Source organism: Fictibacillus macauensis ZFHKF-1 (assembly GCF_000269865.1).
Classification (GTDB): domain Bacteria; phylum Bacillota; class Bacilli; order Bacillales; family Fictibacillaceae; genus Fictibacillus_C; species Fictibacillus_C macauensis.
This window is the reverse complement of sequence record NZ_AKKV01000032.1, coordinates 1-57,671: the sequence shown is the minus strand read 5'-3', so window position 1 is coordinate 57,671 and position 57,671 is coordinate 1. Positions and strand designations below refer to the sequence as shown.

Annotated in this window: 65 protein-coding genes, 1 tRNA gene, 4 pseudogenes and 1 riboswitch (1 of these 71 running past the window's edge); of the genes and pseudogenes, 19 read left to right on the top strand and 51 right to left on the bottom strand. The window is 39.7% G+C overall.

Going from position 1 to position 57,671, the window contains the following annotated elements; genetic code table 11:
- From mntR to A374_RS15305, 3 genes are all read right to left on the bottom strand, one after another.
- Positions 1-149, bottom strand: partial view of a transcriptional regulator MntR gene (mntR, locus tag A374_RS15315; RefSeq protein WP_007203142.1) — the 5' portion only. 289 nt of this gene lie to the left of the window's left edge; 149 of the gene's 438 nt are visible here — the first part of the coding sequence; its start codon is at positions 147-149; its stop codon lies beyond the left edge, outside the window.
- Between the two features lie 132 nt (positions 150-281).
- On the bottom strand, positions 282-2,846 hold the full coding sequence (locus A374_RS15310) for a vitamin B12-dependent ribonucleotide reductase (protein WP_007203141.1): 2,565 nt from the start codon (positions 2,844-2,846) through the stop codon (positions 282-284).
- Positions 2,847-3,183: 337 nt separating this feature from the next.
- Positions 3,184-4,020, bottom strand: a complete 837-nt coding sequence (locus tag A374_RS15305) for a lipoate--protein ligase family protein (RefSeq protein ID WP_007203140.1) — start codon at positions 4,018-4,020, stop codon at positions 3,184-3,186.
- A 152-nt stretch (positions 4,021-4,172) separates the two neighbouring features.
- On the opposite strand from A374_RS15305, the gene A374_RS15300 reads away from it, so the two are divergent.
- Positions 4,173-4,550, top strand: coding sequence for a rhodanese-like domain-containing protein (locus tag A374_RS15300; RefSeq protein WP_007203139.1), 378 nt, complete (start codon positions 4,173-4,175; stop codon positions 4,548-4,550).
- A 754-nt stretch (positions 4,551-5,304) separates the two neighbouring features.
- On the opposite strand, the gene gcvPB is transcribed toward A374_RS15300, so the two are convergent.
- The 4 genes from gcvPB to A374_RS20705 form a co-directional block, all read right to left on the bottom strand.
- Positions 5,305-6,765: an aminomethyl-transferring glycine dehydrogenase subunit GcvPB gene (gcvPB, locus tag A374_RS15295; protein ID WP_007203138.1), complete on the bottom strand. Its 1,461-nt coding sequence runs from the start codon at positions 6,763-6,765 to the stop codon at positions 5,305-5,307.
- A complete protein-coding gene (gcvPA, locus tag A374_RS15290) occupies positions 6,766-8,106 on the bottom strand; it encodes an aminomethyl-transferring glycine dehydrogenase subunit GcvPA (protein ID WP_007203137.1) in 1,341 nt (446 codons plus the stop codon). It abuts the gene before it with no gap.
- 29 nt (positions 8,107-8,135) lie between these two features.
- Positions 8,136-9,236, bottom strand: a complete 1,101-nt coding sequence (gcvT, locus tag A374_RS15285; RefSeq protein WP_007203136.1) for a glycine cleavage system aminomethyltransferase GcvT — start codon at positions 9,234-9,236, stop codon at positions 8,136-8,138.
- A 66-nt stretch (positions 9,237-9,302) separates the two neighbouring features.
- Positions 9,303-9,473: a hypothetical protein gene (locus A374_RS20705; RefSeq protein ID WP_156793242.1), complete on the bottom strand. Its 171-nt coding sequence runs from the start codon at positions 9,471-9,473 to the stop codon at positions 9,303-9,305.
- Positions 9,439-9,526, bottom strand: a riboswitch (glycine riboswitch). Its footprint overlaps the gene before it by 35 nt.
- Before the next feature lie 149 nt (positions 9,527-9,675).
- On the opposite strand from A374_RS20705, the gene A374_RS15275 reads away from it, so the two are divergent.
- Together A374_RS15275 and A374_RS15270 are read left to right on the top strand one after the other, a co-directional pair.
- The gene (locus tag A374_RS15275) at positions 9,676-11,358 is read left to right on the top strand and encodes a DEAD/DEAH box helicase (RefSeq protein ID WP_007203134.1); all 1,683 of its coding nucleotides are present in this window, start codon (positions 9,676-9,678) and stop codon (positions 11,356-11,358) included.
- Positions 11,336-12,130, top strand: coding sequence for a YqhG family protein (locus tag A374_RS15270; RefSeq protein ID WP_007203133.1), 795 nt, complete (start codon positions 11,336-11,338; stop codon positions 12,128-12,130). Before A374_RS15275 ends, A374_RS15270 begins: the two co-directional genes overlap by 23 nt.
- Before the next feature lie 43 nt (positions 12,131-12,173).
- Here A374_RS15270 and moaA read toward each other — a convergent pair whose 3' ends face one another.
- Positions 12,174-13,187 (bottom strand): GTP 3',8-cyclase MoaA, encoded by a 1,014-nt coding sequence (gene moaA / locus A374_RS15265; RefSeq protein ID WP_007203132.1) that lies wholly within the window; start codon positions 13,185-13,187, stop codon positions 12,174-12,176.
- A 158-nt stretch (positions 13,188-13,345) separates the two neighbouring features.
- Between moaA and A374_RS15260 the strand changes: the two genes are divergently transcribed.
- Positions 13,346-13,690: a tRNA-binding protein gene (locus tag A374_RS15260; RefSeq protein WP_007203131.1), complete on the top strand. Its 345-nt coding sequence runs from the start codon at positions 13,346-13,348 to the stop codon at positions 13,688-13,690.
- Between the two features lie 24 nt (positions 13,691-13,714).
- Entirely contained in the window at positions 13,715-14,500 is a 786-nt protein-coding gene (locus tag A374_RS15255; RefSeq protein ID WP_007203130.1) for a PhzF family phenazine biosynthesis protein, read from the top strand.
- Between the two features lie 53 nt (positions 14,501-14,553).
- Here the strand turns inward: A374_RS15255 and A374_RS15250 are convergent, their stop codons facing one another.
- From A374_RS15250 to A374_RS15235, 4 genes are all read right to left on the bottom strand, one after another.
- The gene (locus A374_RS15250; protein WP_007203129.1) at positions 14,554-15,120 is read right to left on the bottom strand and encodes a GNAT family N-acetyltransferase; all 567 of its coding nucleotides are present in this window, start codon (positions 15,118-15,120) and stop codon (positions 14,554-14,556) included.
- A 177-nt stretch (positions 15,121-15,297) separates the two neighbouring features.
- Entirely contained in the window at positions 15,298-15,750 is a 453-nt protein-coding gene (locus tag A374_RS15245) for an NUDIX hydrolase (RefSeq protein WP_007203128.1), read from the bottom strand.
- A 244-nt stretch (positions 15,751-15,994) separates the two neighbouring features.
- On the bottom strand, positions 15,995-16,660 hold the full coding sequence (locus A374_RS15240) for a hypothetical protein (RefSeq protein ID WP_007203127.1): 666 nt from the start codon (positions 16,658-16,660) through the stop codon (positions 15,995-15,997).
- 325 nt (positions 16,661-16,985) lie between these two features.
- Positions 16,986-17,165: a YqzE family protein gene (locus tag A374_RS15235; protein ID WP_007203126.1), complete on the bottom strand. Its 180-nt coding sequence runs from the start codon at positions 17,163-17,165 to the stop codon at positions 16,986-16,988.
- Positions 17,166-17,582: 417 nt separating this feature from the next.
- On the opposite strand from A374_RS15235, the gene A374_RS15230 reads away from it, so the two are divergent.
- Positions 17,583-18,824, top strand: coding sequence for an MFS transporter (locus A374_RS15230; protein ID WP_007203125.1), 1,242 nt, complete (start codon positions 17,583-17,585; stop codon positions 18,822-18,824).
- A gap of 49 nt (positions 18,825-18,873) precedes the next feature.
- Here the strand turns inward: A374_RS15230 and A374_RS15225 are convergent, their stop codons facing one another.
- Genes A374_RS15225 through comGA form a run of 8 tightly spaced genes read right to left on the bottom strand, consistent with a single transcriptional unit; the run spans position 18,874 to position 23,343 of the window.
- A complete protein-coding gene (locus A374_RS15225) occupies positions 18,874-19,377 on the bottom strand; it encodes a shikimate kinase (protein ID WP_007203124.1) in 504 nt (167 codons plus the stop codon).
- Positions 19,374-19,751, bottom strand: a complete 378-nt coding sequence (gene comGG, locus A374_RS15220) for a competence type IV pilus minor pilin ComGG (protein WP_007203123.1) — start codon at positions 19,749-19,751, stop codon at positions 19,374-19,376. Before comGG ends, A374_RS15225 begins: the two co-directional genes overlap by 4 nt.
- Entirely contained in the window at positions 19,748-20,164 is a 417-nt protein-coding gene (locus A374_RS15215) for a competence type IV pilus minor pilin ComGF (protein WP_007203122.1), read from the bottom strand. The genes comGG and A374_RS15215 overlap by 4 nt, the downstream gene beginning before the upstream one ends.
- On the bottom strand, positions 20,161-20,442 hold the full coding sequence (locus A374_RS15210) for a prepilin-type N-terminal cleavage/methylation domain-containing protein (RefSeq protein WP_007203121.1): 282 nt from the start codon (positions 20,440-20,442) through the stop codon (positions 20,161-20,163). Before A374_RS15210 ends, A374_RS15215 begins: the two co-directional genes overlap by 4 nt.
- On the bottom strand, positions 20,429-20,872 hold the full coding sequence (gene comGD, locus A374_RS15205; protein ID WP_007203120.1) for a competence type IV pilus minor pilin ComGD: 444 nt from the start codon (positions 20,870-20,872) through the stop codon (positions 20,429-20,431). The genes A374_RS15210 and comGD overlap by 14 nt, the downstream gene beginning before the upstream one ends.
- Positions 20,862-21,158: a competence type IV pilus major pilin ComGC gene (comGC, locus tag A374_RS15200; protein WP_007203119.1), complete on the bottom strand. Its 297-nt coding sequence runs from the start codon at positions 21,156-21,158 to the stop codon at positions 20,862-20,864. The genes comGD and comGC overlap by 11 nt, the downstream gene beginning before the upstream one ends.
- 11 nt (positions 21,159-21,169) lie before the next feature.
- The gene (gene comGB, locus A374_RS15195) at positions 21,170-22,207 is read right to left on the bottom strand and encodes a competence type IV pilus assembly protein ComGB (protein ID WP_007203118.1); all 1,038 of its coding nucleotides are present in this window, start codon (positions 22,205-22,207) and stop codon (positions 21,170-21,172) included.
- On the bottom strand, positions 22,204-23,343 hold the full coding sequence (comGA, locus tag A374_RS15190) for a competence type IV pilus ATPase ComGA (RefSeq protein ID WP_007203117.1): 1,140 nt from the start codon (positions 23,341-23,343) through the stop codon (positions 22,204-22,206). The genes comGB and comGA overlap by 4 nt, the downstream gene beginning before the upstream one ends.
- Before the next feature lie 49 nt (positions 23,344-23,392).
- Between comGA and A374_RS15185 the strand changes: the two genes are divergently transcribed.
- The 3 genes from A374_RS15185 to A374_RS15175 all read left to right on the top strand — a co-directional run bounded on the left by A374_RS15185 (position 23,393) and on the right by A374_RS15175 (position 24,434).
- A tRNA-Gln gene (locus A374_RS15185) sits at positions 23,393-23,467 on the top strand.
- 476 nt (positions 23,468-23,943) lie between these two features.
- The gene (locus A374_RS15180; RefSeq protein ID WP_156793244.1) at positions 23,944-24,177 is read left to right on the top strand and encodes a DUF2626 domain-containing protein; all 234 of its coding nucleotides are present in this window, start codon (positions 23,944-23,946) and stop codon (positions 24,175-24,177) included.
- A gap of 71 nt (positions 24,178-24,248) precedes the next feature.
- Positions 24,249-24,434, top strand: a complete 186-nt coding sequence (locus A374_RS15175) for a hypothetical protein (RefSeq protein ID WP_007203115.1) — start codon at positions 24,249-24,251, stop codon at positions 24,432-24,434.
- 26 nt (positions 24,435-24,460) lie between these two features.
- On the opposite strand, the gene A374_RS15170 is transcribed toward A374_RS15175, so the two are convergent.
- Together A374_RS15170 and A374_RS15165 are read right to left on the bottom strand one after the other, a co-directional pair.
- Complete coding sequence (locus A374_RS15170; RefSeq protein WP_007203114.1) at positions 24,461-25,501, bottom strand: SAM-dependent methyltransferase; 1,041 nt, start codon at positions 25,499-25,501, stop codon at positions 24,461-24,463.
- A 22-nt stretch (positions 25,502-25,523) separates the two neighbouring features.
- Entirely contained in the window at positions 25,524-26,150 is a 627-nt protein-coding gene (locus tag A374_RS15165) for an MBL fold metallo-hydrolase (protein WP_007203113.1), read from the bottom strand.
- 198 nt (positions 26,151-26,348) lie between these two features.
- Here A374_RS15165 and A374_RS15160 point away from each other — a divergent pair, with 198 nt between their 5' ends.
- A complete protein-coding gene (locus tag A374_RS15160; protein WP_007203112.1) occupies positions 26,349-26,531 on the top strand; it encodes a DUF2759 domain-containing protein in 183 nt (60 codons plus the stop codon).
- Between the two features lie 49 nt (positions 26,532-26,580).
- On the opposite strand, the gene A374_RS15155 is transcribed toward A374_RS15160, so the two are convergent.
- Both A374_RS15155 and A374_RS15150 read right to left on the bottom strand, forming a co-directional pair.
- Entirely contained in the window at positions 26,581-26,889 is a 309-nt protein-coding gene (locus tag A374_RS15155) for an MTH1187 family thiamine-binding protein (protein ID WP_007203111.1), read from the bottom strand.
- A 449-nt stretch (positions 26,890-27,338) separates the two neighbouring features.
- Positions 27,339-28,529 (bottom strand): M14 family metallopeptidase, encoded by a 1,191-nt coding sequence (locus A374_RS15150; RefSeq protein ID WP_007203110.1) that lies wholly within the window; start codon positions 28,527-28,529, stop codon positions 27,339-27,341.
- A 165-nt stretch (positions 28,530-28,694) separates the two neighbouring features.
- Here A374_RS15150 and A374_RS15145 point away from each other — a divergent pair, with 165 nt between their 5' ends.
- The gene (locus A374_RS15145; RefSeq protein ID WP_007203109.1) at positions 28,695-29,621 is read left to right on the top strand and encodes a hypothetical protein; all 927 of its coding nucleotides are present in this window, start codon (positions 28,695-28,697) and stop codon (positions 29,619-29,621) included.
- A gap of 82 nt (positions 29,622-29,703) precedes the next feature.
- Here A374_RS15145 and A374_RS15140 read toward each other — a convergent pair whose 3' ends face one another.
- The 3 genes from A374_RS15140 to A374_RS15130 are packed head-to-tail and all read right to left on the bottom strand — an operon-like array spanning position 29,704 to position 33,262.
- Positions 29,704-30,345 carry a hypothetical protein gene (locus A374_RS15140; RefSeq protein ID WP_007203108.1) on the bottom strand — a complete coding sequence of 214 codons (642 nt, stop codon included), beginning with the start codon at positions 30,343-30,345 and terminating at the stop codon, positions 29,704-29,706.
- Positions 30,342-31,205 carry an ABC transporter ATP-binding protein gene (locus A374_RS15135; protein ID WP_007203107.1) on the bottom strand — a complete coding sequence of 288 codons (864 nt, stop codon included), beginning with the start codon at positions 31,203-31,205 and terminating at the stop codon, positions 30,342-30,344. The genes A374_RS15140 and A374_RS15135 overlap by 4 nt, the downstream gene beginning before the upstream one ends.
- Entirely contained in the window at positions 31,202-33,262 is a 2,061-nt protein-coding gene (locus A374_RS15130; RefSeq protein WP_156793240.1) for a hypothetical protein, read from the bottom strand. The genes A374_RS15135 and A374_RS15130 overlap by 4 nt, the downstream gene beginning before the upstream one ends.
- 203 nt (positions 33,263-33,465) lie before the next feature.
- On the opposite strand from A374_RS15130, the gene A374_RS15120 reads away from it, so the two are divergent.
- The 3 genes from A374_RS15120 (at position 33,466) to A374_RS15110 (ending at position 34,974) form a co-directional block, all read left to right on the top strand.
- On the top strand, positions 33,466-34,029 hold the full coding sequence (locus A374_RS15120) for a hypothetical protein (RefSeq protein WP_007203105.1): 564 nt from the start codon (positions 33,466-33,468) through the stop codon (positions 34,027-34,029).
- Positions 34,030-34,165: 136 nt separating this feature from the next.
- On the top strand, positions 34,166-34,324 hold the full coding sequence (locus A374_RS20940) for a hypothetical protein (RefSeq protein WP_007203104.1): 159 nt from the start codon (positions 34,166-34,168) through the stop codon (positions 34,322-34,324).
- The gene (locus tag A374_RS15110; protein WP_007203103.1) at positions 34,321-34,974 is read left to right on the top strand and encodes a GAP family protein; all 654 of its coding nucleotides are present in this window, start codon (positions 34,321-34,323) and stop codon (positions 34,972-34,974) included. The genes A374_RS20940 and A374_RS15110 overlap by 4 nt, the downstream gene beginning before the upstream one ends.
- Positions 34,975-35,149: 175 nt before the next feature.
- Here the strand turns inward: A374_RS15110 and A374_RS15105 are convergent, their stop codons facing one another.
- A complete protein-coding gene (locus A374_RS15105) occupies positions 35,150-36,418 on the bottom strand; it encodes an MFS transporter (protein ID WP_007203102.1) in 1,269 nt (422 codons plus the stop codon).
- A 208-nt stretch (positions 36,419-36,626) separates the two neighbouring features.
- On the opposite strand from A374_RS15105, the gene A374_RS15100 reads away from it, so the two are divergent.
- Entirely contained in the window at positions 36,627-36,905 is a 279-nt protein-coding gene (locus A374_RS15100) for a DUF3784 domain-containing protein (protein WP_007203101.1), read from the top strand.
- A gap of 113 nt (positions 36,906-37,018) precedes the next feature.
- Positions 37,019-37,294 carry a hypothetical protein gene (locus A374_RS15095; RefSeq protein WP_007203100.1) on the top strand — a complete coding sequence of 92 codons (276 nt, stop codon included), beginning with the start codon at positions 37,019-37,021 and terminating at the stop codon, positions 37,292-37,294.
- A 143-nt stretch (positions 37,295-37,437) separates the two neighbouring features.
- Here the strand turns inward: A374_RS15095 and A374_RS15090 are convergent, their stop codons facing one another.
- From A374_RS15090 to A374_RS15070, 6 genes and pseudogenes are all read right to left on the bottom strand, one after another.
- Positions 37,438-37,974: a GNAT family N-acetyltransferase gene (locus tag A374_RS15090; RefSeq protein WP_007203099.1), complete on the bottom strand. Its 537-nt coding sequence runs from the start codon at positions 37,972-37,974 to the stop codon at positions 37,438-37,440.
- A 39-nt stretch (positions 37,975-38,013) separates the two neighbouring features.
- Positions 38,014-38,457: an SMI1/KNR4 family protein gene (locus A374_RS15085; RefSeq protein WP_007203098.1), complete on the bottom strand. Its 444-nt coding sequence runs from the start codon at positions 38,455-38,457 to the stop codon at positions 38,014-38,016.
- A 428-nt stretch (positions 38,458-38,885) separates the two neighbouring features.
- Positions 38,886-38,990, bottom strand: a pseudogene (locus A374_RS21485) (hypothetical protein); the annotation flags it as partial.
- 34 nt (positions 38,991-39,024) lie between these two features.
- Positions 39,025-40,293, bottom strand: coding sequence for an MFS transporter (locus tag A374_RS15080; RefSeq protein WP_007203097.1), 1,269 nt, complete (start codon positions 40,291-40,293; stop codon positions 39,025-39,027).
- A 535-nt stretch (positions 40,294-40,828) separates the two neighbouring features.
- Positions 40,829-41,455, bottom strand: a complete 627-nt coding sequence (locus tag A374_RS15075) for an NUDIX hydrolase (RefSeq protein WP_007203095.1) — start codon at positions 41,453-41,455, stop codon at positions 40,829-40,831.
- A gap of 564 nt (positions 41,456-42,019) precedes the next feature.
- Positions 42,020-42,241: a hypothetical protein gene (locus A374_RS15070; protein ID WP_040340644.1), complete on the bottom strand. Its 222-nt coding sequence runs from the start codon at positions 42,239-42,241 to the stop codon at positions 42,020-42,022.
- A 29-nt stretch (positions 42,242-42,270) separates the two neighbouring features.
- On the opposite strand from A374_RS15070, the gene A374_RS20140 reads away from it, so the two are divergent.
- Entirely contained in the window at positions 42,271-42,534 is a 264-nt protein-coding gene (locus tag A374_RS20140; protein WP_007203093.1) for an IS3 family transposase, read from the top strand.
- 384 nt (positions 42,535-42,918) lie between these two features.
- On the opposite strand, the gene A374_RS15060 is transcribed toward A374_RS20140, so the two are convergent.
- From A374_RS15060 to A374_RS20700, 7 genes and pseudogenes are all read right to left on the bottom strand, one after another.
- Positions 42,919-43,458, bottom strand: a complete 540-nt coding sequence (locus A374_RS15060; protein WP_007203091.1) for an ankyrin repeat domain-containing protein — start codon at positions 43,456-43,458, stop codon at positions 42,919-42,921.
- 16 nt (positions 43,459-43,474) lie between these two features.
- A pseudogene (locus A374_RS21475) lies at positions 43,475-43,534 on the bottom strand (GH-E family nuclease); the annotation flags it as partial.
- A 103-nt stretch (positions 43,535-43,637) separates the two neighbouring features.
- On the bottom strand, positions 43,638-44,132 hold the full coding sequence (locus A374_RS15055) for a hypothetical protein (protein WP_007203090.1): 495 nt from the start codon (positions 44,130-44,132) through the stop codon (positions 43,638-43,640).
- Positions 44,129-44,363 (bottom strand): annotated as a pseudogene (locus A374_RS21365) (AHH domain-containing protein); the annotation flags it as partial. The pseudogene A374_RS21365 and the gene A374_RS15055, both read right to left, overlap by 4 nt.
- 100 nt (positions 44,364-44,463) lie before the next feature.
- Complete coding sequence (locus A374_RS21145) at positions 44,464-44,775, bottom strand: hypothetical protein (RefSeq protein WP_007203088.1); 312 nt, start codon at positions 44,773-44,775, stop codon at positions 44,464-44,466.
- A gap of 245 nt (positions 44,776-45,020) precedes the next feature.
- Positions 45,021-45,200, bottom strand: a pseudogene (locus A374_RS15040) (transposase); the annotation flags it as partial.
- 94 nt (positions 45,201-45,294) lie between these two features.
- Positions 45,295-45,465, bottom strand: a complete 171-nt coding sequence (locus A374_RS20700) for a hypothetical protein (protein WP_156793239.1) — start codon at positions 45,463-45,465, stop codon at positions 45,295-45,297.
- Between the two features lie 390 nt (positions 45,466-45,855).
- Between A374_RS20700 and A374_RS20135 the strand changes: the two genes are divergently transcribed.
- Complete coding sequence (locus A374_RS20135; RefSeq protein ID WP_338009615.1) at positions 45,856-46,200, top strand: IS66 family transposase; 345 nt, start codon at positions 45,856-45,858, stop codon at positions 46,198-46,200.
- A gap of 156 nt (positions 46,201-46,356) precedes the next feature.
- Here A374_RS20135 and A374_RS15030 read toward each other — a convergent pair whose 3' ends face one another.
- Both A374_RS15030 and A374_RS20130 read right to left on the bottom strand, forming a co-directional pair.
- Entirely contained in the window at positions 46,357-46,926 is a 570-nt protein-coding gene (locus tag A374_RS15030) for an imm11 family protein (RefSeq protein ID WP_007203085.1), read from the bottom strand.
- Positions 46,923-47,852 (bottom strand): AHH domain-containing protein, encoded by a 930-nt coding sequence (locus tag A374_RS20130; RefSeq protein WP_007203084.1) that lies wholly within the window; start codon positions 47,850-47,852, stop codon positions 46,923-46,925. Before A374_RS20130 ends, A374_RS15030 begins: the two co-directional genes overlap by 4 nt.
- A 388-nt stretch (positions 47,853-48,240) precedes the next feature.
- Here A374_RS20130 and istB point away from each other — a divergent pair, with 388 nt between their 5' ends.
- Positions 48,241-49,008 carry an IS21-like element helper ATPase IstB gene (gene istB, locus A374_RS15020; protein WP_007203083.1) on the top strand — a complete coding sequence of 256 codons (768 nt, stop codon included), beginning with the start codon at positions 48,241-48,243 and terminating at the stop codon, positions 49,006-49,008.
- Positions 49,009-49,155: 147 nt separating this feature from the next.
- Here istB and A374_RS15015 read toward each other — a convergent pair whose 3' ends face one another.
- The 8 genes from A374_RS15015 to A374_RS20845 form a co-directional block, all read right to left on the bottom strand.
- Positions 49,156-49,635, bottom strand: a complete 480-nt coding sequence (locus A374_RS15015) for a hypothetical protein (protein ID WP_007203082.1) — start codon at positions 49,633-49,635, stop codon at positions 49,156-49,158.
- Positions 49,636-49,970: 335 nt separating this feature from the next.
- Positions 49,971-50,603, bottom strand: coding sequence for a pentapeptide repeat-containing protein (locus A374_RS15010; protein ID WP_007203081.1), 633 nt, complete (start codon positions 50,601-50,603; stop codon positions 49,971-49,973).
- The gene (locus A374_RS15005) at positions 50,591-51,358 is read right to left on the bottom strand and encodes a hypothetical protein (RefSeq protein WP_007203080.1); all 768 of its coding nucleotides are present in this window, start codon (positions 51,356-51,358) and stop codon (positions 50,591-50,593) included. Before A374_RS15005 ends, A374_RS15010 begins: the two co-directional genes overlap by 13 nt.
- A gap of 14 nt (positions 51,359-51,372) precedes the next feature.
- The gene (locus tag A374_RS15000) at positions 51,373-52,122 is read right to left on the bottom strand and encodes a phosphotransferase family protein (protein WP_007203079.1); all 750 of its coding nucleotides are present in this window, start codon (positions 52,120-52,122) and stop codon (positions 51,373-51,375) included.
- An 808-nt stretch (positions 52,123-52,930) separates the two neighbouring features.
- The gene (locus tag A374_RS14995) at positions 52,931-53,539 is read right to left on the bottom strand and encodes an immunity protein Imm33 domain-containing protein (RefSeq protein WP_007203078.1); all 609 of its coding nucleotides are present in this window, start codon (positions 53,537-53,539) and stop codon (positions 52,931-52,933) included.
- A gap of 375 nt (positions 53,540-53,914) precedes the next feature.
- Positions 53,915-55,153, bottom strand: a complete 1,239-nt coding sequence (locus A374_RS14990) for a PoNi-like cognate immunity protein (RefSeq protein WP_007203077.1) — start codon at positions 55,151-55,153, stop codon at positions 53,915-53,917.
- Positions 55,154-55,769: 616 nt separating this feature from the next.
- Positions 55,770-57,005: a PoNe immunity protein domain-containing protein gene (locus tag A374_RS14985; protein WP_007203076.1), complete on the bottom strand. Its 1,236-nt coding sequence runs from the start codon at positions 57,003-57,005 to the stop codon at positions 55,770-55,772.
- Positions 57,006-57,020: 15 nt separating this feature from the next.
- On the bottom strand, positions 57,021-57,671 hold a 651-nt coding region (locus tag A374_RS20845; protein ID WP_007203075.1), incomplete at its 5' end, for a hypothetical protein.

Below are 57,671 nucleotides of genomic sequence, written 5' to 3'. Positions count from 1 at the left end.
CCCTTATCAAGCTTTTGGATCATTTTTGTTACAGAAGATGGATGGACATCTAAGTTCTCAGCGAGATCGGATACACGCGCATATCCTTTTTCTTCAATCAGCGCATAGATTCGCTCAATATAATCTTCCATGCTAGGCGTTGGGGGCATGCTTTTTCCTCCCGGGTTCATTCATTGCAACATTTGTGCTCTAACTAAAATTTTACTATACATTAGGGTGATGTGACAAGGGCGGAGAAAGGAAAAGCCCGGGCGATTCCGTCCGGGTCTTGTTTCCTTTGCTTATAAACCACACTTCAGTTGTGCATTACAATTCGTACACGTATTGCAACCACCGATTTCTTTTACTTTACCTTTTCGACAAACCGGGCATGTGTTGCCAACTTCATTCCCGATCGTCACGTCTGTCGACCGAACGTCCGTAATCGTATCAACGAGCACGACTTTGCTTTCTTTCTCAACGTCTTCGCCCAAATTCATTTCAATTTGCTCATACGACTCTTCCGCTTTAAGCGTTAATACTTGCGCATCCCGGCTACCATCGACATAGACGGTTCCACCTTTAGCGCCACCTTTATATAAGCGTTCGTACACTTTTTTCACTTGATCCACCGTATAGCCTTTTGGTGCATTAACGGTTTTACTAATGGAGCTATCTACCCATTTTTGAATGACACATTGAGTATCAGCATGAGCCTGTGGCGATAATTCCATCGCTGAAACGAAAAAGTCTGGTAAATTCGCTTCATCTGCTTCTGGATGACGTTCAATATATTCTTTAACGATATCCGCTTTTACTTCAATAAACTTTCCAAGACGGCCGCTTCTAAAATATGAGAAAGAAAAGTATGGCTCTAGTCCTGTTGAAACGCCGACCATCGTACCCGTACTTCCTGTTGGTGCGACAGTTAAAAGATGTGAATTACGAATGCCATAACGAAGAATATCGTCTTTAAGATCTTGTGGCATTTGCTTCATATAGCCAGTTTCAATGAACTTTTGACGAAGCGCCTTCGTTTCTTCTTCTGTAGCGCCGATTAAGAATGGAAAGCTACCCTTTTCTTTTGCGAGTGCAATCGACGTACGATACGCCGTCGTCGCAATAATTTCAAAGATCCGGTCCACAAGCTCGTTTCCTTCTTTAGAGCCATACACCGTTTCGCAATAAATTAACAGATCGTGTAAGCCCATTACGCCGAGCCCGACACGGCGTTCACCGAGCGCTTGCACGCGATTCGGTTCTAAGAAATACGGCGTTGCATCAATGACATTATCTTGCATGCGCACACCGACTTCAACCGTCTGTTTAAGCTTGTCGACATCCAATGTTTTCGTTTCTTTATTCGCCATATTCCCTAGGTTAACAGCTGCTAAGTTACACACCGAGTACGGCGCTAACGGCTGCTCTCCACACGGGTTCGTTGCAACGACTTTTTGTCCGTAAGCGACGGCATTTGTCATGTCATTGGCATTATCAATAAAGAAGATCCCCGGTTCTGCCGAATACGTTGCGCAAATATTAATTAAATTCCAAAGCTCTTTTGCCTTCATGCGCTTGTACACACGAATGCTAAAGCCTTTCTCTTCCCATGCTCGCACATCGCCAACTTCATGCCATTGTTCATTATACGCCTTCATTTCTTCTGGCGTATAATTTTCCACATTCGGAAAACGAAGCGCATATTCTTCGTCCTTCTCTACTGCTTCCATAAACTCTTTCGTAATCGTCACAGAAATATTAGCGCCTGTTAAAAATTCCGAATTATGAACAGAATACGTTCCGCCATCGCGTAACATGGCTTCTGCTTCACGAAGAATATCTGCATCGAATCCGCCGTTTCCTGGGATGTCTTTATACCGAAGAATGCCTTCATACATCGCACGTTCTGTTGGTGTGAGCGGGGTGAATTTTAATTTATCTTGAGCAACTTGCTTAATTTTTTCATCATTCGTATTTTCAATTAAATAGCGAAGAATGCGAGGATTTTGCATTTTTGAAATGATAAAATCAACGATGTCAGGATGCCAGTCCGCTAGCATGATCATTTGCGCACCACGACGAGAGCCGCCTTGCTCTACGAGGTGCGTTAACTTTGCAATGTCATCTAACCAAGAAACAGAACCTGATGACTTTCCATTGACACCACGCGCAAGCGCATTTTTCGGACGAAGGGTAGATCCGTTCGTTCCAACCCCACCACCACGGCTCATAATTTCCATCACTTGTTTGCGGTGATCTGAAATGCCTTCACGAGAGTCTTTTACATACGGCATTACGTAGCAATTAAAGTACGTAACGTCTGTTTGTGCACCTGCACCATAGAGAACACGACCTGCTGGAATAAAGTTCATCTGAGACAATTCGTTGTAAAATTTTTCAAATGACTGTTGCCGCTGTTCTTCGGTCGTTTCAACACTTGCTAACCCTGTTGCATTGCGCATGGCAATCTGCTCATAAAAAACTTCAAGTGGCTTGTCCATCACATCTAGCGAACGACAAATCACACCACTTTCCACTTCTTCTGGGGTATCAAGCACCGCGCGAAACTCTTCTTCCACACGTACGTTTGCAGTCTTCGCTTCCCAATCAATGCTTACGATAAACCCTAGACCACGTGCTGGAAATTTCGGGTCCTCCTTTACTGTTAAAACGACGAAATCGCCTGGTTTTAACGTTTTTCGCTCTGTATCTTTAAAGCTGTATCGATCAAGCATGACGAGCCGCGATACACCTTTGTGTGTTGTTTTCATATCCTTTGTAATTGGATGCACTTGAGGAAATTGCTCAATATCCTTGTTCAGCATCTCCATATTAATTCCTGAAGGGTCATGTACTACTACTCCCATCATTCTCCTCCTCAGTCTGATTTTACTTGGCTTTCCATCTATATGTTGTATGTATTTCAACTACGTCTATACTATATATAGGCGAACTTCTTGTCAAAGCTTTTATCTTGTCAAACTTAAAAAAGGTCGCAAGTAGGAGAAAAAACTAGGAAACTATCTTTTTTAGATTGTAAATGAACCTATTTGTCCTATTTTTAGGATTGAAAAAAGTTCATCTACAATAAAGCCTGATAGCATAGGATTTTTGATTTTTTTGAAGGAAATGGCAAAAAAATTTTCAAGCTTGACAGTGAAAAAATGGAAAAACCGGAACGGATAGTTGTCCCGGTTTTACATCTTATCTCCTAAATGTCCATTCTTTACTACGATATCTTGACGCTGCAATCTCTTCAACTTCACGTTGTTGCTCTTCACTCAGCGTGTAAGGCTGTAGTGTGAGCCCTAGTCCTTCTTCAAACCCTTTATGAAAGGCTACTTTCGCTTCGTCCATCGTAACAGGCGTCTCGCGAAGATCATTCATCGCTACTGCCTTGCTACTAAAGGCGCGTTGCATCCGTTCACGCACACGCTCGCTTGAGTAAATAAACAAATCGAACAGCTTATCTTCATCAAGATCTAGAAGTATTGAACCGTGCTGCAAAATTACACCTTTTTGGCGCGTTTGCGCACTTCCTGCTACTTTTCGGCCTTCTACGACGAGCTCATACCAAGACGGAGCATCAAAACAAACCGCTGAGCGTGGATTTTTCAAGCCCGCTTTCTCTTCTTCCGTACGCGGAATGGCAAAATACGCTTCGAGACCTAAATTGCGAAAACCTTGTAAAATCCCCTCTGAAATAACACGATATGCTTCGGTTACAGAAGAAGGCATGTTGTGATGCTCTTCTGTTACAATGACACTATACGTTAACTCTTGGTCATGCAGTACGCCACGGCCACCTGTAGGTCGACGTACGAAGCCAAGTCCGTATTTTTCAACGGCTTCTAAATTAATTTCTTTTTCTGCTTTTTGAAAATAACCAATCGATAATGTTGCTGGATTCCAACCGTAAAAACGAATGACTGGCGGGATTTTCCCTTCGCTGTGCCAGTTTAATAGCGCTTCATCTAGCGCCATATTGTAAGCGGGGTCACAGTTACCAGAATCAATAAATAGCCACTTTTCTCTTTCCATTGCAAACGCTCCTTTTCTACTCTATTAGTTTATCAAATCTTAGGACGGACTCCAAATTTCAAGTCTTACCATTTTTTCATAACATTTTTTTGATTATCCTCAGCAAGGAAGCTATAATTAGGTGAGATAGAAAAAAGGGAGTGCAAAAAGACATGGAATGGATAATCGTTCTTGTACTTGTGGCAGCGATCCTGGGCTACTTAATTGTAACGGCGCTGTACCAAAAGAAATTTTTAAAAACACTAACGGAAGAAGAGTTTCGTGCAGGCTATCGCAAAGCGCAGCTCATTGACGTTCGCGAACCAGAGGAATTTAAAAAAGGACACATCCTCGGCGCACGTAATATTCCACTAACACAAATGAGACAACGCAAAGGCGAAATTCGCCCCGATAAGCCGGTTTACTTATATTGCGAAAGTGGCATGCGCAGCACACGCGCTGCTCAACTATTGCGCAAAAACAAGTACGCTGACCTTTCACAACTAAAAGGCGGCTTCAAAAAATGGACAGGCAAAGTAAAATCCAGCTAACCATCAAAAGAGAGACATCCCACTTACAGGGTTGCCTCTCTTTTTTAAATGCCAAAATACTCTGCAACTACTATTCTAAAAGTAGATTTGACCTAGTTGTTGCTCTTTTTTATGAAATCTCACTCTTTTTACATGCATGTCTGCCGTTCGTTTGATTCTTGCGAAACGCCTCTTTAAAGTAAAGTGTGCGAATCTGATTTTTTACGTGTAATTCCGCTGTTCGTCCTTGCTTTGTTGCTCTTTTCATGCAATCTAACACTATTTTCACGCACTTTTGCTATTTTTTACGCTTGATTTCTCTTCTTGCGCGTGAACGCACCCCTCTTGCGCGCGAACGCACCCTCTCTGCGCGCGAACGCACCCCTCTTGCGCGCGAATCACACCTCTCTGCGCGTGAACGCACACCCCTCTGCGCGCGAACTGCTTTCTTAACCTTAATGGAGATCTCTTTTCATGCATACACCTACACATTTTTTTAAAGAACTTAAAACCACGCTTTCACATAAGCAACTAATCCCATAAATGCACCTATTCCGCCTCCAATAAAAATAGGTACTACCACATTTGATTTTCTAACTTTATGTAGAATCCTACTCCCTCCTCGATCAATGATGATTAAAAGAATGAGCAACCTGCCTCTCCTTTTCACTTTAACATAAATTGTAAAATAAATGCATATGCTTTCGAGCACTAGGCAGCCAAGCACAAAAAAAACTGTACACCTCTTTAAAAAAGAGATGCACAGGTTACTTCTTTAACCGCGCTCGTAACGCAATACAGGCTTACGCGCTGCCATTGCTTCATCAAGTCGTTTGACGACGGTAGAGTGCGGTGCTTCTTGAACGACTTCTGGTGTTTCTTCTGCTTCTTTTGCAATATGAATCATCGCATCGATAAATTCATCGAGTGTTTCTTTTGATTCGGTTTCGGTAGGCTCGATCATGATCGCCTCTTCCACGCTTAATGGGAAGTAGATAGTTGGCGGATGATAGCCGAAGTCAAGCAGACGTTTTGCCATATCAAGCGTACGCACACCTAGCTTTTTCTGCTTACGACCCGACAACACGAATTCATGCTTACAATGTTGTGTGAACGGCAAGTCAAAGTGTGGCTCTAAACGTCTCATTAAGTAGTTCGCATTTAAAACCGCATATTCAGAGACTTGTTTCAAACCAATTGGTCCCATCGTACGAATGTACGTGTAGGCACGAACGTTAATACCAAAGTTTCCATAATACGGCTTCACGCGACCGATGGATTGTGGACGATCGTATTCAAACGTGTAACGGTCATCTTTTTTCATTAAAACAGGCTTCGGTAAAAACGGAATCAAATCACGTTTGACGCCAACTGGACCTGAGCCTGGGCCACCGCCACCGTGTGGACCTGTAAAGGTTTTATGAAGATTTAAATGGACAACGTCAAAGCCCATATCGCCTGGACGCGTGTAGCCCATGATTGCATTCATGTTCGCGCCATCATAGTAGAGCTTACCACCCGCTTCATGAACAATGGCTGCCATTTCAAGAATATGTTCTTCAAATAAACCGAGCGTATTCGGATTCGTTAGCATTAAGGCCGCTGTATCTGGTCCGACTACACGACGCAAGTCTTCTAAGTCCACTAAGCCACGCTCATCGGATTGAACAGTGATCGAATCAAAGCCAGCTACTGTTGCTGATGCTGGGTTCGTTCCATGCGCGGAATCCGGTACGATGACTTTCGTACGATGTACGTCACCATTCGCTTCGTGGAAGGCACGAATCATCATTAAGCCTGTCCATTCTCCGTGTGCTCCTGCTGCTGGTTGCATCGTTACTTCATCCATACCTGTAATTTCAGCAAGTGATGTTTGCAAGTTATAGAGCATTTCCATCGCACCTTGCACCGTTTCTTCTTCTTGAAGCGGGTGAATGTGCGCAAAGCCTGGATAACGTGCGACATCTTCATTAATTTTCGGATTGTATTTCATCGTACAAGAACCGAGCGGATAAAAACCAGAATCCACACCGTGGTTTCGTTTCGATAACGCTGTATAGTGACGCATAATTTGCAGCTCACTTACTTCTGGTAATTGCGCTGGCTCGCTGCGTAAATAGTCTGCAGGAATCAACTCGTCAACGTTCATTTCTGGCACATCTAGCGCAGGAATGCTGTAGCCTACTCTGCCTTCTTTGGACAATTCAAATACTAATGCTTGATCTTGGTTTGTCATTTACAGCCCCTCCAATACCGTTGCCAATTGATCGATCTGTTCTTTCGTACGCATTTCCGTTACTGCTACGAGCATATGGTTCGCAAGCGCTGGGTAATCACGACCAAGATCATAGCCACCAATAATGCCATGACTGCGCAAGCGTTCGTTTGCTTCTTTTACAGAAACATTCAATTTTACAACAAATTCATTAAAGAATGGCGCTGTAAATGGCACAGTAAGTCCTTTGGCTTGAAATGCCTGTTTTGCATAATGCGATTTTTGAATATTTTGATGCGCAACTTCAGCAATTCCTTGTTTTCCGAGTGCCGTCATAGCAACCGATGCAGCAAGCGCATTTAACGCTTGGTTCGAACAGATGTTAGATGTTGCTTTATCACGACGAATATGTTGCTCACGTGCTTGCAGCGTTAAAACGAAACCACGTTTGCCATTTTCGTCAACTGTTTGACCAACAAGACGTCCTGGTACTTTGCGCATTAATTTTTTCGTAACGGCAAAGTAACCACAGTGTGGTCCACCGAAGCCTTGTGCAATGCCAAATACTTGTGCATCACCGACAACAATATCAGCTCCGAATTTCCCTGGAGGTGTTAGTGCTCCTAAAGAAAGCGGATTGCTCGACACAACAAACATGGCTTTATGCGCATGAACGATCGCTTCAATTTCTTTTAACGGCTCAACTTGCCCGAAGAAGTTCGGATATTGGACCAATACACAGGCTGTCTCATCATCCATTGCGCTTTGTAGCGCTTCAAGATCGGTGATGCCTTCTTTCGTTTCAATTTCCACAACGTCTAGTCGTTGTCCGTTTGCATACGTTTCAAGCACAGCACGTGACTCTGGATGTACGCTTTTAGACACGAGAATCTTTTTACGCTTTGTTTGTCCACATGATAAAAGCGCCGCTTCTGCTAAAGCCGTTCCGCCATCATACATAGAAGAGTTCGCTACGTCCATGCCTGTTAGCTCACAAATCATCGTTTGAAATTCAAAAATGGCTTGCAGCTCTCCTTGCGAAATTTCCGGCTGGTACGGTGTATACGCTGTGTAAAATTCTGAGCGTAACAATACATGATTTACAATCGATGATGTGTAATGATCGTAGACACCCGCTCCTAGGAAACTCGCATACTCTTTTGTATTATGATTTTTAGATGCAAGACCTGACATATACGCAATGAGCTCTGGCTCTGAGAGCGCTTCTTCAATCTTCAAGTCTCCTTGAAAGCGAACGTTTTTTGGAATATCTTGAAACAGTTCTTCTGTTGATGTAATTCCGACTGCTTCCATCATTTCTTTCTTATCTTGATCCGTCATCGGCAAGTAACGAAAAGTCATCTTTCTAGATCCTCCTCTAAAGGGCTGTTTTAGGCGTTGCGTTTATAAAAAGGGGCTTTGACTACGACTGCTTTTAACACTTTTTGACGAATGTGCACGTCCACTTCCGTACCAAGCGTGGCATGTTCCTTGTTAAGCAAAGCCAATCCTAAATTTTTCTTTAATGTTGGTGATTGTGTGCCTGTTGTCACTTCACCAATTAACGCTTCGCCTTGATACACTTGGTAGTGCGAGCGCGGAATGCCTTTATCAATCATTTCAATTCCGACGAGTTTTCGCGGCGCGCCTTCTTCTTTTTGTTGTTTCAAGACGTCTTTACCGATAAAGTCTGCTTCTTTATCCGTTTTAACAGCAAAACCGATTCCTGCTTCAATCGGTGTAATGTCTTTCGTTAATTCTTGACCATAAAGAGCAAGCTTGGCTTCAAAGCGCAACGTATCACGCGCACCAAGACCGCATGGCAATAAGCCTTCTTCTTTTCCTTCTTCTATTAACATGTTCCATAATTGCACGACATCATCACGGTGACAATACAGTTCAAATCCATCTTCTCCCGTATAACCTGTGCGCGATACAAGCGCTTTCACACCACGCAAGTCAACGTTCTCTTTAAATGTAAAAAAGGAAAGTGTAGACAAATCGAGATCCGTAAGTTTTTGTAAAATGACTTCTGCTTTTGGTCCTTGTAGTGCGAGCTGAGCCGTTTCATCTGAAATGTTACGTAACGTTACACCTTCTGTAAGATGAGATTGTAACCAGTCAAAGTCTTTATCAATATTAGAAGCATTTACAACGAGCAAGAAATGATTGTCGCCTTGTTTGTATACAAGTAAGTCATCAACCGTTCCGCCATTTTCATAACACATAACGGTATATTGAGCCCCGCCCACTTTCAGCTTTGTCACATCATTGGTAAGCATGTACTGTAAAAAGGCTTCCGCCTGCTCACCAGTTACTTCAAATTCACCCATATGTGAAACGTCAAACAAGCCTGCTTTACTGCGCACTGCCTCGTGTTCTTCTCCAATGCGGGAAAACTGAACCGGCAATGCCCATCCACCAAAATCGATGACTTTTCCGCCATGCTCGCTATAAACGTTAAATAACGGTGTTTGCTTTAAATCTCCCATGCCATTTCCTCCTCGATTGTACTCTTTGAACAATTCTAAAAACTTTAAAAAAGCAACACAAGCACACTAAAAAAGGACAGAGAAATACCCTTCACTAGGTATCCCTCTGTCCTGCAACCAGTAAGCTTCTGTAGAGACGGAGACCGTCTCGTTCGTTTCTTCGTTGGTGGCTATTACATATGTATAGCGCTCTCCAGAGACGCGTCCAGCAAGAGTCTTTTTGCCTGAGAGTTTCACAGTTGCTTGCTCCTTCGGCGCCACGTAATCGCAGTCTCTCCTCTTACTATCATTCGCAAGTATGTAATTAGTAGGTCGTGTCTATACTAAACATAAGTTTTTAGCGTATGACACATTATTATCCTATCATTATTGCCGTTATAAAAGCAACGCCATTTTCAAAATATGATGCTCTTATTTTTTGAAAAGAAAGGACAAAATCATGGATCTCTCCATTACATTTCATAAAGATTGGTCACAGGATTTTCTAAAAAGGCTCGATGAAGACGGTCCTTGGACGAAATGGGAATTGTATACATTAGCGCTCGAGGCGCAAAAACATTTAGCGGTTCCAGATTTTCTAGGCCTTCAAGCGCCCAATCACTTGCCACAGCTTACTTTTTTACCGCATCAGCTTCAGGTGGCAAAAACCGTCATCGAAAAGATGAACGGGAAAGCCATACTCGCCGATGAAGTGGGACTTGGAAAAACGATCGAAGCGGGACTCATTATGAAAGAATACATGATTCGTGGACTTGCCAAAAAAGTACTCATTCTTGTACCTGCGTCGCTCGTTTTACAATGGACCGGCGAATTAAATCAAAAATTCTTTATACCAGCCGTTGCGCAAAAAAAGTCTTACGTGTGGGAGCAGTGTGAAGTCGTTGTTTCCTCAATCGATACAGCGAAACGACAACCGCATCGTGACATCGTACTAAATCAAGAGTATGACTTAGTCGTTATTGATGAAGCGCATAAGCTAAAAAATAAAAATACGAAAAACTATGAATTCGTGCAGCATTTAAAAAAGAAGTTTTGTCTCTTGTTAACAGCAACGCCTGTGCAAAATCGCGTGGAAGAAATTTTTAATCTCGTATCGCTCTTGAAGCCTGGACATCTTGGCAGCCGCGAAAACTTCGATAAAGATTTTCGCGAAGATCAGCATTCGTTAAAAAATGAAGAAAAATTGAAACAGCTTGTTAATAAAGTCATGGTGCGCAATCGTCGAGAAGAAACCGGCTTAAAGTGGCCAAAGCGCATCGTAAAAACGATTCCTATTACGCTTTCAGAAAGCGAACGTGCGCTTTATGAGCGCATTACCGAGCTAAAAGAGTTGCCCTATTTTGCGCGCAGTAAATTTTCTGTGCTGACGTTGCAACGAGAGGCGTGCAGTTCGCGAGAAGCGTGCTTTCTTACGTTAAAAAACATGCTTGAAAAAAATGAAGGCGCAGGTGCAGATATCATTGTGCCTGTGATGCAACAAATTGAGCATGTAACGCAAAACTCAAAAGCGCTAGAAACGCTTGCCTTAATTAAAGAAATTGGCGATAAAGTGATTGTTTTTACCGAATATCGCGCTACCCAGCTTTATTTGCAATGGTTTTTGCAACAGCACGGCATAAGCTCTGTTCCGTTTCGTGGCGGCTTCAAGCGCAGTAAAAAAGATTATATGACCTATTTATTTAAAAACAATGCCCAAGTACTCATTGCTACGGAAGCTGGCGGCGAAGGCATTAACTTGCAATTTTGTCAGCACATTATTAACTACGATTTACCTTGGAATCCAATGCGGATCGAACAACGCATCGGACGAATTCATCGCATTGGGCAAAAAGGCGATGTGCATATTTACAATTTTGCCACGGAAAATACAATTGAGGAACGAATCGTGAACTTGCTGTATAACAAAATTAACCTGTTTGAAAGTGTGATTGGCGAATTAGACGAGATTCTTGCAAAGTTTGAACTAAAAAACATTGAATCTTACATTTCCGATATTATGTTGCATTCTGAAACAGAAGGCGAAATGAAAGTGAAAATGGATAACCTTGCATCGCTCATCAATTTAGAAGGTGGCATTCAAAAGAAAGGATGGGAAGAACATGCAGCAGCACGAGATTCATGATTTTCTTGAGCGGTATTTTGAAGCCAATGATTGCGAGGTGCTCGAACGTCGCCCTGCGTCGATGAAAATCAAACTATCGATTGAAATTGATAAACTGTTAATGAATCGCCCCTTCTATTGGCACTATTTAGAGAAAACGGGCGGTACACCCCAGCCGATGACACTCTCACTAGCTACAGGACAACAAGCGGGCGATGGAACCGAAGAGTTTATTCATTTTGGCTCACCACGACTGCATCAAATTTTTGCTTCCACGCAAAAACTCGGCTCCTTTATTCGCATGTATGAAAAGGTTGAGCACCATAACGGCAGTAACATTGCGCTTCATCCGTGGCTTTGTGTGAATATGAAAACATCTTATATGTGTGATCAGAAAAAAGACAGAATTACCTCTCATGGCATTCACTTAATCAACGGCACCATTTTGGATCAGTTTCATGAGCGCTTACAGCAGCGACCGCTCTCGCGTAGCATCCCTGATTATTGCTATACTTTATCGCCTTTTATAAAGCCGATGAGTGGACTAAAGCGCATTGAATCGCTTATCGAAGAACAGATTAGCTGTGACGATCATACGTGGGCCGATGATGCCCGCCGTCGCTGGCAAGAAGATCAGGAACTACTCGATCGCTTTTATGAAGATCAAGCGCAAAAGCCTGAATGCTATGAAGTGGAAAAAGAAGCATTGCGTACACAATACGAACCTCGCATTGAAGTCACCTGTATCAATGGCGGCCTTTTTTACTTATCGGATTCGTTCCCCTCTACTTAATAGAAACAGAGCCGCTCGAAGCTAAAAGACTTCGAGCGGCTTTTTAACCACCTATATAGGACATTTCAATTTTTTTCTTAGTACCGGTCCTCTCTTGGCGTTCATCTGAATAGCGATCGGTTCGTTTCTCCCATATGCTCTGTAAAAAGGATCGCAACGCTTCTCCTTGCAATCCTTTGCGAAGCGGCGTTACAAGATCCGTTCCTCGCGAAGCAAATAAGCACGTGTACAGCTTGCCATCAGCCGATAGCCGCGCCCGTGAACAATCTTTACAAAATGTATCACTAATGGAAGATATAATACCGAGTTCATTTTCACCATCCACAAAGGCAAAACGCGAAGCTACTTCCCCAGGATCGTGCGGAGCAATAGGCATAAGCGGAAACTCCTGCTCAATGATAGCGAGCATTTCTGCTTTTGTAACCACGTTCTCTCGTTGCCAACCGTTCGTCATACCAACATCCATAAATTCAATGAGACGCAAAATATAAGGAGACGTTTTAAAATAACGCACCATAGGCAAAATTTCATGGTCATTAATGCCTTTTTGCACCATCATGTTTACTTTTACCGCTAAGCCTGCCTCGTGAGCCGCTTGCATTCCTTGAAGCACAGGCTCTACCCCTATGCCCCGTCCATTGATTTTTCCAAATAATGTCCCATCTAACGCATCTAAACTAACGGTCACCCGATTCATGCCCGCTTCCTTTAATGCTTCTGCATACCGCGGCAATAACACACCATTGGTCGTGAGGGCTAAATCCTCAATGCCCGGCAACTGATACAAACGCTTTATTAGTGACGGCAAGTCTTTTCGCATTAACGGTTCGCCACCTGTTAAGCGAATTTTTCGCACACCGAGCGCGGCAAATTGCTCTGCTACAGCAACGATTTCATCCCATGATAAGAGCTCTTTGTTTTGTAAAAAGGGATACGCTTCGTTAAACACGTCACTCGGCATGCAATATTGACAGCGAAAATTACACTGATCGGTCACTGATATGCGTAAATCCGTTAACGGACGTTTCAACTGATCTTGCACTTTTTTTTGGTTCATTCCTACCACACTTCTCTTCTGTGTAAGTTGTATCTCCACAGTATCAAATATTTCCGAAATGAACAAACACCTTTCCTTTTTTCAACAAATAACAAGGATTTTACAAATTCATACAGAATAAACGAGAAAGCGCCATTTTTTTTAGGAGGGATCGTTTTATGGAACAGACGCTTTCAATGGATACATTTATGCAAGTAGACATTCGAGTTGGACGCATTATGCGCGTCGAGCCTTTTACAAAAGCGCGTAAACCCGCTTATAAGCTTTGGATTGATTTTGGTGAAGAGCTCGGCATAAAAAAATCAAGCGCACAAATTACGGCCCACTATACACCAGAAACGCTCCAAGATCGGCTAATTATGGCGGTCGTAAATTTTCCACCACGCCAAATTGCCGATTTTATGTCGGAAGTGTTAGTGCTTGGCATTCCTCAAGAAAACGAAAGCGAAGTGGTCTTAATTCAGCCTGATCTTCCTGTGAATGTAGGACTTCGCTTACTATAAGTAGGAATAGGAGGAAAAGAAAGCATGCGAATTTTTCATGTGAATACGTTTACGGATGAGGCCTTTTCAGGTAATCCTGCTTCGGTTTGTTTACTAGAGGAGGCGAAGGATGCCGATTGGATGCAACAGCTTGCTAAAGAACTCGCAACACCAGTTACAAGCTTCATTGAACCCGCAAACGGTCACTATCGATTGCGCTGGTTTACGCCAACAATGGAAATATCCTTATGCGGTCATGGTACGTTAGCGAGCGCTCACGTACTTTGGAATAACGCCTTCGCCCATAAAAGCGATCATCTTATTTTTCAAACGAACATCGGCACAATTGAGGCTCGCTTTCATGACGACTGGATTACGTTGCACTTACCAGCAATGGCCATTACAGAAGTGAGTCCGCCGCCTCAACTGCGTCAGGTTGTTGAGGAACCCTATGAATTTGTCGGCAAAAGTGCGCTAGACTATGTCATCGAGCTTTCTTCCGAAGAAGCCGTTCGCCACGCCTCACCAAATATGGAAGCATTGCAGCAGCTCGATGCCCGCGGTGTTATTATAACGAGCGCTAGTCATTCTCCCGATTATGACTTTATTTCGCGGTTCTTTTCTCCGTCTCAAGGCATTGCTGAAGATGCCGTTAACGGCTCCTCTCATGCGTGTCTTGGCCCTTATTGGCGTCACAAGCTCGGCAAAGAGACCCTACTTGCCTACCAAGCTTCTAGCCGCGGCGGTTGGCTTTCGCTCCACGTAACGAAAGAGAAAGTCGCCCTTTCTGGCAAGGCGCTGACTGTATTTGACGGCTTGCTGCGGATTTAATGAAAAAGGGAACTGCCGTTTTTAGGCGTTCCCTTGTTTACTGCTGCACTAGATTAATGGAAGTTCTTGTAATACACAAAATGGTCGGTCCACTCATCGTATTCGTATAGAAAACCTTTACGAAGACATTCAAACTCCATCCCTACACTTTCAGCTAATTTTATAGAAGGCGTATTGTCAAGGTTAATATGGGCTTCTATACGGTGAAATTTCAAATGATTACATGCCATCGTGAGCGCTCCCTTTACCGCTTCTTTACCGTACCCTGATCGCCAATACTGATTATGGATGTTATATCCCATCCTGCCCCATTGAAACTCGTTTCTTGCTAACGTTGAAAAATCAATCATTCCAATATGTATACCATCTTCTTTTCTAAACACACCAAATACGTGAGCAGTGTCTGTTCGCGCTAACGCTTGATGTTGATCTACTAGATTATGAAACCATTCTAGCGTACATTCACTCATATCTATTTTTCCTTGATCGTGACGATGTTGAGAGGGATTACGGTTTTCAAATTCATGTAACCAATTTTCATAATCGTCCTTCTTCAATGGTCTTATTACTAATCGTTCTGTCTCTGAAAAACACTCAAATTTTTCCTCTTTCACTTGCAATGTGACATCTCCTCTGCATTGACTTTTTTTCTGTAGACGAAACCTGCTTTGTTACGATGAATTTGATTATTTGCCATAAGACATCACACCTTTCATAATAGATTTTTGTGCTAATTTGGAACGAGTCCCATATTGTCAAGGAATGCAAACGTAGTCCTTCGTTAAGGTACTCTTTATTTAATACGCGCTACCAATATATTCTTTCAATATTGGTAAATCTGGGGGGCTTATGTTCGGAGGAAGTTCATTGAATTTAAAAAATCTTAATTCTTGCACTTCACTTGTTTCTCTTGTAATGTCACCTTCATACTCACTGCATATATAGGCTGTTATGACATTATATACCTCATCACCGTGAGGATATTTATAATAAAACGTTTCTCCTGAGTAAACATTGAATAACTTTAATGTATTTGCAATTAATCCGGTTTCCTCAAATAACTCTCTCTTCGCTGCTTGTTCTAACGTTTCACCAATTTCCAATGAACCTCCAGCTAGTCCCCAGCAGTTATTGTCTCTTCGAAGTTGTAATAATATCTCTTGTACATCATTAATTAAAATAACACATGCTCCAGCCATTAATAGTGGACGGCTCCCCACTATTCTTCTTAGTTCCGTTATATATCCCATCATCCTCATCCTCCTATTATATGTATTTTCACTCTAGTAAATCCTCTGCAAGCATAGGAAGAATAGCTTCCTTAATTCTTATTACAATTTAAGTGTATCAGCAGTTTATTGAGGAAGAGAAACCGATAAAAAACGGCCTGTTTTCAGTAGAATCAACGATCAACAGCGAAACGTTATTTTTTACGCTTATTTTTCACTGCCAATCAAAAGCAAGTGACATATGAAAAATACAGATGCCCCATCTTTACGTAAGATCTAGATAATAGGACTCGATATGTCGTGTTATAGAACAAGCATTATTCAGAAATACTTTTTGCATTTTTAAGTTGGTTTCGTGGGTACTGCCTTTATAAAAAGTGGCGCCCATTTGCTTTAACAACCATAAGGATTGAGTATGAATGAGACCACTGCGGCCCCTCCCTCGCTCTTCAGGTACTAGTCCAAAATAAAATAATCTACCTTCATCCTGTGTCCCTGGTTCAATATGAGGAATGGTGATCCCGATAGCTTTACTACCTTCGTAGAACGCTACACAAGCATCTCTCCACTTTTCACCTAAAAGCTGTTGGACAGACGCTACGTGTTCCTCTATAGAGAGTGAAGAGGTCCTATTTTCAGAACCTATCCTACATTGACTCCAGAGCTTCTTGAATTCAGCTTCAGTGAGGGTGTTAGTACTGATGCTCCGCCATTCATACGCTTTTTTCGGTTCAGTAAGACCCTGCAATAATTTAGTAACTTCTACTTTTGAGGCATAAGCGGTAAACCCATGGTTAACGAGCAGCTTTGAAAATTGCAAATAATGCGCAGCGGACTTATTAATGACAACACCAATTCTCGTAACGTTCTTATTCCTACTCTCACTTACTAAACTTTCTAGCTCTCCTTTCCCGAGGTTCGTGTCATTCATTCGCTCGTTCTCTTCAATATGTATGTATGCCGGTGCAGCGTTTTCAACTTTAAAGCATGTACTCTATATCATACCCTGATTCATGACTAAGTCAACTTCTTTTCATTTACATCCGTCTGAACACGTCGTTCTACGCATCAGCGTTACACTTGTTTCTTAATCGCATGTTCCTACGCACGAAACGCCGCTTCCCCATTTTTTGTTTGCTCTTCGCAATCGCTGCCTTACACCGTTAATGCTTAATCTCCACCCATTTTACAATCTTATTTTCCTCTTTAGCATACAATACTAGAACCCGAAAACAGCCCATAGAAAAAAGGAAACGCTATTTTTTACGTTTCCTTTTCACTGCCATTTTAAAAGCAAGTGGCATCATACCAAACCACGTGACCGATAATGGCTTACGCTTTTCTTTTTTTTGTTGCTTGCGAACCGCCTTCTCTTCAGATGGCACGTTCATTCGTTGCACAAGAGATTCTACAAGAAACTTAACGTAAGGATTCATAATGCCCACCCTTTTCCGCGTCTTTTTAGTAGCATCTCCTTACGCTTTTTCTTTTAAACGAGCTTTCATCCTAAAATAACGTTCCCCTTAAAATTCACAACTGAACTTCAATGTGCGTTTTTTTAACAAGCGCTTCGCCAACTATTCAGTTTTTCTTGAACACCCATATTTATACTTGTTTTCAAAGGAAAGTAAGCTGCATATGGTATACTTTAAACAACATCCGGACATTACAATACCGTCAAACAAGACGATAACAATACAAAACGACAATCTATGAAACGTGATAAAAAGAGCACCCCCTGCTCTTTTTATCTCGCTCATTCAGTAAAGGAGCATCGTATGTTCATGCCTACTCCCATTTAACTCTCCCGTTTTTTTTATAGCCCAAAACTATGTTAAAAATGGGGGATCATTTTGAAAAAACAGTATAATTTTCTTGTGCTTATGGTAGGTCAGTCTTTAGCCGATTTAGGAGATGTGCTCTATATCGTCGGCCTCATTAGCGCTTTATATGCTTTAACTGCGTCAGCTACGCTATCTGCCTTTGTGCCATTTACGATTACGCTCGCTATGTTTATTTCTAGCCTACTAACGCCGTTACTCATTGGAAACGTTCATTTGAAAGCACTATTAGTATGGTCACAGATCGGAAAGACGGTTCTTTTAGTCGCCTTAGGCATTTTTATTGAATCAAGTCTTACAACTTCTAACGTATACGTTATTTTTATACTCATTGGTGGCATCGCTCTACTAGATGGTTGCGCCAAGCCCATTCGGCAAACACTCATACCTTACTATGTAAAAGAAGATCAGTTAGTAAAAGCCAACGGACTAGCTGAAACCATTGCACAGACGATTCAAATCGGCGCTTGGTTTTTTGGAAGTTTACTCTTACTCGTACTGAATGAACATCAATTAATTTGGCTTGTCGCTCTATTATTTGCACTAGCGAGTGTCCTATTAATGCGGTTACAACATGTCGCACACCATCGTGAACACAAAGAGAAGAAGTGGTCTTTACTCACACAGGGTTGGAAAACGGTCCATCGTACACCTGTTTTAAAAACGATTATGCACATGGAATTTTTTGAAACGATGGCCAGTGCCGTTTGGATTGCAGCTATTCTCTACATTTTTGTAGAAGAAGCTTTGCAAGTAGAAAAACAATGGTGGGGATTTTTAAACGGATCTTTTTTTGTCGGGTTAGTGATAGGCAGTATTGTCTGCATCCAAGTCGCTCATTACATTGATCAAAAGCGCACGTTTTTTATTTGTATGGGAGCGAGTCTGTCTTGCCTTGCAACGCTGTTGTTTAGCATGACGAGTTTTCCTATATTCGCCTTGATTTTGTCCTTTCTCATTGGATTCTTTGGCCAACTAAAAAACATTCCGCAACAAACGGTGATTCAAACGAGCGTGCCAAAAGAACAGCTAGCGACTGTTTACACCTCTATTGGCACCATTTCAACCGGTGTATTTGGAGTATCTTCTTTACTCATTGGGCTGCTTGCCGATATTCTTGGTGTGAGAAGTGTATTTGCTCTTTCTGGCGTGTTACTTGCCGTCGCAAGTGTCATTGCTATGACACACAAAACACGTTTTACTAAAACAACCAGCCACCAGCCGCAAAAAAACAGCTTTACTGACAGCCTATAATACAAAAAAGGAGCTTGCTAGCGATAGCGGAGCTCCTTTTTTTAGCATGTTACTTTTTCTCTTGTAAAGAACGAACGATGTGAGCAACGGTTGCTTGCGCAGCGTGCCCGCCTGTATTCACTTCAAGATCACAGTTCTGATAGTGTGGCAAACGCGCTTGAAATAAAGAGATCATCTCTTCTTTTTTTTGTGCATCAAATAGTGGTCGTGTTTCATCACCCTCTAAGCGTTCAAAAATGACCTCAAGCGGACAATGCAAAAAGACAACCGTGCCGTGCTCCGCCATATACGCTCGATTCTCTGCTGCCATCGGTAAACCGCCGCCGGTCGTTACGACCGCATCAAATGATGGCATCGTACGTAAAACGTCCTTTTCATACGCACGAAACGCCGCTTCTCCTTCTTCAGCAAAAATTTCTGTAATGCGCTTGCCTTGTTGCTCTTCAATCACATGATCGGTATCGATGACTGGCACACCTAATGCTTCACCAAGTAACGCACCAACCGTTGTTTTTCCTGAGCCCATAAAACCTGTTAAGTAAACTGTCTTCACTTTACGTCCTCCGACCATTTTACAATCTTGTTCTCTTTTTTATTATAGTATACTAAGACGGTCTTTGTCTGACCAGAAGGAAGCGAAGCAGTTAACTTTATTGAAACAGAACCTTTCTTCTCCTCATCTACCATGCACGCCACTTCCCCCACATCATACACAATGCGCGTAGGTGTTTTTACGGTCAGCTGCAAGGCGCGCATAACGTCTCGACTACTTTCATCGAGCATTGCTTCTAATTTCTGATTTGCTTGTTCGGAAGCAAGCAGCTGACGCTCCGAAACATACAAAAATATTTGATGACTAACAAGCAACGAAAGCAGAAAGGAAAACAAAAGAACAATTGGTAAAATATAACCATCCTCTTTCTTCATTTGCTCACCATCCTGCGAAATAAGCGCGTATATGTGCGACCTTGTTGATCTGTTATGCTTAGTTTCACGGTATTGTTGGAAAACGCAGGAGAAAAACGGCGCACGCCCATTAACCAAATTTCATGACCTAATCCTTTTTGTTGCTTTCTAATTTTATTTTCATAGAAGGAAAATTCAAATTCCTGCTGCTCTTCAGTATGAAGAACGAGCTGGTCTTTCTTCACTTCCACAAATGAAGATTCTCGAATGAGCCTGCCGATTCCTTGAAAAAAACTTTCAATTTCCTCCATCTTCATTTCACTTGTTGAAGGTGGATTAATGACGTTCATAATCAAGGGTGATAGTGCAGCAAGCGTTGCTAATATGGCAAGTCCAATGATGGCTTCAACGAGTGTAAAACCATTCTTTTTCAAGGTTTCTTCACATCGCATTCGCGATACGTTACTTTATTTTTCCCAACAAAAACAATACACCGATCCTTCCATTCATAGCTCGCTAGTGTTCCAGTTAGCGTGATCGTAGGATCCATTTTCTTATTATTTAACCATTCCAATGCTTCTCGCTTTTGTTTCAGTGTATACCGCTCTACATGAAGCTTATATAATAGGGGGCAAAGTGCGCCAAAGGCAATCGTTAAAACAGCGAGTGCGATTAAAGCTTCTAATAGAAAATAGCCTTTACAATTTCTCAAGATAAAACCTGCCTTTCCCTAGTAAAAAGACGAGTTTATACCGTTGGTGTTCACTAGAAATCAAGAGCGTCCCTGCTGCAGAAATATTGCCACGACTATTATAAACAACTTGCGTGCTCGGCAGCGTACTCGCCACTACTTTTACATGAGAGGGCATCTTAACTTCTTTATACACGGTCCATTGCGAACTACCGATTACATAACGATGCTCTGTATCACGCCACTGCAAATAAACGGGTGATTCAGACTGCAGCGCTAATCGCTGTGTATAATATAAATCACGTTCTAGCTTTTCAAGAAACAAACGCATTTCTTTTGTTTGATAACTTTTTTGAAAATAAATAGTAGCTACTGCTAGAAGAGTACTTCCAATCGCTAAGACAATCATTAGTTCAATTAACGTAAAGCCGTTAGGAGCTTTACGGCGCAACAACGGTTCCTCCTTCTAACTTTAAGGCACTACCATCAGGACATTTAACCGTATCTACATATTTTTCATCCTCTAACGTTTGTAAATTCGTTAAAGGTTTCCCTTTTTCTGATTCATATGCTCCCACTTGACCTTGAACAAGATCTACCGTTGCTTTGCACCCAATATCTTTAGCAATGCCGAGGTTTTTTGCCATCGCAGGTAAGGCAACGAGCAATAAGATCGAAATGATTAAAAGAACAATCATCATTTCTATTAACGTAAAAGCTTTGTTATTTAATCTCATTCGTGTGCTCCTTATCGAATAGATTCCATCATTTTAAACATAGGCAACAGCATGGAAATAAACATAATGAGAATCACTACACCGATACATAAAAAAAGAATCGGTTGAACAAAGACAATATACTTCGCTAAGCGCTCTTCCACATATTTCATTAGCAATTCACTATAGGAAAGCAATTCTTTCCCTAACATGCCATATGACTGACCGTGAATAATCACCATGGCTAATTCTGGTGCGAAATACCGCCTTTGCGCCACAATTTCTTCAAATTTTCTGCCATTAATTAATTCTTGCTTCATCCGCTCTGCCTCAAGACGAAAAAATTTCATATATTGATTGTGTTCGAGAATGTGAAGCGCATCATTAATAGCTAATCCACCTTTTAAGAGTGAACCTAGTTGCATGGAAAATTGTTGTGTTAAAAAGAGGGGAACAATACGCTTAATAAGAGGCATGCGCATTAATACAGCAATGCGGCCAAAGGGGGTTAGACGCTTAAAAACAAAGCTATAAACAATCAGAGTAACAATGATACTTCCTATGAACAGACCAAAAAGAAATGGCGCATGTTTTAAAAGAGTTAGCACACCTAGCGTAAACGCAGGAAAATCAATATTTAAGGAGGTATATAGAGAAGCAAAGTGAGGAATGAGAAGTTTAAACATAATAAAGCTTACACTTAAAACAACGAAAAATAAGAAGATGGGATACCGGACGCTTTTTAGTAAGCGCTCTTTCATTTCTTCTTTTTTATGAAGCATTTTTCCGCTTTCCATAATGCTATAACTGAGATCGCCATGCTTTTCTGCTAGCTGCAAAAAACCTAACACTTCTGATGAAAATTTTTCCTCATGCAAGGCTTCATGCAAGGAAAATCCTTGCTTTAAATGAAGAAAAATACGTTCTAGTGCTTGTTGCATCCACCGTTCTTGATGAAGCTGTAAGACGGTAATGGCCTTTGGCAATGAATAGCCTTGTTGCAATAAGTGACCGAGCTTTAGCAGGAAGTTCCCTTGCCGTTTCTTTGTCATGCCAGATGGTCTTTTCACGTTCGCATCACCCCCCACCGCTCCATCACGTCTTCTGATAAATAGCCACAAGCAATTCCTTGACGAATGTAGTGATTCAATGACCGAAAATTCATAGGACGTTGTTGGCGTCCTCCTATCCAATCAATCCCTTTTTCCAGCTCAGGTCCGGTTAACAATTCATAAATGCCTGCTCGTTTTTCTTTTCTTCTAAAATAACAAAGCTGATCACAACACGCGCCACAATATGGGCAAACGATGGAAAGTAACCGCTGTGACACGACACCGAGTAAGGTTTGTTTTAATTCTTGCGTCGTAATGCCGAATTCGTGCAAACGGGCAAGACAGCCGAGTGAATCTTCCGCATGTAGCGTTGAGAACACAAGATGTCCAGTTAAACCCGCACGAATAACGAGTTTGGCCGTCGCCTCATCACGAATTTCGCCAATCATAATCACATCTGGATCATGACGAAGAATTGATTTAAAACCTGATCCATACGTTAAGCCGGCGCGTTCATTAATTTCCATTTGTAAAAACAGATCCACCTTTTTTTCTACTGGATCTTCTAATGTTACAATTTGTCGACTGAAAGATTGTTGCAATTGCGAGAGAAGGGAATACATAATGGTGGTTTTGCCCGAACCGGTAGGCCCACTAAATAAAATAAGGCCACTCGAGCGTAATAGAAGTGGTGAAAGACGTTGTAACGAAGAAGGAAATAACGACAGTGATTCAAAATTCACAACATCACTTTGAGGTAACAGACGAATAACTAAACTCTCAAAAAAAGCAGCAGGTAACGTCGATAGCCGTAAATGCAGCAACTGCCCTGAAACCATTACATCCATAGCCCCATCTTGTGGCTTGCGGCGTTCGCCAATATCCATGCCTGCCATAAACTTAAAATGAGCAATAAGTCGCTCAAATAGCTCGTAGGGCACCACCTCTACCGTGTGTAGATGACCATCTACTCGGTATTTAATGATACCTTGTTCTCGTTGCGGAACAAAATGAATGTCTGATGCATGCACGTGCGCTGCATCACAAAGCAATTCTTCACTTTTCTTTTCAATGGGCAACCGATCACCAACTTTCCACGTAAACTTACTAATTACATTACGACAAACTCCGACAAATCCCTTCTTACCTTTCAATTTTTTTTTTGCATATTTTTCTCACTCACTACCCATACTAGTACTACAATGGGCTATAGCCAAGCGGTAAGGCAACGGACTTTGACTCCGTCATGCGTTGGTTCGAATCCAGCTAGCCCAGCCATTTTTTTAAAACTCTCTAGTCTAAAAGTAATCCTGATACGCTCTAGTTGAGATTTGTTAATCCCTTAGGATGTAAACAAATCTCGACTTTTTTTATTTACGCATCTTTTCCCCAATATGACTAGCATTTTCTTAGGATTTAAATCATGTAGAAAAACTATAGAATCTTGTGTCTTATGCTCTTTATGGCAGCTGTGGGATGAGATAATACATTAAAAAATAGCGTAAATAATTCAGTAATATATTCCTTGATTCCTGCGATTAAGAACCGAAAAGGATAAAATTCCGAATAACTTTTTAAAGATTGAAAGTACGCGATTCCGTTCATCACGAAGAAAATTTTCACACGATCCTCTCTCAGGATGGTGTTTTTTTATTTCCATTTACCGTTAGAAATGGCATTTACAATGAAGTGCGCTTTCATATATAATAAAGTGAACGAGTACGTTGAAAAAGGGAGGGATATTCGTGGCAAGAATGTATCGAGTTTTGGGGTTTTGGACGGGCATTATTGCCGTCATGGCTTATTTGGGTGATTTAAGCAACATGGCACTTATGTTTTTAGGCCAAACTGTATTGTTCGTATCGCTTGGTTATTTGAACTTGACTGAACGTATGTATATTTACATTTTTGGAGCGTATTTAACCGTATTTTTCGTAGGTTTTACATACTACACCACATTTATGATGACTCCCGGCGGCGGCCATTAAGCGTAGTAACACTAGGGGCAAACGAGGTACGCAGCGGCGTACCTTTTTTCATGTAGAGAGGAGGGGTATTCTTGAAAAAAACCATCTATAATATCGTTTTTTATTGTGTTGCACTGTGCTTCTTTACCTATCGAAACATAGAAGAGCAACTCGTGTCACCATTCTATTGGGTGATGAGCGTCCTATTGGTTGGTATGCTCATTTTTAATGTGCGACAAATTGTCACGTTACGGAACGAGGAAAAAGCAACATCTTAAGCGTAAGAAAAACAGCGGCTCCTTTTTTAGGGCCGCTGTTTTTGTTGAATCAATACTTGAAAATAAGCGCTTAATCCTTGATCCATAAGCAAGGAACGTACGTGGCGATTGTGAACCGCTGCTTTTGCAAACGGATCGGAGCTCGTCACTTCTTGCAGTTGATCTAACAAACCATGCGCGACTAAAAAGTCACGCTGCGAGCAGAGCTGCTCCGTCTTAACGCCATGCTCCGCTCCAATCGTCATCACCGCATCCCAATGGACGTGTGCGGTAAGATCACAATACCCCGGAAGCTGCTGCAACGGATGAATGAGCTGATGGCGATCATAGCCACGCAAGCTTCCGTCTTTTACGAAAGGCTCCTGCCACTCTTCTTTTCTATATCCATAATCAACAAAAGCGAAGACCCCTTCATCAAGCGCTGCATAAAGCGTTGCTAATTCCTGCGTCATAGCCACCGGTACTTCAAGTGTATGTCCTTCTTTTACATCAACCTCGTGCGTCATCAACCAATCATGCACCGTCGTATTTTGCAGAAGCTGCTTTTTTTCTTGAAAACGACCATGTTCGTCCACTGTCACCATCACTTCATACAACGAACCGTTATGCTTGTTAACAACATGCACAGGGAGGGCATCAAGCAGCTCGTTGCAAAACAGAATGCCGCGGCGCTTACCCTTCCATTCAGCGAGCGATTCATACATCGCGACGGACGATGGCAGCTTTTCTTTCATGCGCTGGCGATGATCGGGACTTTTTTCAATGATGACATAGGTCAGCGGCTGATCGTAGTGCGCATGCCAATGTGACAGGACATCTGCGGCAAAGGCACCGGTTCCCGCTCCACATTCAATGATTTGAAAAGGTAAGCCGCGCTTCCTACACGTATCGTAAAACCAATCACACCAAATAGCAGCATAAACAGAACCGAGCGAGCTACTCGTATAGAAATCGCCCGCTCGCCCAATTTTTTCTGTGTTGTTCATATAATACCCGTGCTCACCATAGAGTGCTAGTTCCATATAGTGTGCATAAGAAATCATTTGCTCTGACGCTTGTTGAATCACATCCAAGAGCACCTGTTTCATCTTAAAAACCGTTTAAGAACGGATTTTCATCCATTTCTGTGCCTACGGTCGTTTCAAAGCCATGTCCTGACAAAACAGCCGTTTCCTCTGGTAAAGTTAGGAGTTGATCATGAATGCTTTTCATAAGTAACGCCTGATTGCCTCCATATAAATCGGTGCGTCCTATGCCACCAGCAAACAACGCATCACCAGAAAAAACAGCATTTGCTTCTTTTAGATAGTACGAAACACTGCCTGGCGAATGTCCTGGTGTTTCTAATACGTCAAATGTAAAGTCGCCAATCACGAGCGGTCCTTTTGCAACCATATGTTCCGCTGGCTTCGCTGTAATGTTTTGTGAAAAATGTGCCGAGCCATTTTTATTCGTATCTTCTAGCCAATCGCTTTCAAATTCATGAACATATACAGGGATGTTCCATTTTGCACGCACTGCATCTACTGCGCCAATGTGATCAAAGTGCGCATGCGTTAACAAAATCGCTAACGGCTTTACACCAAGCTCTTCAATCCGTGCATTAATTTTCTTTCCTTCCGCACCTGGATCAAAAATAACAGCCTCTTTTTTGTCGTTCCATAAAATATATGTATTTTCTTGTATCGGCCCTACAGCCAAACGTTTCCATTCCATTTCTTTTGTGCCTCCATCTTTTTTCTTTTCATTTTACACTAAATCTAGAAAAGATGGGAGCACGGTGATTTTATGAATACGGTTACAAAAATCATCAAAGCTACTATACAAACGTTCCTAAAACAAGTAAAATAAGACAGAAAGAACCTGCTTTATTTGCTATACATAGTAAAATATGTAAGGGGGCATCTGTACGATATGGGATTAGGTATTATTTTTGCTGTTATAACGATTTTTGCCGCTCTCGGTTTAATTCGTTCTTTAAAAGCCAAAAACTTACTTAGTACTGGCTTCTCTTTTTTAACGTTTGCCGTCTTCGGATGGTTTAGCGTACTCACGTTGATTGACGCTTTTACCGGCGGCGGTTCGACTGGACACTAAACAAAAAAAGAAAAAGAGGCGTTCTCTTTTGAGAGCTGCCTCTTTTTCGTTACTCTTTTTCCAACTGACGCTGCACGCTAGCGAGCTTGGAAGCCATCGTCGACTCTTTATCGCGACGATCATCAATACGAATGTTCGTTGCTACACGCTGAATGCCTTTTGAAAACGGTGCTTCATGCATCGCTTTAATAACTTGAAGTAGCGTATCCAGCTCTCCTTCTACAATCGTATTCATCGGTGTAAGCTCGTACTTAATGCCTTCAAAGCGTGCAAGCACGTGCTGTAGATCTGCTACATACGCGCTAACACTTGGTGTCTCAGTCCCAATAGGAATGACAGTAATATCAATAATGGCCATCTCTTCACTTCCTTTATACTATTCCTTCCTAGTGTACCATAAGGAGAGACATCATTCTTGCTCTGAGATGAATTGACTTGGTTATGTGGAATGTGCTCTTGGTTGCCTGTGCTATGCGTCTAATCAATCGTGATTTCACATTTGTTGTGCGTGATTCATCTTTTTTTCGCGCGATTTCACCTCTTTTACTCGTATTTTACTCCTGTTCGCTCACTTTTTAGTGTCTTTTCGGCGCGATTCTCCTTTTTTCGTGCAATTGCGTGCCTCTTGTACGTGATTTACTCCCTCTTGCGCGCGAATCACACCTCCTTGCGCGCGAATCACACCTCCTTGCGCGCGAACTACACCTCCTTGCGCGCGAATCACACCTCCTTGCGCGCGAACTCCGTTTTACACTACTCTTGTACCGCTCAAAAAAAACCGAAGCGCGACGTTCAGCGATTCGGTCTCTACATATATAAACTTGCTAAAAAAATGCCAAGTGTATCATCATAAATGTCTTGAAATTGCGAGAGCGGTAACGGATTGACGCCTTCGCCGAGCTCAATCGTAAAGCCCGGTCGGCGAAACGTCTGAATGAACCAATCCTTGTAGCCTGCATACGAATCGACGTAGCGCACTGCTTTATAACCGCTGACCCGCGCAAATTCTTGGGCAATCGCTTCGGCTTCCTCAGGCTCTTCTTGTTCAAAGCCCCAATAAAATTCTTTTCCTTGCGTATGCAGCGCAATGACCCGATCAAAATCCTCTTCTTCAGCGAGTCGCGCCATTGCTCTTGCCTCGGGCTCAGAAAGGGGATAATCGCCTGGATAATCACGTGGTGCGGCTGCTTGTGGCTTGCGTGCCTTTTCAATTTCCCAGCGCGCTGGCAATTGATTGTTTAAGTCTACGCCACGAATATTGGCTTTCCAATCTTTAAAGGTTGGATTCCCTTTGTTTAATTTTGTCACAAGCGTTCGGTACGGTTCTTCGCTCGGTGGACCGTCTACTACTAAATTCACACCATCAGGATCGACCATCGGCACGGCTGATAATAAGCAAGATTCATATAATGCAAGCATATTAACGCCACGAATGGCTCGATGATTTGTTAAAGCGAGCAAATAATCATTTAAAAAAACCATCAGAATCGCGGTTGTAATCCATTCATTCGCATGAAACGAGCCATTTATATGAACTTTTTTCTCGCCTCTCCCACTCTTCACATGAAAGAGCTCATTTTTCAATACCGATGTGCCTGCCGATTCTAACGTTAAAAAAGGATATGTTTTCCACAACTTGCGTAAGTCATGACAAAGTATGTCATACGAATATGGCACGCCAACAGTGACCACACGTTGTTGTACTCGTTGTGGCACAACGAGCGTCCCTCCACCTCCCCTTAGCGGCAAGGACTCTTCCTGATTCACTAAAAACAACGCGTCGACTGGCAATTTAAGTTCTTCCGCCACCACATTTAACGAGGTTTCCCGATTCATCGTTCTCGTGCCCACTTTAAAGCCTGGGATTTTCACAAGCTGTCCCGGCAATAATGGACCATCACCAATACCCCGATTGGCATCTTGCACTAAAATAAGCGGTAGGTCAAATAGCTGACTATAATAATGAAGGGTATCTCCACTACGGGCAATCACGTCCATTCTTTTTTCCCTCCTAGAGAAAAAAACTTCATTGATGAGTGTATGTTGCTCGTTGCTACTTCATGACGCAAAATTTTTTTCACACACCATGCTACTTTTTTTCTACGTTTCTCTATTTACAAAGTGAAAAGGTTTACTCACTTTATGATGGAGAGGACGATTTTTATGAACCCTGGACACATTTCTGCATTTCAAACGTACAGTGAATTTCAAAGCGTAAGAGAGTTTAATGCTTCGAACAAACGTTTTTTAAATGATTATGGCCATCGTTTTACGAAAGGCGAGCGTCTGGCGTTTCACCAATTAACACGCTTTAGCGTGAAAGTCATCGGTGTTTGTAACGCGCGCATTTGCAAACTTGTGGCAGCTTGCCATCAAATGGGTGGAATCTCTCGTTCAACGGTCGAACGCATGTTGCGTAAAGCGCGCAAGCTTGGGATTCTTTCTTCGTTACATACGATCCGTAAGCGTGGTGGCTATGCGCATAATGTATTTATTTTTCACTACTATGACGGAACGACTCCACCGTATATGACAGAACGTGAGGAGTGTGACATCCCTACAGAACAAAGGGAAGAAGCGCCCGCTACGCCACCTGAAACGTTAAGACCTGAAACAAAAGAATTATATACCAAAACCATACGTAAGGAGACCGTCGTCCCGTCACCTGTTCTTGACTATTCGTATCTTCCCACTTACATTCCACGTGAATTTATTAATGCCGTACGCTCTTTTTTTACGAGCGCAACGGAAATTTGCCACCTTTGGCAAACGGCACGTATGGCGTATAAAAAGCTAGACTTTCTCTCCACACCGATTGAACACCTCGTGCCAAGCATTATTCAAAGTTTCAAAGTGAGTGTCTATCAATACAAGCGAGGCAAAATCCGCCAAAGCTTTGCGCAATATTTTTACGGTGCACTCTATGGCGTCTTGATCGTGGACAAGCGCCAGGAAGTCGCTTATGAGAACAAGGGCTACAATTGGCTCGATGCGACACCCACTCCTCGCCATGACTATGAGTGGCAAGCGTTTCTAGGTTTGCAAAAGAAAGACTACAACTGGCTTGAAGATGACGGCGCTTCGTGCTAAAGCGTACACACTAAAAAAACCGCTTAGTCCTGTTTTTAGGAGCATTCGCCGTTTTTTGTAGTGTAGTATGTTTTCCATCATTCTAATTAAATTTCTCTAGGCGCTGAAAAGCATACTGTCCGCCAGCCCATAAACAAAGGCCGAGTACAACCGTCTTCCATTGTGCAGCCATCAGATCTTGCAGTGAGAACAGCGCTTGATTAAATAAAAACACATTTAGAACCGGAATGAATGCTCCCCTTGTTAACAGTTGACTGCTAAGATAAATGATAACAATGACGAGCGACCAGCCCGTATTTCGCGTCAAAGTAATGGCTAAAAAGCCTACTCCCGAAAAAAAGAAAGCTTCCATTCCTAATTGCACGAAAAGCGAAGGAAAAAGTGCGCCAGTAGCGATCCAATCGATCATGCATACAGTGACAATAAGCAGCACGAGAAACAGCAAATAGAAGAGAAAAGCTCTGACAACCCCTAACTTCCAGCGTGACAATGGGTAGCTAAATAACGTTTCACTCCCGGTTTCTTCAAGCACATCTTGAAAAATAAAAATCACCCACCAAGCGGCACATACCGGATAACAAAATTCAAGAACAGGCAGCAGTTTCGCTACCGAGTCAGGCGTTAGCGCACTATACCCAATGAGTAGAACAGAAACAAATACAGGAATGTATGCATTGGCACCCATCACTTTCCAGTCAAAGACGAGATTGATTCTCCCTTTCATCGTTGCGCTTGCCCCATCAAATACATATAGGCTTCCTCTAAATTCGGCGTAACGTGTTTAGCGCCTGGCAGCGGATTAGTTGAAACGACGCGATAGCGATAGCGATGATTTTCGTATTTGCTAGAAATAATATCAAGCTCGTCAATCGCATCAAAAAACGCTTCTTTACTAGCCTCCATTTCCCATACATCATTCGCCGCCATCTCTGTGAGCGTTTGCAGGGAACCATTAAAAATCACGTGTCCTTTTTTGAGCACCGCTAACGTATCACAAATCGATTCAATGTCTTCTACGATATGTGTGGAAACAATGACCGTCGCTTCTTTTCCTAGCTGTCGTAAGAGTTTTCGGAAACGAATACGTTCTTGCGGATCTAAGCCCGCAGTTGGTTCATCCACTACAATGATTTTGGGAGAATGTAAGATAGCCTGCGCAATGCCAACACGGCGCACCATGCCACCTGATAACTCTTTAATTTTTTTATGACGATGATCTTGTAAATTCACCTTTTCAAGGACGTCTGCCACTGCTTGCTCTTTCCGCCGGGTCATGCCCTTCATCGTGGCAATATGGGTTAACACTTCCGTCACTGTAATATGTTTGTAGAGTGAAAATTTTTGCGGAAGGTAACCGATCAACTGGCGAACCGCTTCTGGCTGTTTCCACGTAACGTCACCAAAGGTAATGGTGCCTGCTGTTGGCTCAACAATGGTTGTTAATATGCGCATTAGCGTCGTCTTACCTGCCCCATTCGGCCCTAATAAGCCAAACATACCCGGAGAAATCTGTAACGTAATCTGATCTAGCGCCTTGTATTTCTTATAGCTTTTCGTAATCGTATCGATTAGCAACTCACTCAATTTGCGCCATCCTCCCTGTTCATTAACGCTTGTACGTCCTGATCATTCATTGCCTTTTCACTACGTAAAGACTGTGCCCATGCTCTGAAAAAGGACTGAAGTTCACGATTGTCATGATGTTTCATAAAGGCAAGCAGCGTTTTATAGCGTTTCATCAGAACCGCTTGTTCTGGATCGTCTTGATAGAGATCTAGGTTTCGCAAAAGTAACGGTTTCTCTTCTTGTTTGATGGCCGGATGGGCTTGTTCATACCAATAATCGTACGAAAGAATAAATAAATCCGTCATCTCCGGCGGCTGCTTGATGACTTGCTCATTGCGGATCACGGCTAATGTTACGGCGGGAATCATCGCTTGATCAACGTAAAGAGATAGTTCGTTAACACCGACAAACATCGTCCCGCGAGTAAACCTAATATTTGAAGCATAATGCGGCGATTCATCCGCTATGGATAGAAAATACACGTCAGTAATTGCCGCCTTCGTAGGTAGCTTTAACACTTTTCTTATTTCGCTACTCATTCGCTTTACTTTTTTCACATAATCTTCAGCGTGTGTAAGCGTTTTAGATAAAGTGGATGGATATACGATGCGGGCGCTTTGCGTCACGCGCTCTTTCATCATGCCTGCTACTAACGTGAGACCGTCTGTCGTTGTTCCTTCCCACACAGTCTCTTGCTGTTTTTTTAATGAGGTGTATAGCGGTAAAGGTCCGCTATAGCGTACTTTATAGTGAATCGGTTGCTGCGCGTGAATTGGATACGGGCGCACGGAATTTTCAACCCATTTCATAGCAACGCCCTCCCCAATGGACGGAAGCCATGCAAAATAACTTGGCAGCATGACCGCTTGTTCATTTGCGAAAAAATAAGGCGAGCTTGTGCCTGCATACGAAATAAGAAGCGTTGCTTGTTCATGCTTTTTTAAACTGTGATGAATGTGTAGTTGATCGCCGCTTTGTTGAAAAGAAAGCGCTTGACCCGTTACCGTTTTAACAGACGTTACGTGTAAATCGTGATACAACGTGAAGACCACCTCATTACTCGGAGCAGTCGCCCGTAATCCAAGTTTCATAGATACCGCTAATCCTCGATATGCAGTCACATTCAGGTCGTACGACGTTACTTGTACATTCTTCGTCGTTGGCCACGTAGCTTGTGAATGCTTCTCATAATACCTACTATCGTATTTTTTTACAGAATTTTGTTCCAAAGCTGTATAAATAACTTGATCATCGTGACGATACAAGGAAATGAGTACGGTACTACTTAGGCCAAAAAGAACACTGCCTATGCCGAACACTTTGTAAAAAGAGCGCTGTTGTTTCAGAATCATTGCGAATAAAAGCCACAGAACAAGAAGCAGCAGTATTCCTTTTTGCAAATATCGTTTTATTTCAAGCGGGTAGCCATAGACTGGGTCAAAGGGCGTATTAGGATCCGTTTGTCCGACGTTAAAAAAATGAGCCACAGGATAAAGATCTCTAGACAGCCATAAAGAAAGGGTTTCAAAGAGCGCCATATTCAAAGGGCCCATCAATATACCAAGCAGCAAAAGTCCAAGATACGCTCCGCGAGATGATGTTACGAGTCCAACAATCATGCCGATTATTCCGGTAATACAAAATGGTAAAAACCAATAGAGGAGAAAGTATTCCAACACATGAGAGAAATAGAAGAACGGTTCGTGAAACATAACAGTTAGGAGCACGTACAGAAGTGCCGCACAGCACACAGCAAACAAAGCAAGCAGTATAAGCAAGCTTAATTTCCCTAAAATCTTTGCTTGTTTTCCATAAGGCAATGTTCCAAAAAGTTCTTCTGCCGAGGAAGCCTTTTCTAAATTGACGCTATAATAACCAAAACCTAGGCTAACAAACAGACCACCTTGCACTAAAAAGGCAGACGACGTTAAAGCCCCTCCTACACTTCCCTCTTTAAAACGAAGAAAGAAATGAAACGAAGTCGCACTTATAAATAATAAGAGAACGAGCCATGTCCACGGTCTCCTCTTTACGAGCAACCATTCTACTTTCAAAGACTGATAGATTCTTCTCATAAGTACCTGCCTTTGTAATCACTTTTCTCCATAATACCATTTTTTTCAAATTATCTATATATAAAAAGGCATATGCCGCACAAAAAACAACGTACAATAATCAACCTTTCACCTCCGAAAAAAAATTAAATGGAAATATTTTTAGTATAATGCCATAATCATAGGTAGTTACCAGTAATTGTTACTGAATCAGGAGGGATTCTATGAAAAATATCCTTTGGATCAGCTTGCTGCTAGCAGGCGCACTCTCACTTTCAGGATGTACATTTACAGTCACGACCAATAGTAAAAGTGGTAAAAACACAACAAATGAACGTAACAACATGAGTAACGCGGAAATAAGAAAAGAGATCGAACAGTATGTCACCGTTCAATTACAACCTCTTGGCAGTGAAGAAAAGCGGCTTATTAAACGTTACCAAGAAATCGTGACAAGCAAGACCATTACTAAGAAGGCATTTTATGACACGCTCACGAAAGACATCATTCCTGACTATACGGCCTTTTCAAAAAAAGTAGAAGCGCTACACCCTACGTTACCCGCTCTACAAAAGGCTCATCAAAAATATTTATCTGGCGTTCTCGGTCATTTGAACGGCTTTAAGCTCATTAAAGAAAGCATCGAAACGAATAATCAAAGCAAAGTAACCGAAGCAAACGCATCGATTGACAAAGGTGTGCAAGACTTTCACTCGTATCATCGTGACGTCGAAAAGCTCGGTGAACAGTACGGTGTGACCGTTACGTTTAACCAAAATCCTAACTAAGAGGGCAGGTGCATTGATTGCACCTGTTTTTTTGTTCATCCTTTCACCCATGATATCACCGATTCGGAACTATCGAAAAAGAACGCTTGCACATAACCTTACGTCACCTTTTACACTAAGTGTGAGGTGATGAAAAATGAAAGTGAGCGATTTTGTGATTTACGGATTTGTCATGATTGGTGCAGCGATTGGTTTACTCTTTGATCATGCGATGATAGGGGTCCTAATTGGTCTTGGCATAGGCTACGTCTGCCGGGCGCTCATCCTTTCAGACGGTAAGGAAAACACGAAATGAAAGGTGAGGACATCCTCTATATTAGTGGGTTAGCGTTACTTGATTCATTGAGTCCAACGATGATCGGTGTAACTCTCTTTTTGCTTGTGAAAGAAACCAAAGCGCTAGCGGTCAAAATATCCTTGTACGTATCCACGGTCTATCTTCTCTATTTTTTATTAGGTGTTGGTTTAATGATGGGCATTCAGACCTACCTCCCTTCTGTGACCCACCTTTTTCACGATGCTATGATCAGTTGGACACTCTTTAGTATTGGTCTGCTTTTATTTGTGCTTAGTTTCTTTGTTTCTAAGAAAAAAAGAACCCTTCCGAAGGCGCGAAATCAGCGGAAGTCGGCGATGGTTGGGCTCGGCTTTATGACATTTCTTATGGAAGCGAGTACGGCTTTCCCTTATTTTATTACCATTGGGTACGTCAGCTATCGTGAATTCACGAGTGATCAATGGCTGCCCCTTTTAGCGAGCTATACCTTCATAATGGTCCTGCCATCGCTGTTGCTTTCTGGGCTAGCGAAAGTACTAGGAGATTTCCTACAACCGACATTAGAAAAACTACGAAGGGTGCTTGCTTCCTCCTCTTTCTCTGTCCTTTCGTGGGTCATGTGTCTTCTTGGCACCGTCATCATGTTCGCTACCCTTGACTACTTATAGCGCACCTGCTAAGACACAGCAGATGCGCCAGTTGATCCCCTACTCATCGATAGTAGCGGGTTAAACTTAGCACTTCATCATCCGTTTGCTTTCAAAAAAGAACTGAAAAACCCTGAATTTGACGAAATTCAGGGTTTTTCTCCACTTTCTAACGTTGCGCTAGATAGGAGTATGGTTATTTTTCTACTTTTTCCATAGCGTCTTGCGGTCGTAAAATGACATTCGTAGTCACCGTACTAAGACTACTCCGCGTTGCGAGAATTAATAAAGGCGTACATAGCAGCAGCAGTAGCCCCGCGACAGTAAATAAGAGGGTTCCGCTACTATAATTGGCAATCGCACCTGCCACGATAAAGGCGATAATGGAAGCCATTTGTAAGGTAGCGTTTGTAACCGAATACACTCTTCCCCGAATGTGATCGTTCGTATGCTCAGCATAAAATGCCGATACAGGACTCGTCGCTCCTGATAAAGCAAACCCCGAAACAAAAAACAAACTACCTAGTACATATACATTGGGCGCAGCAGCAATCAGTAGAAGACAAATGCCCTGAAGCGATAACCCTCCGAGGATTAAGAATCTTCGATGAATCACCGCTTCTTTTACACCAATGAGCCACGTTCCAAGAATCGTTCCGAACGCCATGATTCCAATCATCAGACTATACAGTTGATCACTACGAGCGCCCTTTACATGAAAAAGTTCTTTCATATAAAGAAGTGTACCAATCATAATGAAGGATTGAATAACCGCTTTTAGTAAATTGATATACGTAACATGTCTTAGAACCACACTCTTTCCAATATAAGAAATGCCTTCTTTTAAAGAAGTCAAAAAGGGCCTTCGCACGGTATCGTTTGCGCTTGTTTCTACATGCTTAATCATGACACAAAAAAGAAGCGCGAGTAGAAAAGTCATTGAATCTACGATAAAAGCCATTCTCAGTCCTAGCCATCCTATAACAGCAGCTGCCACGATCGGACCCATCACTTGAACCGTTTGAAAAGCGACATGAGATAAGGCGATCGCCTTCACATAATGCTCTTTTTTCACAAGCTGCGGAATGAACGAAGATCGAGCAGGCGCAAAGATGGCCGCAGCACTTTGAATAAGAAATCCTAACGCGTACAAAAGATATACATTCTCCGTGAAAAAAATGCATCCCACAATCACACATCGGATCAAATCCATTGCCATCATGACCGTGCGCTTGTTCCATCTATCAATAAATACACCCGCAATCGGTCCAAGAACAATCCATGGAACCGTTTCAATTACAAAAGACAACGTCAAATTAATCGGCGAACCACTCAACTGAAAGACAAGCAGCGGAATTGCAACAAAGCTAATCGCATCTCCAAATTGAGAGATTGCTTGCCCCAGCCATAGTAACATGTAATTTTGATTTTTAAACAGCGCTCGATCAGACGGTTTCACTAGCATCAAGTTCCCCCTCATTACATACATTACAAATATATATAATTATACAGAAAATGAACTATTTTACAATATTTGATCTCTTTCTCTTCTTTTAGAAGGAGCACAATAGGAAGTGTAGAATAGGTAGACAAGCGACAAATTATTACAGAATACTTCCTAGATTCAGACACAGAATTTCTATAAAAAAATGGATTTCTGGAGGTTGTTGTTTATGGACTATGGCGCCTTCTTTTTGGGCATGATTTTTCTTGTGCTTTCGTACGTAGTGGGCGTAAAGAAGCAAACACAATTTTTAAGAGGCTACAACCAACATCGCGTGAGAGATCAAAAGAAACTCGCTGAGCTTATTGGCTCTTATAGCTTTGTTGTAGGGATCCTATTAGTAGTGAGCGGGTTTGTAACCTTCGCGCCCATGCAAATGATCCTGCCTCTCATTGTTCTTGGTTATTTGCTACTTGTTGTTTATGTTAATGTGAGAATGGTTGAATAAGAAGACACCCTACCTTTTGAAAGGGTAGGGTGTCTTCTTAAAGGTGGTTGCTGATAGACGTGTTATGCAGTTTGAACAGAAGTGATAGCGCTAAATGAATATGGGGGATGTTTATGAAGCGAACCGTTTTAGTCTTTTCTCTATTGTTACTGATGATAACAAGTGGTTGTAATAACTTCTCTAAACCGAAAATTTCCGAAGATCAAGCAAGATCAATTGTGTTAAAAGAGCATACCAAACACATTGGTAAAGTTAGAATCATATCAGTTAGTCACAAAGGTGAAAAGTATAGTTTGAAATGGGAAAATAAAGAAAAATGTGAGCATGGCACTGACTATGTGAATGATCAAAATGGCGAAATAACAAAAAGGGAATCAAGTATATGTTAGATTGCTTCTCTTGAAAAAGTAAAGCAACCATCTATACGAAAAGAGCCAAAATAAAAAAAGCGGCCTTTCCTCAATGAATCTACTACGGGGAAAGTCGCCTTATACGCTCATCAGCCTAATGTCGTGTTTAGAAATATGTACATTTAGTATGTCAGTTGTGTATAATCTTTTTTTAACAGTGCCATGATGATCTCATCAGCGTATTTACCCTCAAAATTTAGGGAATCACGCAATACACCCTCTTTTACAAATCCAACTTTTTCATAGGCGGTAATTCCTCGAAGATTATGATCAAACACTTCCAATTGTAAGCGGTTTAATTGCAATTCTTCAAAAACAAACGGTAAGATTACCTTTATTGCTTCGGTTCCATACCCTTGACCTGTTAAAGCCATGGAATTTAATGCTATTCTAAAACCTGCTTTTTTATTTTCTTGATCGATATCTAAAATAGATAATTCACCAATCATTTGATCATTTTCCTTTAAACAAATGGCAAAATCATACCGCGATTCATCATGATTTATATGTTGAATATGCGCTTTAATTTGTTCTAATGTAAAGTTTAATTTCGTTCCTGTCATATAACGAAGTTCTTGATCTCTCGTACCCTCTAACAGAATGGGTGCATCTACTTCAGTCAATTCTCTTAAATACAACCTTTTACTTATTAATTTCATATCTTTACCCCTAACCATTTATAATTAATATCCCGAATGTTAGAACTGTATATTTAATTCTTCACGGATTGCCTTTTCTAAGTATTCTTCAAAACTCTCTGCTATAATTTCTTTCCCACCGAAATTAAAGTCAAATGTAATAATTTCTGTATTCGGGGAATTAAAGCCTACTGGATTTCCTGCACCGTCTATACCAATAGCAGTAAACTGTTCATACCCTTGAGGGAGTGCTTTTCTAAAATGTAGAGATTTATCTACAAAAGATGGTGTCGCAACAAACCCTGCCTCTTTCAATCCCAAAATAATAGACTCACCAACTGCTCCAGAACCATATTTCAAAAGAAATTCTTTATAGTCCTCTGGCAATTTTACTTTTAGTTCATCTTCTGCTTGGTTTACTTCCTCAATATTAAGAGGCCCTCCAAAGGCCTCTGGGCACATTTCGAACTCTTCATCGATAGCATTTAATATTTCTATCTTCATTCAATAATCCCCCTTTTAAATCATTTAATTGGAAGATATCACCTCACAAGATTCTTTACGCCAGTTATTAAATTATTTAAGCCCGGTGGAGTACAAACGTACACACCTTAAAAAAACTGTCTAGATTAGTGTTGACAATCCAGGTCCTTTTGGTACTGAATTCTTTCCATAAGATGGTACACCATTACCCTTACCCTATGTTGTAATCTTAAAAGCTCTGAATAAAAAAGTCAGCCATTTTACCACCTTATTAAACTACTTCCTTTTCTTTTACTATCGGCAATTTATAGACTATTTTATGGTTCTTCATGCCATCAACAAGGTTCACAATCTTCTCATAATACAAACCGGTTTTGTTCTTAGCCTAGAGCCCAAGAAAACTAGCTAATTAATTTATTTAGCGTATGAAAATCTCTTACATTGCTCATTTAAATATTTTCCCAATTTTTATATAAACGTGCTTGATTTAACTCTATGCTTCCAAAATCAGGTCCATCCAGAGGCATGTATCTTACAAAAGTAGCGATGTTTTCTGAATAGTCGTGTGGGCCACTTTCCTTGTGACATTTATCCCTCTTTCTTTACTACACTCTCATTATTAGATTCATTTATTACTTTATAGAAACGAACTGCCGGAATTGATAATGCAATAACTCCAGCTAATGTCTCTAATAATCCCCCATATATAAATACTTGATGTACAGATTTAATATTATCAATTAAATAGCCAGCCAAAGCTTGTGAAACTGGAATTGTTCCTGTCATTGCGAGCATCATAACACTTACAACACGTCCAAATAATTCCTTAGGAATTATAGACTGATTAACACTGGGAGCAATAACATTTATTGCTGTAGTTGTAAAACCTACAATCGCTAATAACAAGGCTACTTGCCAGGTAGTTACTGTAAAAAAGATTAATAACACTGCGAGACCTTCTAACGCACATACCATATAATTCATACGAGGAGTAGGGTATTTAATAATCCATAGTGAAAAAACAATTGCTCCTACAGTCCCACCTATTCCCATTCCAGATGTCATGATACTTAGTCCTTTTACCCCAACATTAAGTTCCTTTGCAAAAAATGGTAGAGCTACTGTCAAAACACTTACACCGGCATTAACAATCATGGCGACTATAATATTAGTTAATATAATAGGGGTTCTAATCACATAACTAAATCCTTCTAATATCTCTTGTTTAAATGAACTCTTTTTCTTTTTAGAAGATAATTCATTTGATTTATTACTTATTGGTAAAAGATTGATAACCTGTAATGCTAATGACGCTAAGACAAAAACAACAGTTATTAATACAAATAAACTCTTAAAACCAATTACAGCTAATAAAAATGCTCCAATTACTGGTCCTATAATTACAGAAACCTGAGATGCTAATAAAAGCAGAGAATTTAATTGTGTATAGTATTCTTTAGCTACTAAGCGCTGGCGTGCTGCTGCTGCTGCTGGGAGAAAAACAGCGTCTACTATACCGTATATTCCAGCAATAATGTATAAAATTATATATGTGTTTGAAAACATAGTGACAATTATGATTATGCACATAGCAGCTGCTCGTGTAAGCAATGATAGTTTCATTAAAAGTATAGGGCTTTTACGATCAACCATTACCCCACCAAACAACATGAACACGGATCGAGTTGTTCCCATGATTAACAGGAAAGTTCCCATTACTAACGCAGATCCTATTTCTTGTACAATCCACCATGATATACCAATAGTAAATATAGCATCACCTAAAGTTGATGCCCAACTCGCTAGCCAATATAATACAAAATTTTTATTCTTCATAATCTCAAAATTTTTAATCAATATTTAATACCCCCCTTTCTTCTCTAAGACACTAGTCACAATATCTATTATAAAATTAATTTGATTATGAATGAAAAAAGGTGGAAAAAGTCGTGGAGATATTGTCCGAGAATATGAATTAACAGCGTCTGCATTAGACCGATGGATTACCCAATTTAAACAATCTGGTTCCTTCACAGAAAACGATAACCGAAGCCCGGTGAAACAAGAATTGGTGGCGTTACAAAAAAAATAAGCAGTTAGAAATAGAAGTTGATATTTTAAAGCAAGCCGCGCTGATTATGGAACGAAAATAGACGTCATAAAGAAAAACCGACACATCTATTCGGTATCAGCAATGTGCAAAGTCCTACAAATACCACGAAGCACCTTTTACTATGAAACAGAAATAGCGATTCAAAAAGCAAAGGAAAAAGAAAAAGAAAAAGAATTAAAAGAACACATTTTAAAAATCTTTTATGAAAATCGGAAAGTATGTTTAAAAGGACACTTACCTTATTAAAGATAAGCGCTCTTTAATTGAAAAATATTGTTTTTATCTAATTTGTTCCTGAATCTTTTGTATAACTTCTTTGTAAAAAGTAACTTGATGTGGTACGAATTGATCTCTGTTTACACTTTCTTTAATTATTTGCTTTTGTCCGTCATCATTTATTTTAAATCCACTGATTTCGATTTCACCTTTTTCTCCAGACCAAAGTTGAGTGAAGTCAATAAATTTGGTTTTTACTATCCCTGAAACCTCGTCCACTTGAAGTGTGAAGTCATCAAAAATATTTCCACACTTGTATAAAAAAACGTTTGCTAATTCTTTATCAATGAAACCTTCTTGCACAACACAATAATCAATTACACCTAACCTTATTAACTCCTTAAAAGCTAAATCTATACCAATTTCTTCTTTAATTTCCCTTACTCCGTCTTCAACTGTTTCATCAGCTAATAGATGTCCAGCAGCAGTTATATCTAATAGGTTAGGGTAGTCTTTTTTATTATTACTACGAAGCTGTAAATAAATATAATCTATTCCTTGTTCATTACTAACAAACCAACAATGAAACGCTTCGTGCCAATATCCAATCCTGTGAACATCACTTCGAGTAGCTACACCTATTAGATTCTTATTATCATCAAAGATCTTTAATTTCTCTTGCTCTCCCATAAAATGCCCCCAAAAAGTTACTTATTTTTCTATTTCTAGCTCTTTGCCTATTCGACTAAATCGTGAAATACGTATCTGATTCTTCCAAACATTCATACTGATCTTAATGTACACTTCACAATCTATCTTGCAAACGTAAAATAAACATCTTACTATTCTGCTCTGCTCCAAAACATATATAGTGAGATTGCATTTAATATTATTGTACCAATGAGTAGGATTGGTGGAACAGAAGAGAACCCAAATCCTTACTATTCAATCTCAGCGATATTATCGGAACTGCCTGGTGTAAATAAGATGAATGATAGCCCAATTAAGAATTTATCCAATGTCCAGTACATTACTCTGTCTCCCATTCTTTACGAATCCATTCTTCTTTTAATTTAGTAAATGATTTCAGATCTACTAGATGACTTTTATTAAAAGTTGTGAGCATGTTTTTTTTCGTGATGTCTTGAATCGGATTATCCTTGTTGTATGTAGAGGCTAGTTCTTTTAACGATTTAGTAAGTTGAGCAAGCGTTTCATCACTAAAGCATCCTAACCATAAAGAAACATCATTTTTTACCTCCTCAATCCTTCTGGTAAATCCATAATGCCATTTTTCATTCTTTTTTTAGCCCACTGATTAAGCTCCTTAGTAAAACTTTCATAGGCCGAAGCAGAATCAATAATCTTTAATATTTCATTATGTGCTTTTGTCGAACCTCTTCTGCCATGACGACCAGGTGGATTTACAAATTCAACATCTTTAGTCAGAGACCTCATTTCTTTAATGTCATCCATACTAATCAAGGGCTAGTAGTAGAAAAACTGTGGGCTGGGAAGTATGGGAAACAGAACAAGCGAAACACGCGGAAACACTGGTAAAAAAAGCCCTGATGAATGAAAAAATACAAGGAGCTCCACTCGTTTTGCATTCAGATAATGGAAGCCCTATGAAAGCTGAGACTTTTCAACGTTTATTGGAGAAATTGGGTATTCAACGGTCCTACTCAAGACCGCGTGTCAGTAATGATCATCCGTATTCTGAAGCGATTTTCAGAACACTCAAATACAAACCAAATTATCCCCATTAAGGTTTTGGATCCCTTATAGAGGCGCGTGAATGGGCACGTGAATTTATCAATTGGTATAACGAAATCCACTTGCATAGTGGGTTGAAGTTTGTAACACCTGTACAATTCATACGGGGGAACATCTGGCCATATTGGAAAAGCAAAAACACATATATGAAGCTGCGCAAGTTAACCACCCGGAGCGTTGGGCGCAAGAGACAAGGAATTGGGAGCCAAATCAATGCGTAGCGCTCAATCCGATGCGTGAAGAGAGACGGATCTACATTCGGAAGGCTAGGTTTCTCTTAAAACACGAAAGTAATAAAATGCGACAACTATATTGACAAACACCGGCTTCCCTGCCGCGAATTCTTAGAAACTATAAAACCTCCGTAGTCAGCATTGTTAATTTTCATTGTTACACTCCTCATTAATCGTTACTAATTCATTTCTCCAAAAATACTCCTTAGCATAGTCCATACATGATTTTCCAAAAGCATCTTTTAAATGAACTTTTGAGCCGCTACTAATAAGTAATTTATACATCTCTTTATTATCTTCTGTAGACAATTTATTTATTGTAATAGCGTATTTTAGGGGTATAGCGTTATATTGATCTAGAGCATTAATATTAATCTCATAATCAAGAAGTAACCTTGTTATTTCTAATTCATACGCTATTGTTGGACGTAAAACGCAAAAATAAAACATATGTAATGCGTTCCTTTTTTCTTTCGACGTAGTATAATTAATATCAATATTTTCTTCTAGTAAAAATTTGATGATTTTAAGTTTTTCACTAGGATTTCTATCATTCGTCATTGCCATACATAATAAATTCAAATCTAAACCAGAATCAACTTGATTAATATCACCGTCATAAAAGTGTTTAAAATCTTTAAAACTTCCATCTCTAACTGCATCGAAAACATCTAATATTCTCATTCCGCTATCTCCTTATCTACTCATATTTATGACTTCTATTTGCAGAGGGAATTTCTAGTCTAACATTGTCTGGATTTTACTGAAATTTAGTGTTGACAATCCAACTTCATGATGGTGAAATCATCATGAATCTCTACTTTCAAACCACTTATGGTTTATCTTTCCACTACAAATATACTTTATTTTTTATCAGGTGAATATACAATGATTCTCCCCTGTGGATATTCACCTTCCCATCCACAAGGCCATCCCCCAAGCTTATAAACCTCAAAGATTCTTTCATAAAAATTATTAACTTTTCCATTTACTAAACGATTTAGTGCACACATATGTAAATCTCCAATTATTTCTTCAAAAATATCAATATATTGTACTACAAAATCATCTGGATGGTTCTCAGATGATTGAATAATCTCCCTTATAGGACGCTCCATAGAGTTTAAATCATGCTCATATAATTGTCCTATTATTTCCCCACCTTCTGAGGATTTAATATCTTCCCAAACGTTTTCAACTTCATCCAAATCTTGAGACAACGCCAATTCTTGTGCTCTTTCATACTGATTAACCATAACAACATCACGATTTAGAAGGTTTTCATTGTTAAAAAATTGTAAATTTGTAATAAAACTAATAACCTCTTCAACTAATTGAGTGTTTTTTCCGAACTTCATTTATTTATCCACCTTCCCAAAAGTTCTTCAATAGCACCGCCACCTCTTTGCCAAATCTTTATTTCTTCATTAAATTTTTGTTTTGTTAAACTTCTCAATATCCTTTTCTAATACCTTTGATTTGTATAATGGCAAGCCACTTTCTGTACCTTTTTTTAATTTTTGTTGCCATTCAAATACTTGTTGTTCCGACTCCCTAATACTTTGATGGGTATTTAATTTATCTAACTGCGTCTGCTGCAATTACAGCCGGTGTAGTCTCTAACTGCAATTTTTTTAGAACCTCCTACCGTCTCTATTAAAATTAGTGGCAAGGGTGGGACTTTCAAAATTATTCTTCTTCTCGTACAACAACAGCCTGTTCCACCTGTACTTCAAACCAATTTGTAACGTGTGCATTCACTGGAACGAGCGCGAAATACGCTTGGTTATTATCGACTAACTCAAACTCTAGTAGCTTGGTTGGCTGTCCCTTCCATGCATTTTTTATAAAATCCACATGATCTTCTATGTCTTCTTTATAATCTAATTGTAAAATCCACTCTTTCGCCTCTAACGCGAATACAAGCAACATACCGAGGCGATTCTTTGACGCATGATGCTCTTCATATGCTCCAAACGAATCCCAAATCTCGTCTAGCACGAGGGCTTCGTTGTATTTTTCATAAAAGATACGTGCGTCGAGTTGCTTATAATTTACAATCAGTTCATTGATTCAAGCATGATAGGTAACAGGAATCACCGGTTCTAAGGCAGGTTGCGCGGGAATACCAGGAACGCCTGTTTCTTCTTCTATTAGTTCGTCAACAAATGTGACATCACGGAACGTCATGCCTTGTTTGTAATGCGCTAATTCATAGGGATAATATGAAGCGTGAGCTCTTAAATACCGCTACGAGAATTTCCAGAATGAAACCCAATACGGTCATACTTTTTATAATCCAAAAACTCAGTTAATTCTGTTTGAAGTAGGGAATTAATGGCGGTTTCAAGATGAGAACGAAATACCTCTGTAATACCTTGTTTTTTTACTAGTGCCTCAACGAGTTCTGTTGTAAAATGGTTCATAGGAAGACCTCTCTCATTATTAGTTGTCGTGACTATAGTATATCAAGAAGAGGTCTTCTTTTTTTATATGGAATTTTCATTTACACAAAATATTTTATACTCTCTCTTCATTCTGCATTTCTGAAATATATATATAAATATATATAAAATATTGCTCAATTCGCTTAAAATAAATTCCACCTCTTGATTTTATTTTAAGCTTTTTTAAATCTTCTTTTATTGAAAATCTAACTATTTTATCTAAATCCTTTGTTTTAGGTTCCAAGATCATATCACTCCTTTATTTAGGTCTAATGATCATTATTCCTACTTGTGGTAGCTATTAACTCTTGCAGTACAATTTCCACATGATCACCATCCGCTTAAAAGCTTTACAGTATCTCAGGAAAAAAACAAACATTTTACTATTATTATCCTTTTTAACTCCTGCCGATTCAATGCAACTTTTCACTTAAATATGAAAATCTATTCAGGTCTGAAGAACTGCTTTTACCAATTAAATAGTGTAACTAGAGTGACAAGGGTGGGGCTTTCAAAATTATTCTTCTTGTACAATGTCAGCCTGTTCTACTTGTACTTCAAACCAATTCTATGATGGGATGAAACAATTAGTAACGGCTAAATCGGTGATTCATGTGGATGAAACGTATGCTGAATCATTAAACGTTCCAACGAGAAATCTGGTCAATCAAACGCTTATAACTGGGTATGCCATAGCGTACCCAGCCAAGGGTCTATTATTGCCCTTTTCAAAAGTGCCTTATCAAGAAGCCGAGCTATATTAGCAGACTTCACCACCAGATTTAAAGGAATGGTGATTTGCGATGGCTATTCAGCCTACGGCCATTTACCTGATGTGCAGTTCGCTAATTGCTGGGCGCACACGAGGCGTTTTTGGTTAAAAGTTGATAGTAAAAACGGACAAATAGGCGTCAACTACTGCGATCGTTTGTATCAGATTGAGCGTAAACTCGTCTTAAACTTTTGCAAATCTATATAAAAACTCATCCATCTGCCACATTGATCCTGCCTCTTCTGGAAATATTTTTAGGCTTTTTTATTTAGCAAACTTGTCCTGCCCCTTTGCTCTACTTGATAAACATGGTTGGTAAACAAAAGAACTTTAAAGGTTACCCCTCTAAAGTTCCTAGAAAAATCATAAAATATTTTTTATTTCCAAAAATTCACAACCGCTGATGTTATATTCTTCAACTATCTGCTTAAATTCTTCTGATACGAATAATGGAATCTCATCTCCCTTTAATTTAAATAAATTTTTGTTATTTATTTTTTCTTCTGATACTGCATATTTTCTTACAGAATAAATATTTTCACCGTCAAAATCTATAACACTGTAATCCGATTTTTCTAGGTTTAATGCATCAACTATTCCTAATACATTTGCAACAAAGTATTCATCATTTTCTACTTTATATTTACTTTCAAAATCAACAACATTTACAGGTAGAAATTGAATATCTTTTTCGATTTTTTCAATTAATTCTTTAAACTTTTTTGATACAATGAACCAGCCTAAATTATTTGCTAAATAGTCCGTAAATCTATTTCCATCATAAAGATTGTAATAAAAAGTGAAATTTTCATTCCAATTCTCTAAAAAATTCCCTTCCTTTAACTCATATTGCTCAAATCCATGTGTATCCCTACAATGAACAACTACATCATTGTCATTTGTGTCATCTAAAATAAGTTTAAAATACTTCATTTTGACCTCCAATATTCTTTATAAAGCATATCTGGATTTTCCCTTACTTTCTGCTTTAAGCCTTCAAACAATTTAAGAAATTTTTTTCTATCTCCTTTAGCTAATCTATCATAAGTACTCAGTTCATCTAATACATAATCATGATATGCATATGGATGTCTTCTTTGATGAGGTAGCAATTCCTTATTCCATTCCTCATCTAAATCTAAATCATACTTTTTCGTTATATTCTCAATTTGAGGAGTGTACTTCTTACTTTTATTTGTTGCATAGTGATGTTTTTGTAAAGGTTTATTAGTTCCCTTACTACCACCAACTTCAGGCTTTACATTATGGCTATCTATTCGCTGCATAGTATCATGTACTTTATTTTGATGATACATACCATGACCAATTAATCCAACACCTAAGCCAATCGCTGCAGCATCTGCTGCAATTACGAATGGCAGAGCTGTACCTCCAGATAAAACAGTACCAAAAGCTCCTCCTGCAGTTATTACAGGTACGCTTAAAAATGCAAGAATTCCTGCTGCAATTTCTAAGCTTGGAACACTAAGCGCACCAGCTCTTCTTCCATTAAAGTATGCATGTGAACGATAATTTTGGTCGGCGGAGTCTGGATTGTACCCAAAACTCTCTCCTACGGATACAAGGAACCCATAGGCATAATGCCCCGCATAAGTCATGGTTTGCTTAATCCATGAGTCTTCCTCTGGTAACTGCTTAATCAATTCAAAGTGACCAGAATCACCTACACCATCAGGAACATATTTCGCTACTGAGCCATCACGGAATATATAATAATCTTCATCATTAATTGTAACTTGTTTAATAGGCTTTTCTTGTGTAGTACGAATCCAGTCTTCTTTTAATTTAGTAAATGATTTCAGATCTACTAGCTGACTTTTATTAAAAGTTGTGAGCATGTTTTTTTTCGTGATGTCTTAAATTGGATTATTCTTGTTGTATGTAGAGGCGAGTTCTTTTAACGATTTGTCTTTACAAACATAGATGCCTGGAACGAACAAAGTATTGCCTGGCTTAAAAGGACAGGAAATCACAATGTACACAACACAACAAAAAAGAGACCGGAAGAAGTGCACGCCGTCGAAAAGCAACACCTAACTCCAGTCTCTCCCGTACTCTCTCTCGAGAGTAGCCATGGCTCCAGTATAACAAGCGCATACATGAAACAAAAGAAACACAAATGCCTCGTTTTAACAATCTTGAACAAGGCAACCTCCCCGCAGCATAAGCCACTGCACATGTCAGGGAACTGGATGGTTATATAAAAATATTGGGAGGCGTTGGACAATGAACAGCACTATACAGGATATTCAGGATCGCTTCCGCCATCTCCGGTTGGCCGAAACGGCGAGCGGGCTTCCTGCATTACTGCGGAAAGCGGAGCAGGCATCGTGGACCTATCAGGAGTTCCTGGAGGAACTCTTGGCTTTTGAATTGAAAAGAAGAGAAGAGAAAAATGTGGAAAGAAGGCTGAAGTGGGCTAAATTCCCTTATCATAAGACACTTGATGAATTCAAAATTGAAGAGCAAAAGTCGGTCAGCACCCGTCAGATAAATCAGCTGAGGGAGCTGAATTGGCTGGAACAACAGTATAACCTCATTCTACTTGGCCCGCCGGGCGTAGGCAAAACACACATTGTGATAGGACTGGGCCTTGAAGCCATTTACAAAGGATACAAGGTTGCCTTTTTAACGATGGGTGAACTGGTCCATGTTCTCAAAACACAGGAATATCTCTCTAAATCCAAAACTCTGCTTAAAAGGATAAGGGAATCGGATTTGGTCATCATTGATGACTTGATGTATATGGCTATGGACCAGCGAGAGGCAAACCTCTTCTTTCATCTGGTCAACGGCCTTTACGAGAAGAGTTCTATTATCCTGACTTCCAATAAGGGACCTGATCAATGGGGTGAGTTGATGGGAGATCAGGGTATTACGACGGCTATTTTGGATCGGCTTCTCCATAGGGTTGAGGTTATCCAATTAAATGAGGCCAGCTACAGGATTAAGCACAGAAGTACGATTTTTGGCGATGAAAGTGTTCAAACTTAATTAGCAAAAAGTGTTAAAAACTACTTGACGGTTACATCAAACCAGTCATTTTCCTTTTCTTCACTCAAATTTTAGCTATTTAATAGAAGCAAAGTAAAAAACCTTGAAAGACATTTAGCCCATCAAGGTAGTAATAAGAAAAGTTACTTAACTATTTTTCTTGTCTATGTTTGTAATATCACATTTTCCAACATGAATTTCATGATTTTTTTCTTCTATAAAAATTTGAGCAATACTGCCCGTAGACTGATCAGCTACTATTATATCACGATTTTCTGATGTTTCCCAAAGCTCTTCTATTGCTTTTGTAATATTCATCACTCTAACATTAGCCCATACAGGAAATTGACAATTTGGCACCTGAATAAACCATTCTTTCTTTTCCTCTAGAAAATCCAATGAACTTTCAAACCAAGATATATAACTAGTAGTATCTCCAATAGGTTTAGAATAAGTTGGTTCAGAATCTATCTTACGAAATTGTTTCAATGGAACTTCAAATAATTTCAACCAGCGTGAATCATAATCTTCAAATTCAATAAGCTCTATATTTGATAATTGATTTAACGTTTTTTTTGCATTCATCAATGCTATTTTCTTTATTATTTTTTCATTTTGATATGACAACACAATTAACCTCTTGATCTATTGTAATAAATGTGATGATCATTATTCGGACCATAGATATTAGAGTACCTTTCTTTCTTAGAATCATACTCAAATAGATTAGCACCGTCTTTTAGTTTTCCTCCATGTGTACTCAATCTTCTCGTACAACGACAGCCTGTTCCACTGGAACCTCAAACCAATTTGTAACGGGTGCCGTTATATACGAACCACCCTACGGGTAATAAGCTGTTTTTTGCTTCATCATTCCATATATAATAAAAAGAAACCTTGAAAGGCATTTAGCCAATCAAGGTTATAATCACTTATATCCCAAAAGTTATTTTGCTCTTACTTTAATTGCTCATCACTTCTAACCACTTTCTAGCCTCTCCACCTATTAGAATATTTGGTTGTTCTGGTGTCCCAATATTAATACTTTTAATAAAAGCCTCTTCTAACCCTCGAACCCCTGTTAGTTTAGCTCCTTTTAGTAATACATTTTCAAACGTCGATTCGCTTACGTCTGCATTTTGAAGGTTTGCATTACGAAAATCTGCATAATCAAAAAGAGCTGCTACTAATTTTGCATCACTTAAGTTTGCACTATTAAAGATAGTTTCAATACAATCACTCTTAGCAAATCTTGTATTTTGAAGGTTTGCGTTTGTAAAGTTTGCATAAGAAACATCTGCTTTATAGAAATCAGCATTTTCTAAATTAGCAAACATAAAGCTTGAAGAACAAATAGTTGAAGAAAACATTTCTATATTAATCAAGTGCATATTATTAAAGATACAATCTGTAATATAAGCTTGATTTAATGGATATTTTATTAAATCTACTTCGGTCAACTTTACTTCATCAAGAACTAACTTCTTGCCTTCTAACCCTAGAGAATCAAGCCAAATTTTATGTAATTCTAAAAGTTGAATTAATTCCTCTTTTTTGCGATTATTAATTATAATTCCTCCCTCTAAGGATACCAAATAATCTTGTCTGATATCCCCTCTTTTTGTATTGCCTCTTTCAATTGCTTGGTATGTTCTGGGGTCAAATTCCTATCATCAAGTATAACATTGTGACCACGTTCAAACTCTTTCTTTATTTTTTTCATAGCGTTATCAACTGTAAAAGCACCTTTTTTGGGTGAAGTATGACCATTAGGATAAGATTCAAAGCTCTTTACATCCCCTTTTTTCTCTGTAACAGTATCAATAAACTCTGCACCTTTATCAGCTTTTTGATCTCTAATAATTCTTCCTAAATCACCGCGACTTTCTAATTCTAATCCAATCTCTCTTTCTTTTATTCCTTGACCTTCAATTCTTCCTCCATGTGATGGATCTCCTGCTAAATCATCCAATTCTTTCTGTGTTCTTCCTCCATTATATTTTACCGTACCCTTATTAGCACTCACTTCTGGCTTTACATTATGGCGATCGATTCGCTGTAATGTATCCTTTGCGTTATACAGATTATAACCGCCATGAGAAATTAGTCCAACACCTAAGCCGATCACTGCCGTATCTGCTGCAATTACGAATGGCAGAGCTGTACCTCCAGATAAAACAGTACCAAAAGCTCCTCCTGCAGTTATTACAGGTACGCTTAAAAACGCAAGGATTCCTGCTGCAATTTCTAAGCTTGGAACACTAAGCGCACCAGCTTTTCTTCCATAAGAGTATGCATGTGAACGATAATTTTGGTCGGCGGTGTCTGGATTGTAAGTGAAATTACGCAAATAGTGTTGTCATACTATAATTGGAAGTAGTGATTTATAATCTCCATAAGTCGTTCTGAATTCTCAGATGAGACACTTTCAGATAATCTTGCTCCAGCAATGATAGGAGCCCATTGAAAAACTTCAGACCTTAAAAGTCCACTCTTTTCACAATAAAGTCGCAAATACAAATCAGCTAATTCAGACGAAAATTGGGAATATAACAGATAGGTCCGATATATATCAGCACGAATATCTCCTGCACTCGAATCAACCCAATCTATAACTACCACTTGGTTATCGGTCATAATCAAATTAAATAAGTGGAAATCACCATGACAAAGCCTATTCTCGTATGTAAATGATTCCAATTTCTTTAACAAATAAGATTTTAGTCTTCTATCTAATGTATTCACAGTCTCAATTTGACGGTATAATTTATCATACATTGGTTCGGTTGCATTTGGAATAATGCTATGAATTTCAAGTTGCATATCGACTGAAATATTCATGTAATATTCTGCTTGTTCTTTATCTTTCAACATTAAATTTCCTAATGTTTCTCCCTTAATATATTCCATTATGATTGCTTGTTCTCCGTTTATTTTAGTAACCTCTAAAATCTTAGGTACAGGAAGTCCACATGAGTAGGCATATTTTTGTTTATTTGCTTCATTTATGGATTCCGTATCTGGCAAAAAATCGTTATAAACTTTTACTATTTTGTTATCGGAAAGATAAATTTTTGCAGTATTTCCTCTTGCTATTGGATTACCTAAAATCATTGGGTTCCCTCCCTACATTGATCCTATCATTAACTTATAATATTTCATAATTTGCCCTCTAAGCCAAAATCGTTAAATATAGAGCAAAATCCTTTCCAATAGATGTGTATCCTCTGCAACTAAACTGTCCCGTTAGTTTAAGTATAAGCCTTCACAAATTTGCATTTATTTTTAACATAAATATCCAGTTGTAGTGAATCTGATTTAATCAGATGCAGGGTACGTGTCACCAAACCATTTCACTAAAATCAATCTTTACCTTTAACATAGTCTCACTATTTTATCATCAAGAGTCTTTGGTGGTTTCCTTCCAACTTGCTTTCAATAATAACCCGCTTTTTTTATAATAGGATTATTTAATAAATTATGAAACGCACTCATTTACCCATAGTTACCTTTTTGCTTGTTCGTTGCATAGCTAGAGGGTAATGGTGGCTAAATTGAATGCGCAGTTGGTTCTTTAAAACATAATCCTGAATACTTCTAAACTCTTCTACTAATTAAGACATTTCCATTTGAGTTATTTCTACTTTTCACCTCTTTGAACCAAAAATTGAAAATATCATCTGGTAAAAGCTCTTCGTCATTTGAATAAACTAAATCATATCTATATTTTCCTTTTAAAACAGAATCCCTTGATGGTACTACCTTCAAGAGGTATGAATTTCATGTTGACACTTAATTTGTCCAAAGTTTCATTTCTAACAACAAGCACTTGTTGTCATTAGTAGACAATCAAGTGCTTTATTCAATATTTTTACTTCCTGTATAGTTTAGTTGTGTAACTATAGATTTCCATAAATAAAAGCTATATTGAATCTTTTAAAACATCTACATCGTTTTCGTTTAATACTGCTTTTATTTCATTACCTTCAAAAACAACCATATAGTCATTTGGTAAAGCAAGAACTTGAATGATTTCTGGTTTAATTTTTAGTAGTTGATAAGCATATAGAGCATACAACTCTGTAGTATTATTATTCTCTACTGGTCCTATGTACCAACCTGAATCTCCTTTTTCAACATCTCCATTTCTTTGTAAATATATTTTTTCGAGTTCTAGTACACCTTTAGAAAGTATAATTTTATCACTGAATTTTATTGATAAACCATCTACATTCATATTTCTCAAAAAATGACCTTGTTCTAGTTGTATCCACAATGCTAAAGTTAAATCTTCTGTTAGATCTTCAAATGGATCTTTAGAGTAATCAGGAGTAGTCAATATAAAATTCTCAGTTTCTCTCTCCTGTAAATAATAGACGGACCAACCAACTTGTAATGAGAATCCATGAATTAATTTATTACGGTCTACCTGTTCTAATATAGCAAACAAACTTTCTACTTGAGGTTCTAAATCTTTTTCAGCAGTTACTATAATGGTTTTATCCATAATTTTCTTTTCAAATTTCTTCATTTCTTCAACCTCTCTTCTATAGCTATTTTTAGAGCTTCTCTAGCTTGTTTCTCTTTTTCAAGCATCTTCATTCTAACATTGACAGGAACCTCTCCCATCTTAGAATGTCCTTTCCAATCAGCCCAACTACGAGCTCCCTTAGATGCATTCGAAGATTTTCCAAGATTCGTTGAAAAGCATCTTTGGCTTTATAAAAATTATAACCACCAAGAGATATTGGTCCAACTCCTTCGCTAACCATCTAACCGTCTGCTGCAATTACAACCGGTGTAGCCTCTGACTGCAATTTTTTAGAACCTCCTACATAAAGACAATAAAAAAGCCCCACCTTTGTCTCTTAAAATCAGTGACAAAAACGGGGTAATTCTTTACTGCTTATTCTTCTTCTCGTACAACGACAGCCTGTTCCACTTTCACCTCAAACCAGTTGGTAACGGGTGCCGTCACCGGAACGAGCGCAAAATACGCTTGGTCGTTGTCGACTAACTCAAACTCTAGTAACTTGGTTGACTGTCCTTTCCATGCATTTTTCATAAAATCCACGTGATCTTCTATGTCTTCTTTATAATCTAATTGTAAAATCCATTCTTTCGCCTCTAACGCAAACACAAGCAACATACCGAGGCGATCTTTTGACGCATGATGCTCTTCGTATGCTTCAAACGAATCCCAAATCTCATCCAGCACGAGAGCTTCATTGTACTTTTCAAAAAAGGCGCGTGCGTCGAGTTGCTTGTAATCTACAATCAGTTCATTGATCCAAGCATGATAGGTAACAGGAATCATCGGTTCTAAGGCAGGCTGTGCGGGAATGCCAGGAACGCCTGTTTCTTCTTCTATTAGTTCGTCAACAAATGTGACATCACGGAACGTCATACCTCGTTTGTAATGCGCCAATTCATAGGGGTAATGATTGTTTTTTTCTAGAGCCGCGTCGTCAAGCTGTAGGATTTTAGCGATAGCTGCCGTTTCAAAGCTCCAGAAGCCTACGTAATCTGAATCTTTATGAGCGTTGCGCCAGCCGACATCATGGTGTCCTTTATACCACTCTTTTTTCATATACTGAGTTAAGCGCTTAGAAGCTGCTTCGCGGTCTGTACGAGCGAGTTCTATGATTTTTCTCGTCTTTGCATATGGATTTTCTTTTTTATAGGTGGCGGTAATTTGCGGCTTCCCAAATCCACAGGCGCTTAAGAGGTAGTGAATGACGGCGTCGCGTTCTTGATCTTGAACCGCTTTCTGATTTAGTTTTTCGAGATGACATCGATCCACTTCCAGTAAAACCCCAACAGAGATAAGCCACAATAAATTTGTATAACCCATCGTTTCTTCGCCCATGCCATCGATCACGCTAACGGCTTGTAGAAAATCTTCTTCTAAGGATGAAATGTCTGCACCCATGGAGTATTTTGCACGAAGGTTTTCTGTGGCGTAATTGAATATTCTATTATGAACACTCTTAATAATTGATATGTTATCTCTTGGATTTCTTTGAATGCCTTTCTTTTCATCCTCATGAAGAGATTCAATTTTCTCTTTAGCACCTTGTGTAAATTTTCTATTTAACTCAATAGTTTCTATACAATTCTCCGCTTTACAAAGCTGATTTCTCATAACTGCCTCCCCTGATTAAGGCAAATCGCCAATTTCATGCCCATTTCTGTCCAATCTCACGGTTTTTACATGGCCCTTTGCATCTACTTTGAATACTATTCTTTCTACTTCATCACCCTCAAAAGCTCTAAAAATTTTTCATCTCTACCAACAGCCACTAAAATACGGTTCTTATATGTTTTCTTTCTCTTGCCCCTCGCCAGTCACTAATTGATGCAACGAGTTTTTTGTTAATTGCTTTTATATTGTTCTAATTTCAGTTTACACGTCTTTAAAGCTGCAAATATCTCGATTATTCCTACTTGTGGTAGCTATTAACTCTTGCCATTCAACCTCCACATGATCACCATCTGCTTAAAAGGTTTACAGTATAAACACTCAAGTGAAAAACAAATATTTTACTATTATTATCCTTTTTAACTACTGCCAGTTCAATGCATCTTTTTACTTAAATATGTAAATATAATCAGATCTGAAGAACTGATTTTACCAATTAAAGAGTGTGGCTAGTAACCCGTTTTTTGTGGAAATAATCTCAGAACCTCTTACATGAAGACAATAAAAAGCCCCACCTTTGTCTCTGTTAAAATCAGTGACAAGGATGGGGCTTTCAAAATTATTCTTCTTGTACAATGACAACCTGTTCCACTTGCACCTCAAACCAATTTGTAACGGGTGCCGTTTCTGGTACGAGTGCGAAATACGCTTGGTCGTTGTCGACTAACTCAAACTCTATTAGCTTGATTGACTGTCCTTTCCATGCATTTTTCATAAAATCCACATGATCTTCTATGTCTTCTTTATAATCTAATTGTAAAATCCACTCTTTCGCCTCTAGCGCGAACACAAGCAACATACCGAGGCGATTCTTTGACGCATGATGCTCTTCATATGCTTCAAACGAATCCCAAATCTCATCCAGCACGAGGGCTTCATTGTACTTTTCAAAAAAAGTGCGTGCGTCAAGTTGCTTATAATCTACAATTAGGTCATTGATCCAAGCATGATAGGTAACAGGAATCATTGATTCTAAGGCAGGCTGCGCGGGAATGCCAGGAACGCCTGTTTCTTCTTGTACTACCTCATCAATAAACGTCACATCACGGAACGTCATGCCACGTTTGTAATGCGCGATTTCATAGGGGTAATGATTGCTTTTTTCTAGTTCCGAGTCGTCAAGCTGTAGGATTTTAGCGAGGGCTGCCGTTTCAAAGCTCCAAAATCCTAAGTAGCCATGGCGTTTATGAGCAGTGCGCCACTCATAGTCATAATGTCCTTGAAACCATTCTTTTTTCATATACTGAGTTAAGCGCTTGGAAGCGGCTTTTCGGTCTGTCGTAGCGAGCTCTAAGATTTCTCTCGTCTTTGCATATGGGTTTTCTTTTTCATAAACGGCAACGACTTCTGTTTCCCCGATTCCGTAGGCAGCAAATAAATAATTCATAACACCATCGTTAATATGTTCTTGATGCACTTTCTTTTTTATTTTTTCAATATAAGTAGGTTCCATTTCAAGCAAAATACCAAGAGAAAGCAGCCATAATAGCCGCAAGTAGTGTGCTTTTTCCTCTCCCATTCTCTCTAACACATCGACGCCTTGAAAAAAATCTTCTTCTAAGGATGAAATGTCTGCCCCCATGGAGTATTTTGCGCGAATGTTTTCTGTTGCGTAATTAAGAATCATTTTATACCTACTCTTTATAATGGAAGGATTATCTCGTGGCTTCCTTTGAATCCCTCTTTCTTCATCCTCCTCAAATCCTCTAATTTCTTCTGTTATTTCTTCAATACTCTCAACGTTAAATTCAAGGGTATCGATACAATTCTCTACTTTACAAAGATGGTCTCTCATTAAAATCCTCTCCTTTTATGGCCATACACCAATCTCATGACCATTAGCATCTAATCTCACTGTTTTTACATTGCCATGGGCATCAACTTTGGATAAAATCCGTTCCACTTGATTATCCTCCAAAGCTTTAGTAATTTTCTTCGCTAATTTCTTGTCCCCATTAACATAGTCCAGTATTCGATTAAAATTAGTCTTCTCTCCAAGTAGCCATCCATCAGACATCTGCTTGCCATCTTTCGTTTTACCAAGTCGCGCACTTCCAAACTTTGCTTCATCAATTATATACTTAATTTTTGAATTTGGATTAACGTTCTCATAAAGACCATCAATCCCTTTAACTATTTTATCATCAAGAGTCTTTGGTGGTTTTCTCCCAATTTGCTTTAAATAATAACCCGCTTTTTTTATAATAGGATTATTCAATAAATTTTGAAACGCACTCATTTCCCCATAATTACCTTTTTGCTTGTTCGTTGCAGTTAATGGATTAAAATCTTCCATACTGCCCGGTTTGATTGTTCCAACTTCAGGCTTTACATTATGACTATCTATTCGCTGAAAGGTATTATGTACGTTACTTCCATTATACACACCATGACTAATTAATCCAGCACCTAGGGCAATCGCTGCTGCATCTGCTGCAATTACGAATGGCAGAGCTGTACC

Coding starts and splice junctions, on each gene's coding strand:
- A374_RS15000 (WP_007203079.1), bottom strand. CDS start 52,122: ATGATTTTAGGTAATCCAATAGCAAGAGGAAATACTGCAAAAATTTAT.
- A374_RS15055 (WP_007203090.1), bottom strand. CDS start 44,132: ATGAAGTTCGGAAAAAACACTCAATTAGTTGAAGAGGTTATTAGTTTT.
- A374_RS15140 (WP_007203108.1), bottom strand. CDS start 30,345: ATGAAAGGGAGAATCAATCTCGTCTTTGACTGGAAAGTGATGGGTGCC.
- A374_RS14985 (WP_007203076.1), bottom strand. CDS start 57,005: ATGAGAGACCATCTTTGTAAAGTAGAGAATTGTATCGATACCCTTGAA.
- A374_RS15070 (WP_040340644.1), bottom strand. CDS start 42,241: ATGGATGACATTAAAGAAATGAGGTCTCTGACTAAAGATGTTGAATTT.
- A374_RS15235 (WP_007203126.1), bottom strand. CDS start 17,165: ATGAATCCTTACGTTAAGTTTCTTGTAGAATCTCTTGTGCAACGAATG.
- A374_RS15305 (WP_007203140.1), bottom strand. CDS start 4,020: ATGGAAAGAGAAAAGTGGCTATTTATTGATTCTGGTAACTGTGACCCC.
- gcvPB (WP_007203138.1), bottom strand. CDS start 6,765: ATGACAAACCAAGATCAAGCATTAGTATTTGAATTGTCCAAAGAAGGC.
- A374_RS15085 (WP_007203098.1), bottom strand. CDS start 38,457: ATGAAGATAGAAATATTAAATGCTATCGATGAAGAGTTCGAAATGTGC.
- A374_RS15255 (WP_007203130.1), top strand. CDS start 13,715: ATGCGAATTTTTCATGTGAATACGTTTACGGATGAGGCCTTTTCAGGT.
- A374_RS15110 (WP_007203103.1), top strand. CDS start 34,321: ATGAAAGGTGAGGACATCCTCTATATTAGTGGGTTAGCGTTACTTGAT.
- A374_RS15160 (WP_007203112.1), top strand. CDS start 26,349: ATGGGATTAGGTATTATTTTTGCTGTTATAACGATTTTTGCCGCTCTC.
- A374_RS15145 (WP_007203109.1), top strand. CDS start 28,695: ATGAACCCTGGACACATTTCTGCATTTCAAACGTACAGTGAATTTCAA.
- A374_RS15120 (WP_007203105.1), top strand. CDS start 33,466: ATGAAAAATATCCTTTGGATCAGCTTGCTGCTAGCAGGCGCACTCTCA.
- A374_RS15100 (WP_007203101.1), top strand. CDS start 36,627: ATGGACTATGGCGCCTTCTTTTTGGGCATGATTTTTCTTGTGCTTTCG.
- A374_RS15165 (WP_007203113.1), bottom strand. CDS start 26,150: ATGGAATGGAAACGTTTGGCTGTAGGGCCGATACAAGAAAATACATAT.
- A374_RS15150 (WP_007203110.1), bottom strand. CDS start 28,529: ATGGACGTGATTGCCCGTAGTGGAGATACCCTTCATTATTATAGTCAG.
- comGC (WP_007203119.1), bottom strand. CDS start 21,158: ATGAGATTAAATAACAAAGCTTTTACGTTAATAGAAATGATGATTGTT.
- A374_RS15060 (WP_007203091.1), bottom strand. CDS start 43,458: ATGAGAATATTAGATGTTTTCGATGCAGTTAGAGATGGAAGTTTTAAA.
- A374_RS15105 (WP_007203102.1), bottom strand. CDS start 36,418: ATGCTAGTGAAACCGTCTGATCGAGCGCTGTTTAAAAATCAAAATTAC.
- A374_RS15180 (WP_156793244.1), top strand. CDS start 23,944: ATGTATCGAGTTTTGGGGTTTTGGACGGGCATTATTGCCGTCATGGCT.
- A374_RS15270 (WP_007203133.1), top strand. CDS start 11,336: ATGCAGCAGCACGAGATTCATGATTTTCTTGAGCGGTATTTTGAAGCC.
- A374_RS15260 (WP_007203131.1), top strand. CDS start 13,346: ATGGAACAGACGCTTTCAATGGATACATTTATGCAAGTAGACATTCGA.
- A374_RS20130 (WP_007203084.1), bottom strand. CDS start 47,852: ATGCTCACAACTTTTAATAAAAGTCAGCTAGTAGATCTGAAATCATTT.
- A374_RS15240 (WP_007203127.1), bottom strand. CDS start 16,660: ATGAATGACACGAACCTCGGGAAAGGAGAGCTAGAAAGTTTAGTAAGT.
- moaA (WP_007203132.1), bottom strand. CDS start 13,187: ATGAACCAAAAAAAAGTGCAAGATCAGTTGAAACGTCCGTTAACGGAT.
- A374_RS15030 (WP_007203085.1), bottom strand. CDS start 46,926: ATGAAGTATTTTAAACTTATTTTAGATGACACAAATGACAATGATGTA.
- A374_RS14990 (WP_007203077.1), bottom strand. CDS start 55,153: ATGAGAAATCAGCTTTGTAAAGCGGAGAATTGTATAGAAACTATTGAG.
- A374_RS20940 (WP_007203104.1), top strand. CDS start 34,166: ATGAAAGTGAGCGATTTTGTGATTTACGGATTTGTCATGATTGGTGCA.
- A374_RS15130 (WP_156793240.1), bottom strand. CDS start 33,262: ATGAGAAGAATCTATCAGTCTTTGAAAGTAGAATGGTTGCTCGTAAAG.
- gcvT (WP_007203136.1), bottom strand. CDS start 9,236: ATGGGAGATTTAAAGCAAACACCGTTATTTAACGTTTATAGCGAGCAT.
- A374_RS15300 (WP_007203139.1), top strand. CDS start 4,173: ATGGAATGGATAATCGTTCTTGTACTTGTGGCAGCGATCCTGGGCTAC.
- gcvPA (WP_007203137.1), bottom strand. CDS start 8,106: ATGACTTTTCGTTACTTGCCGATGACGGATCAAGATAAGAAAGAAATG.
- A374_RS14995 (WP_007203078.1), bottom strand. CDS start 53,539: ATGAAGAAATTTGAAAAGAAAATTATGGATAAAACCATTATAGTAACT.
- A374_RS15075 (WP_007203095.1), bottom strand. CDS start 41,455: ATGGGAGAGCAAGAGAAATTAAAGATCTTTGATGATAATAAGAATCTA.
- A374_RS15310 (WP_007203141.1), bottom strand. CDS start 2,846: ATGGGAGTAGTAGTACATGACCCTTCAGGAATTAATATGGAGATGCTG.
- A374_RS15095 (WP_007203100.1), top strand. CDS start 37,019: ATGAAGCGAACCGTTTTAGTCTTTTCTCTATTGTTACTGATGATAACA.
- comGG (WP_007203123.1), bottom strand. CDS start 19,751: ATGAAGAAAGAGGATGGTTATATTTTACCAATTGTTCTTTTGTTTTCC.
- A374_RS15275 (WP_007203134.1), top strand. CDS start 9,676: ATGGATCTCTCCATTACATTTCATAAAGATTGGTCACAGGATTTTCTA.
- A374_RS15155 (WP_007203111.1), bottom strand. CDS start 26,889: ATGGCCATTATTGATATTACTGTCATTCCTATTGGGACTGAGACACCA.
- A374_RS15245 (WP_007203128.1), bottom strand. CDS start 15,750: ATGGGATATATAACGGAACTAAGAAGAATAGTGGGGAGCCGTCCACTA.
- A374_RS15090 (WP_007203099.1), bottom strand. CDS start 37,974: ATGAAATTAATAAGTAAAAGGTTGTATTTAAGAGAATTGACTGAAGTA.
- istB (WP_007203083.1), top strand. CDS start 48,241: ATGAACAGCACTATACAGGATATTCAGGATCGCTTCCGCCATCTCCGG.